At 62.7% G+C, this 52,287-nt stretch carries 66 protein-coding genes and 1 pseudogene (1 of these 67 only partly in view); 48 read left to right on the forward strand and 19 right to left on the reverse strand.

The genetic code is table 11. From position 1 onward, the window contains the following. Positions 1 to 194: 194 nt before the first annotated feature. From rpsJ to MST27_RS09770, 29 genes are all read left to right on the forward strand, one after another. A complete protein-coding gene (gene rpsJ, locus MST27_RS09630) occupies positions 195 to 506 on the forward strand; it encodes a 30S ribosomal protein S10 (RefSeq protein WP_003186070.1) in 312 nt (103 codons plus the stop codon). Between the two features lie 80 nt (positions 507 to 586). After that, entirely contained in the window at positions 587 to 1,222 is a 636-nt protein-coding gene (gene rplC, locus MST27_RS09635) for a 50S ribosomal protein L3 (RefSeq protein WP_243605760.1), read from the forward strand. A 12-nt stretch (positions 1,223 to 1,234) separates the two neighbouring features. Continuing rightward, entirely contained in the window at positions 1,235 to 1,837 is a 603-nt protein-coding gene (gene rplD, locus MST27_RS09640) for a 50S ribosomal protein L4 (RefSeq protein ID WP_243605761.1), read from the forward strand. After that, on the forward strand, positions 1,834 to 2,133 hold the full coding sequence (gene rplW / locus MST27_RS09645) for a 50S ribosomal protein L23 (protein WP_021209378.1): 300 nt from the start codon (positions 1,834 to 1,836) through the stop codon (positions 2,131 to 2,133). The genes rplD and rplW overlap by 4 nt, the downstream gene beginning before the upstream one ends. 14 nt (positions 2,134 to 2,147) lie before the next feature. Continuing rightward, the gene (rplB, locus tag MST27_RS09650) at positions 2,148 to 2,969 is read left to right on the forward strand and encodes a 50S ribosomal protein L2 (protein ID WP_243605762.1); all 822 of its coding nucleotides are present in this window, start codon (positions 2,148 to 2,150) and stop codon (positions 2,967 to 2,969) included. Between the two features lie 16 nt (positions 2,970 to 2,985). Beyond that, positions 2,986 to 3,261: a 30S ribosomal protein S19 gene (gene rpsS / locus MST27_RS09655; protein ID WP_243605763.1), complete on the forward strand. Its 276-nt coding sequence runs from the start codon at positions 2,986 to 2,988 to the stop codon at positions 3,259 to 3,261. A 13-nt stretch (positions 3,262 to 3,274) separates the two neighbouring features. Then, entirely contained in the window at positions 3,275 to 3,607 is a 333-nt protein-coding gene (rplV, locus tag MST27_RS09660; RefSeq protein WP_003304070.1) for a 50S ribosomal protein L22, read from the forward strand. 13 nt (positions 3,608 to 3,620) lie between these two features. Beyond that, entirely contained in the window at positions 3,621 to 4,307 is a 687-nt protein-coding gene (gene rpsC / locus MST27_RS09665) for a 30S ribosomal protein S3 (protein ID WP_131651934.1), read from the forward strand. A 12-nt stretch (positions 4,308 to 4,319) separates the two neighbouring features. Further along, positions 4,320 to 4,733, forward strand: coding sequence for a 50S ribosomal protein L16 (gene rplP, locus MST27_RS09670; protein WP_014854222.1), 414 nt, complete (start codon positions 4,320 to 4,322; stop codon positions 4,731 to 4,733). Further along, positions 4,733 to 4,924 (forward strand): 50S ribosomal protein L29, encoded by a 192-nt coding sequence (gene rpmC, locus MST27_RS09675; protein ID WP_243605764.1) that lies wholly within the window; start codon positions 4,733 to 4,735, stop codon positions 4,922 to 4,924. The genes rplP and rpmC overlap by 1 nt, the downstream gene beginning before the upstream one ends. Before the next feature lie 2 nt (positions 4,925 to 4,926). Continuing rightward, on the forward strand, positions 4,927 to 5,193 hold the full coding sequence (gene rpsQ / locus MST27_RS09680; protein WP_025240347.1) for a 30S ribosomal protein S17: 267 nt from the start codon (positions 4,927 to 4,929) through the stop codon (positions 5,191 to 5,193). A 23-nt stretch (positions 5,194 to 5,216) separates the two neighbouring features. Further along, positions 5,217 to 5,585, forward strand: a complete 369-nt coding sequence (rplN, locus tag MST27_RS09685; RefSeq protein WP_003289207.1) for a 50S ribosomal protein L14 — start codon at positions 5,217 to 5,219, stop codon at positions 5,583 to 5,585. 11 nt (positions 5,586 to 5,596) lie between these two features. After that, positions 5,597 to 5,911, forward strand: coding sequence for a 50S ribosomal protein L24 (gene rplX, locus MST27_RS09690; protein ID WP_243605765.1), 315 nt, complete (start codon positions 5,597 to 5,599; stop codon positions 5,909 to 5,911). 19 nt (positions 5,912 to 5,930) lie between these two features. Further along, positions 5,931 to 6,470: a 50S ribosomal protein L5 gene (gene rplE / locus MST27_RS09695; RefSeq protein ID WP_243605766.1), complete on the forward strand. Its 540-nt coding sequence runs from the start codon at positions 5,931 to 5,933 to the stop codon at positions 6,468 to 6,470. 13 nt (positions 6,471 to 6,483) lie between these two features. After that, a complete protein-coding gene (rpsN, locus tag MST27_RS09700) occupies positions 6,484 to 6,789 on the forward strand; it encodes a 30S ribosomal protein S14 (RefSeq protein WP_243605767.1) in 306 nt (101 codons plus the stop codon). Positions 6,790 to 6,975: 186 nt separating this feature from the next. Further along, the gene (gene rpsH, locus MST27_RS09705) at positions 6,976 to 7,368 is read left to right on the forward strand and encodes a 30S ribosomal protein S8 (protein ID WP_003281824.1); all 393 of its coding nucleotides are present in this window, start codon (positions 6,976 to 6,978) and stop codon (positions 7,366 to 7,368) included. A 12-nt stretch (positions 7,369 to 7,380) separates the two neighbouring features. Further along, complete coding sequence (gene rplF, locus MST27_RS09710; protein WP_243605768.1) at positions 7,381 to 7,914, forward strand: 50S ribosomal protein L6; 534 nt, start codon at positions 7,381 to 7,383, stop codon at positions 7,912 to 7,914. Between the two features lie 10 nt (positions 7,915 to 7,924). Next, entirely contained in the window at positions 7,925 to 8,275 is a 351-nt protein-coding gene (gene rplR, locus MST27_RS09715; RefSeq protein WP_019339967.1) for a 50S ribosomal protein L18, read from the forward strand. 3 nt (positions 8,276 to 8,278) lie between these two features. Continuing rightward, entirely contained in the window at positions 8,279 to 8,779 is a 501-nt protein-coding gene (gene rpsE, locus MST27_RS09720; RefSeq protein ID WP_243605769.1) for a 30S ribosomal protein S5, read from the forward strand. A gap of 2 nt (positions 8,780 to 8,781) precedes the next feature. Continuing rightward, entirely contained in the window at positions 8,782 to 8,961 is a 180-nt protein-coding gene (rpmD, locus tag MST27_RS09725) for a 50S ribosomal protein L30 (RefSeq protein WP_003281818.1), read from the forward strand. A 3-nt stretch (positions 8,962 to 8,964) separates the two neighbouring features. Continuing rightward, the gene (rplO, locus tag MST27_RS09730) at positions 8,965 to 9,399 is read left to right on the forward strand and encodes a 50S ribosomal protein L15 (protein ID WP_243605770.1); all 435 of its coding nucleotides are present in this window, start codon (positions 8,965 to 8,967) and stop codon (positions 9,397 to 9,399) included. Then, positions 9,400 to 10,728 (forward strand): preprotein translocase subunit SecY, encoded by a 1,329-nt coding sequence (gene secY, locus MST27_RS09735; protein WP_243605771.1) that lies wholly within the window; start codon positions 9,400 to 9,402, stop codon positions 10,726 to 10,728. It abuts the gene before it with no gap. Positions 10,729 to 10,754: 26 nt separating this feature from the next. After that, complete coding sequence (gene rpmJ, locus MST27_RS09740; RefSeq protein WP_243605772.1) at positions 10,755 to 10,871, forward strand: 50S ribosomal protein L36; 117 nt, start codon at positions 10,755 to 10,757, stop codon at positions 10,869 to 10,871. Positions 10,872 to 11,002: 131 nt separating this feature from the next. Beyond that, positions 11,003 to 11,359 (forward strand): 30S ribosomal protein S13, encoded by a 357-nt coding sequence (gene rpsM, locus MST27_RS09745; RefSeq protein WP_243605773.1) that lies wholly within the window; start codon positions 11,003 to 11,005, stop codon positions 11,357 to 11,359. Positions 11,360 to 11,390: 31 nt separating this feature from the next. After that, positions 11,391 to 11,780 (forward strand): 30S ribosomal protein S11, encoded by a 390-nt coding sequence (gene rpsK / locus MST27_RS09750; protein WP_014854207.1) that lies wholly within the window; start codon positions 11,391 to 11,393, stop codon positions 11,778 to 11,780. Positions 11,781 to 11,797: 17 nt separating this feature from the next. Then, the gene (gene rpsD / locus MST27_RS09755) at positions 11,798 to 12,418 is read left to right on the forward strand and encodes a 30S ribosomal protein S4 (protein ID WP_243605774.1); all 621 of its coding nucleotides are present in this window, start codon (positions 11,798 to 11,800) and stop codon (positions 12,416 to 12,418) included. Between the two features lie 22 nt (positions 12,419 to 12,440). Next, on the forward strand, positions 12,441 to 13,442 hold the full coding sequence (locus MST27_RS09760) for a DNA-directed RNA polymerase subunit alpha (RefSeq protein ID WP_003289187.1): 1,002 nt from the start codon (positions 12,441 to 12,443) through the stop codon (positions 13,440 to 13,442). Between the two features lie 45 nt (positions 13,443 to 13,487). Continuing rightward, complete coding sequence (gene rplQ, locus MST27_RS09765) at positions 13,488 to 13,874, forward strand: 50S ribosomal protein L17 (protein ID WP_019339959.1); 387 nt, start codon at positions 13,488 to 13,490, stop codon at positions 13,872 to 13,874. Positions 13,875 to 14,036: 162 nt separating this feature from the next. Continuing rightward, complete coding sequence (locus tag MST27_RS09770; protein WP_243605775.1) at positions 14,037 to 15,494, forward strand: catalase; 1,458 nt, start codon at positions 14,037 to 14,039, stop codon at positions 15,492 to 15,494. Positions 15,495 to 15,546: 52 nt separating this feature from the next. Here MST27_RS09770 and uvrA read toward each other — a convergent pair whose 3' ends face one another. Then, positions 15,547 to 18,384: an excinuclease ABC subunit UvrA gene (uvrA, locus tag MST27_RS09775; protein ID WP_243605776.1), complete on the reverse strand. Its 2,838-nt coding sequence runs from the start codon at positions 18,382 to 18,384 to the stop codon at positions 15,547 to 15,549. Positions 18,385 to 18,515: 131 nt separating this feature from the next. Between uvrA and MST27_RS09780 the strand changes: the two genes are divergently transcribed. The 4 genes from MST27_RS09780 to MST27_RS09795 all read left to right on the forward strand — a co-directional run bounded on the left by MST27_RS09780 (position 18,516) and on the right by MST27_RS09795 (position 22,342). Continuing rightward, entirely contained in the window at positions 18,516 to 19,883 is a 1,368-nt protein-coding gene (locus MST27_RS09780; protein ID WP_243605777.1) for an MFS transporter, read from the forward strand. A 156-nt stretch (positions 19,884 to 20,039) separates the two neighbouring features. Next, positions 20,040 to 20,525, forward strand: coding sequence for a single-stranded DNA-binding protein (locus MST27_RS09785; RefSeq protein ID WP_243605778.1), 486 nt, complete (start codon positions 20,040 to 20,042; stop codon positions 20,523 to 20,525). A 10-nt stretch (positions 20,526 to 20,535) separates the two neighbouring features. Next, entirely contained in the window at positions 20,536 to 21,420 is an 885-nt protein-coding gene (locus MST27_RS09790; RefSeq protein ID WP_243605779.1) for a sugar nucleotide-binding protein, read from the forward strand. After that, positions 21,413 to 22,342 carry an NAD-dependent epimerase/dehydratase family protein gene (locus MST27_RS09795; RefSeq protein ID WP_243605780.1) on the forward strand — a complete coding sequence of 310 codons (930 nt, stop codon included), beginning with the start codon at positions 21,413 to 21,415 and terminating at the stop codon, positions 22,340 to 22,342. The genes MST27_RS09790 and MST27_RS09795 overlap by 8 nt, the downstream gene beginning before the upstream one ends. A gap of 110 nt (positions 22,343 to 22,452) precedes the next feature. Here MST27_RS09795 and MST27_RS09800 read toward each other — a convergent pair whose 3' ends face one another. Further along, positions 22,453 to 23,139: an OmpW/AlkL family protein gene (locus MST27_RS09800; protein ID WP_243605781.1), complete on the reverse strand. Its 687-nt coding sequence runs from the start codon at positions 23,137 to 23,139 to the stop codon at positions 22,453 to 22,455. Positions 23,140 to 23,413: 274 nt separating this feature from the next. Here MST27_RS09800 and MST27_RS09805 point away from each other — a divergent pair, with 274 nt between their 5' ends. The 6 genes from MST27_RS09805 to MST27_RS09830 are packed head-to-tail and all read left to right on the forward strand — an operon-like array spanning position 23,414 to position 28,287. Then, entirely contained in the window at positions 23,414 to 24,184 is a 771-nt protein-coding gene (locus tag MST27_RS09805) for a DUF3450 domain-containing protein (RefSeq protein ID WP_243605782.1), read from the forward strand. Continuing rightward, positions 24,181 to 25,527: a MotA/TolQ/ExbB proton channel family protein gene (locus MST27_RS09810; RefSeq protein ID WP_243605783.1), complete on the forward strand. Its 1,347-nt coding sequence runs from the start codon at positions 24,181 to 24,183 to the stop codon at positions 25,525 to 25,527. Before MST27_RS09805 ends, MST27_RS09810 begins: the two co-directional genes overlap by 4 nt. Continuing rightward, positions 25,520 to 26,065, forward strand: coding sequence for a MotA/TolQ/ExbB proton channel family protein (locus tag MST27_RS09815; protein ID WP_243605784.1), 546 nt, complete (start codon positions 25,520 to 25,522; stop codon positions 26,063 to 26,065). Before MST27_RS09810 ends, MST27_RS09815 begins: the two co-directional genes overlap by 8 nt. 10 nt (positions 26,066 to 26,075) lie before the next feature. After that, the gene (locus MST27_RS09820; protein ID WP_243605785.1) at positions 26,076 to 26,489 is read left to right on the forward strand and encodes an ExbD/TolR family protein; all 414 of its coding nucleotides are present in this window, start codon (positions 26,076 to 26,078) and stop codon (positions 26,487 to 26,489) included. Further along, entirely contained in the window at positions 26,489 to 27,196 is a 708-nt protein-coding gene (locus MST27_RS09825; protein WP_243605786.1) for an energy transducer TonB, read from the forward strand. Before MST27_RS09820 ends, MST27_RS09825 begins: the two co-directional genes overlap by 1 nt. Further along, on the forward strand, positions 27,196 to 28,287 hold the full coding sequence (locus tag MST27_RS09830; protein WP_243605787.1) for a tetratricopeptide repeat protein: 1,092 nt from the start codon (positions 27,196 to 27,198) through the stop codon (positions 28,285 to 28,287). The genes MST27_RS09825 and MST27_RS09830 overlap by 1 nt, the downstream gene beginning before the upstream one ends. Before the next feature lie 81 nt (positions 28,288 to 28,368). Here the strand turns inward: MST27_RS09830 and MST27_RS09835 are convergent, their stop codons facing one another. From MST27_RS09835 to MST27_RS09850, 4 genes are all read right to left on the reverse strand, one after another. Beyond that, on the reverse strand, positions 28,369 to 28,881 hold the full coding sequence (locus tag MST27_RS09835; protein WP_243605788.1) for a DUF3299 domain-containing protein: 513 nt from the start codon (positions 28,879 to 28,881) through the stop codon (positions 28,369 to 28,371). A gap of 8 nt (positions 28,882 to 28,889) precedes the next feature. Continuing rightward, on the reverse strand, positions 28,890 to 30,155 hold the full coding sequence (locus tag MST27_RS09840) for an ABC transporter permease (protein ID WP_243605789.1): 1,266 nt from the start codon (positions 30,153 to 30,155) through the stop codon (positions 28,890 to 28,892). A 2-nt stretch (positions 30,156 to 30,157) separates the two neighbouring features. Next, the gene (locus MST27_RS09845) at positions 30,158 to 30,865 is read right to left on the reverse strand and encodes an ABC transporter ATP-binding protein (protein WP_243605790.1); all 708 of its coding nucleotides are present in this window, start codon (positions 30,863 to 30,865) and stop codon (positions 30,158 to 30,160) included. Between the two features lie 65 nt (positions 30,866 to 30,930). After that, positions 30,931 to 31,506, reverse strand: a complete 576-nt coding sequence (locus MST27_RS09850; protein ID WP_243605791.1) for a DUF2796 domain-containing protein — start codon at positions 31,504 to 31,506, stop codon at positions 30,931 to 30,933. A 108-nt stretch (positions 31,507 to 31,614) separates the two neighbouring features. Here MST27_RS09850 and MST27_RS09855 point away from each other — a divergent pair, with 108 nt between their 5' ends. Beyond that, the gene (locus MST27_RS09855; protein WP_243605792.1) at positions 31,615 to 31,959 is read left to right on the forward strand and encodes a hypothetical protein; all 345 of its coding nucleotides are present in this window, start codon (positions 31,615 to 31,617) and stop codon (positions 31,957 to 31,959) included. Here the strand turns inward: MST27_RS09855 and ypfJ are convergent. Together ypfJ and MST27_RS09865 are read right to left on the reverse strand one after the other, a co-directional pair. Then, positions 31,956 to 32,813 (reverse strand): KPN_02809 family neutral zinc metallopeptidase, encoded by an 858-nt coding sequence (gene ypfJ, locus MST27_RS09860; RefSeq protein ID WP_243605793.1) that lies wholly within the window; start codon positions 32,811 to 32,813, stop codon positions 31,956 to 31,958. The two genes, MST27_RS09855 and ypfJ, sit on opposite strands and share 4 nt — an antisense overlap. Before the next feature lie 93 nt (positions 32,814 to 32,906). Then, complete coding sequence (locus tag MST27_RS09865) at positions 32,907 to 33,341, reverse strand: DUF411 domain-containing protein (RefSeq protein ID WP_243605794.1); 435 nt, start codon at positions 33,339 to 33,341, stop codon at positions 32,907 to 32,909. A gap of 165 nt (positions 33,342 to 33,506) precedes the next feature. Between MST27_RS09865 and MST27_RS09870 the strand changes: the two genes are divergently transcribed. Both MST27_RS09870 and MST27_RS09875 read left to right on the forward strand, forming a co-directional pair. Continuing rightward, positions 33,507 to 34,055, forward strand: coding sequence for a DUF4345 family protein (locus MST27_RS09870; protein WP_243605795.1), 549 nt, complete (start codon positions 33,507 to 33,509; stop codon positions 34,053 to 34,055). A 23-nt stretch (positions 34,056 to 34,078) separates the two neighbouring features. Further along, positions 34,079 to 34,504: pseudogene (locus MST27_RS09875) on the forward strand (molybdopterin molybdenumtransferase MoeA); the annotation flags it as partial. Positions 34,505 to 34,523: 19 nt separating this feature from the next. Here the strand turns inward: MST27_RS09875 and trmA are convergent. Then, positions 34,524 to 35,612: a tRNA (uridine(54)-C5)-methyltransferase TrmA gene (gene trmA / locus MST27_RS09880; protein ID WP_243605796.1), complete on the reverse strand. Its 1,089-nt coding sequence runs from the start codon at positions 35,610 to 35,612 to the stop codon at positions 34,524 to 34,526. A 121-nt stretch (positions 35,613 to 35,733) separates the two neighbouring features. Then, positions 35,734 to 37,029, reverse strand: a complete 1,296-nt coding sequence (locus MST27_RS09885; RefSeq protein ID WP_243605797.1) for an NCS2 family permease — start codon at positions 37,027 to 37,029, stop codon at positions 35,734 to 35,736. Positions 37,030 to 37,296: 267 nt separating this feature from the next. Here MST27_RS09885 and MST27_RS09890 point away from each other — a divergent pair, with 267 nt between their 5' ends. The 5 genes from MST27_RS09890 (at position 37,297) to MST27_RS09910 (ending at position 42,697) form a co-directional block, all read left to right on the forward strand. Next, the gene (locus tag MST27_RS09890) at positions 37,297 to 38,274 is read left to right on the forward strand and encodes an XdhC family protein (protein ID WP_243605798.1); all 978 of its coding nucleotides are present in this window, start codon (positions 37,297 to 37,299) and stop codon (positions 38,272 to 38,274) included. Beyond that, on the forward strand, positions 38,267 to 38,860 hold the full coding sequence (locus tag MST27_RS09895) for a nucleotidyltransferase family protein (protein WP_243605799.1): 594 nt from the start codon (positions 38,267 to 38,269) through the stop codon (positions 38,858 to 38,860). The genes MST27_RS09890 and MST27_RS09895 overlap by 8 nt, the downstream gene beginning before the upstream one ends. A gap of 119 nt (positions 38,861 to 38,979) precedes the next feature. Further along, a complete protein-coding gene (locus MST27_RS09900) occupies positions 38,980 to 39,513 on the forward strand; it encodes a (2Fe-2S)-binding protein (RefSeq protein WP_243605800.1) in 534 nt (177 codons plus the stop codon). After that, a complete protein-coding gene (locus MST27_RS09905) occupies positions 39,510 to 40,496 on the forward strand; it encodes an FAD binding domain-containing protein (protein ID WP_243605801.1) in 987 nt (328 codons plus the stop codon). Before MST27_RS09900 ends, MST27_RS09905 begins: the two co-directional genes overlap by 4 nt. Next, positions 40,493 to 42,697 (forward strand): xanthine dehydrogenase family protein molybdopterin-binding subunit, encoded by a 2,205-nt coding sequence (locus MST27_RS09910; RefSeq protein WP_243605802.1) that lies wholly within the window; start codon positions 40,493 to 40,495, stop codon positions 42,695 to 42,697. Before MST27_RS09905 ends, MST27_RS09910 begins: the two co-directional genes overlap by 4 nt. A gap of 62 nt (positions 42,698 to 42,759) precedes the next feature. Here MST27_RS09910 and MST27_RS09915 read toward each other — a convergent pair whose 3' ends face one another. The 4 genes from MST27_RS09915 to MST27_RS09930 all read right to left on the reverse strand — a co-directional run bounded on the left by MST27_RS09915 (position 42,760) and on the right by MST27_RS09930 (position 46,049). Next, positions 42,760 to 43,986, reverse strand: a complete 1,227-nt coding sequence (locus tag MST27_RS09915) for an MFS transporter (RefSeq protein ID WP_243605803.1) — start codon at positions 43,984 to 43,986, stop codon at positions 42,760 to 42,762. Between the two features lie 99 nt (positions 43,987 to 44,085). After that, positions 44,086 to 44,490 carry a carboxymuconolactone decarboxylase family protein gene (locus tag MST27_RS09920; protein ID WP_243605804.1) on the reverse strand — a complete coding sequence of 135 codons (405 nt, stop codon included), beginning with the start codon at positions 44,488 to 44,490 and terminating at the stop codon, positions 44,086 to 44,088. Positions 44,491 to 44,547: 57 nt separating this feature from the next. Continuing rightward, positions 44,548 to 44,925, reverse strand: coding sequence for a MerR family transcriptional regulator (locus tag MST27_RS09925; protein WP_243605805.1), 378 nt, complete (start codon positions 44,923 to 44,925; stop codon positions 44,548 to 44,550). Further along, positions 44,922 to 46,049, reverse strand: coding sequence for a methyltransferase (locus tag MST27_RS09930; protein WP_243605806.1), 1,128 nt, complete (start codon positions 46,047 to 46,049; stop codon positions 44,922 to 44,924). The genes MST27_RS09925 and MST27_RS09930 overlap by 4 nt, the downstream gene beginning before the upstream one ends. Positions 46,050 to 46,270: 221 nt before the next feature. Between MST27_RS09930 and MST27_RS09935 the strand changes: the two genes are divergently transcribed. Next, positions 46,271 to 47,047 carry a ferredoxin--NADP reductase gene (locus tag MST27_RS09935; RefSeq protein WP_243605807.1) on the forward strand — a complete coding sequence of 259 codons (777 nt, stop codon included), beginning with the start codon at positions 46,271 to 46,273 and terminating at the stop codon, positions 47,045 to 47,047. Between the two features lie 111 nt (positions 47,048 to 47,158). On the opposite strand, the gene siaD is transcribed toward MST27_RS09935, so the two are convergent. The 5 genes from siaD to ettA form a co-directional block, all read right to left on the reverse strand. Continuing rightward, entirely contained in the window at positions 47,159 to 47,944 is a 786-nt protein-coding gene (siaD, locus tag MST27_RS09940) for a biofilm regulation diguanylate cyclase SiaD (protein ID WP_243605808.1), read from the reverse strand. 7 nt (positions 47,945 to 47,951) lie between these two features. Next, positions 47,952 to 48,332, reverse strand: coding sequence for a biofilm regulation phosphoprotein SiaC (gene siaC, locus MST27_RS09945; protein ID WP_243605809.1), 381 nt, complete (start codon positions 48,330 to 48,332; stop codon positions 47,952 to 47,954). 20 nt (positions 48,333 to 48,352) lie between these two features. Next, positions 48,353 to 48,898 carry a biofilm regulation protein kinase SiaB gene (gene siaB / locus MST27_RS09950; protein WP_243605810.1) on the reverse strand — a complete coding sequence of 182 codons (546 nt, stop codon included), beginning with the start codon at positions 48,896 to 48,898 and terminating at the stop codon, positions 48,353 to 48,355. A 28-nt stretch (positions 48,899 to 48,926) separates the two neighbouring features. After that, positions 48,927 to 50,918, reverse strand: coding sequence for a biofilm regulation protein phosphatase SiaA (gene siaA / locus MST27_RS09955; RefSeq protein WP_243605811.1), 1,992 nt, complete (start codon positions 50,916 to 50,918; stop codon positions 48,927 to 48,929). A gap of 153 nt (positions 50,919 to 51,071) precedes the next feature. Further along, a protein-coding gene (ettA, locus tag MST27_RS09960; RefSeq protein WP_243605812.1) for an energy-dependent translational throttle protein EttA crosses the window boundary here: on the reverse strand, positions 51,072 to 52,287 show its 3' portion. Its footprint extends 452 nt past the window's final position; 1,216 of the gene's 1,668 nt are visible here — the last part of the coding sequence; the start codon falls outside the window, past its right edge; it ends in the stop codon at positions 51,072 to 51,074.

Consider the following 52,287-nt stretch of genomic DNA (forward strand, 5'->3'; position numbering starts at 1 on the left):
CGGCCGTACCGTCGGTGCCGGCGTGGTTGCCAAGATCGTCGAATAAGCATTTCGGCGTCGAAAAGGGCCCCTAGGGGCCCTTTTTCTATTGTTGATCATTTATTGACACCCCTAGGACGCATCCGTACAATTGCGCCTCCTTTTACCAGGCGTATGCGTTTGGTAGGGATGGCTAATTGGAGTCTGAGGTCAAAATGCAAAACCAACAAATCCGTATTCGGTTGAAGGCTTTTGACCATCGCCTGATCGATCAATCAACCCAGGAAATCGTGGAAACCGCGAAACGTACTGGTGCTCAGGTGCGTGGTCCGATTCCACTGCCGACCCGCAAAGAGCGGTTCACTGTTCTGGTTTCCCCGCATGTCAACAAGGATGCGCGCGACCAGTACGAGATCCGTACTCATAAGCGAGTGCTGGACATCGTTCAGCCCACTGACAAGACTGTCGATGCGCTTATGAAGCTTGATCTTGCGGCTGGCGTGGAAGTGCAGATCAGCCTCGGCTAAAGCTTCAGCTTTGGTCGTGTAACGCTCTGAAATGGGCGGCCATAGCGGGTGAAAGCCCCGTACACTCAAGAGGTTACAACATGACTATTGGTGTAGTCGGTCGTAAGTGCGGCATGACCCGCATTTTCACCGAAGAAGGTGTCTCTGTTCCGGTTACGGTCATCGAGATCGAGCCGAATCGCGTCACTCAGTTCAAGAATGAAGAGAGCGATGGCTATCGCGCCGTGCAGGTCACTGTCGGCGAGCGTCGTGCGTCTCGTGTTACCAAGGCTCAGGCTGGTCATTTCGCCAAGGCGAACGTGGCTGCTGGTCGTGGCGTCTGGGAATTCCGTCTCGATGGCGAAGAATTTCAGGTCGGAGACCAGATCAGTGCCGAGATTTTCCAGGCTGGGCAGATGGTAGATGTGACCGGTCAGTCCAAGGGTAAAGGCTTTGCCGGTACCATCAAGCGCTGGAACTTCCGTGGTCAGGACAATACTCACGGTAACTCCGTATCCCACCGCGTCCCGGGCTCCATTGGCCAGTGCCAGACTCCAGGTCGTGTTTTCAAGGGCAAGAAGATGTCCGGGCACATGGGCGCTGAGCGCGTAACCGTGCAGTCCCTGGAAATCGTGCGCGTCGATGCCGAGCGTAACCTGCTGTTGGTCAAGGGCGCAGTGCCCGGCGCCACCGGTGGTGACGTTGTCGTGCGTCCCGCTGCCAAGGCTCGCGGGTAAGGGGGATTTCAGATGCAATTGAATGTTAATGGCGCACAGGCCATCGAAGTCTCCGAGCAAACCTTTGGCGGTGAGTTCAACGAGACGCTGGTGCATCAGGCTGTAGTGGCCTACATGGCTGGCGGTCGCCAGGGTAGCAAGCAGCAGAAGACCCGTTCCGATGTCTCCGGTGGCGGCAAGCGCCCGTGGCGTCAGAAGGGTACTGGTCGCGCGCGTGCCGGTACGTCCCGCGGTCCCATCTGGCGTGGCGGTGGTGTCACCTTCGCCGCTCGTCCGCAGAATCATGACCAGAAGCTCAACAAGAAGATGTACCGCGCAGCCCTGCGCTCCATCCTCTCCGAGCTCGTGCGCTCCGAGCGCCTAGTGGTCGTGGAAGATTTCGCTGTCGACAGCCCGAAAACCAAGTTGCTTGCAAGCAAGCTGACTGACATGGGGCTGAACGATGTATTGATCGTCTCCGATGCCGTTGATCAGAACCTGTATCTGGCTGCTCGCAACCTGCCGCATGTCGATGTTCGCGACGTGCAGGGTTCCGATCCTGTCAGCCTGATCGCCTATGACAAGGTGTTGATCACCGTGTCGGCCGTGAAGAAATTCGAGGAGCTGCTGGGATGAACCAGGAACGCGTATTCAAAGTCCTGCTTGGTCCGCACGTCTCCGAGAAGGCAACCATGCTGGCCGACAGCAAGAGCCAGTTCGTTTTCAAGGTTGCAACCGACGCAACCAAGCTGGAAATCAAGAAGGCCGTCGAAAGCCTGTTCAACGTGAAGGTAGCCAAGGTCAGCACCCTGAATGTTCAGGGCAAGACCAAGCGTACCGCTCGCGGTCTGGGCAAGCGCAATGACTGGAAGAAGGCGTACATCGCCCTTCAGCCGGGCCAGGATCTCGATTTCTCCGGCAACGCTGAGTAAGGAAGGGGTGCATCATGGCAATCGTTAAATGCAAACCGACTTCCGCGGGCCGCCGTTTTGTGGTCAAGGTGGTCAATCAGGAGCTGCACAAGGGCGCTCCTTATGCTCCGCTGCTCGAGAAGAAGTCGAAGTCCGGTGGTCGTAACAACAATGGCCGCATCACCACTCGTCACGTTGGTGGTGGTCATAAGCAGCACTATCGTCTGGTCGATTTTCGCCGTAACAAGGATGGCATTCCTGCCATCGTTGAGCGCGTCGAATATGATCCGAACCGTACTGCACACATTGCACTGCTGAAGTACGCCGACGGCGAGCGTCGCTACATCATCGCGCCGAAGGGCGTGACTGCAGGTGATCAGCTGCTCTCCGGCGTTAATGCGCCAATCAAGGCCGGCAATAGCCTGCCGCTGCGCAACATTCCGCTGGGTTCGACCGTTCATGGCGTCGAGCTCAAGCCGGGCAAGGGCGCTCAGATTGCACGTTCCGCCGGCGCTTCGGCCCAGCTGGTCGCGCGTGAAGGCGCCTACGTCACCCTGCGTCTCCGCTCCGGCGAGATGCGCAAGGTTCTGGCTGAGTGCCGTGCAACGCTAGGCGAGGTCTCGAACTCCGAGCACAGCCTGCGTTCGCTGGGCAAGGCTGGTGCGAAGCGCTGGCGCGGTGTGCGTCCGACCGTTCGCGGTGTTGCAATGAACCCGGTCGATCACCCCCACGGTGGTGGTGAGGGTCGTACCTCCGGTGGTCGTCATCCGGTGTCGCCATGGGGCTTCCCGACCAAGGGCGCGAAGACTCGCTCTAACAAGCGCACCGATAACATGATCGTCCGTCGTCGCAAGTAACTAGAGGGATACGACAGTGCCGCGTTCTCTGAAAAAAGGTCCTTTTATCGATCTTCACCTACTGAAGAAGGTCGAGGTGGCGATGGAAAAGAACGATCGCAAGCCAGTTAAAACCTGGTCGCGCCGTTCGATGATCCTGCCGCAAATGGTCGGTCTGACCATCGCTGTGCACAACGGTCGCCAGCATGTCCCCGTTCTTGTGAGCGAAGACATGGTCGGCCACAAACTCGGCGAGTTCGCTGCTACCCGCACCTATCGCGGGCATGTGGCGGACAAGAAAGGCAAGCGCTAAGGGGTAAGGAAAGATGGAAGTAGCCGCTAAGTTGTCGGGCGCTCGCATCTCCGCCCAGAAAGCCCGCCTGGTCGCCGACCAGATCCGCGGGAAGAAGGTGGGCGACGCGCTCAACCTCCTGGCTTTCAGCAGTAAGAAAGCCGCCGAGATCATGAAGAAAGTGCTGGAGTCGGCTGTAGCCAACGCCGAGCACAACGAAGGCGCAGACGTGGATGACCTGAAGGTGTCCACTGTCTTCGTCAACGAGGGGCGTTCGCTTAAGCGCATCATGCCGCGTGCCAAAGGCCGCGCTGATCGCATCGTCAAGCGGTCTTGCCATATCACTGTCAAGGTTGCGGACAAGTAACGGAGTCGATCAGATGGGTCAGAAAGTACATCCCACTGGCATTCGCCTGGGAATCGTCAAGGAGCACACTTCCGTCTGGTATGCAGACGGTCGTACGTACGCCGATTATCTGCTTGCAGATCTGAACGTGCGTGAGTATCTCCAAGACAAATTAAAAAGCGCGTCCGTAAGCCGTATCGATATCCATCGCCCGGCTCAGACAGCCCGCATCACCATCCACACTGCTCGTCCGGGTATCGTGATTGGCAAGAAGGGTGAGGATGTCGAGAAGCTGCGTCAGGACCTGACCAAGCAAATGGGTGTGCCGGTGCACATCAACATCGAAGAGATCCGCAAGCCGGAGCTCGATGCAATGCTGGTAGCACAGAACGTCGCTCAGCAGCTGGAGCGTCGTGTGATGTTCCGTCGCGCCATGAAGCGCGCCGTACAGAACGCGATTCGCATTGGTGCCAAAGGCATCAAGATCCAGGTGAGCGGTCGTCTGGGTGGGGCAGAAATTGCCCGTACGGAATGGTATCGCGAAGGTCGTGTGCCGCTGCACACCCTGCGCGCCGATATCGATTACAACACCTACGAAGCGCACACCACATACGGTGTGATCGGCGTGAAGGTCTGGATCTTCAAGGGCGAGGTCATCGGTGGCCGCCACGAAGAGCTCAAGCCGCAAGCGCCTGCGCCTCGTAAAAAAGCTGCCAAGTAAGGAGTACGCCAAATGTTGCAACCAAAGCGTACAAAATTCCGCAAGCAAATGACGGGTCACAACCGTGGCCTGGCTCAGCGCGGTAGCAAGGTCAGCTTCGGCGAATTCGCGCTGAAGTCCGTTTCGCGTGGTCGGCTCACCGCCCGCCAGATCGAATCCGCACGTCGTGCGTTGACCCGTCACGTGAAGCGTGGCGGCAAGATCTGGATCCGCGTGTTCCCCGACAAGCCTGTTACCAAGAAGCCCCTCGAAGTTCGTATGGGTAAAGGTAAGGGTAACGTCGAGTACTGGGTAGCCCAGATTCAGCCGGGCAAGGTGCTCTACGAGATCGAGGGTGTTTCCGAAGAGCTGGCGCGTGAGGCTTTTGCCTTGGCCGCTGCAAAGCTGCCGCTCGCCACCTCCTTTGTTAAGCGGACGGTGATGTGATGAAAGCGAGCGAGCTTCGTGAAAAATCCGCCCAGCAGCTGAACGAGCAACTGCTCGAGCTGCTGCGCGACCAGTTCAATCTGCGTATGCAGAAGGCAACGGGCCAGTTGGGGCAGTCTCACCTGCTCTCGCAAGTCAAGCGCGACATTGCTCGTGTCAAGACTGTGCTCAACCAGCAGGCAGGTAAGTGATCATGGCTGAAGTTGAAAAGACTGTCCGCACGCTGACTGGCCGTGTCGTCAGCGACAAGATGGACAAAAGCATCACCGTACTGATCGAGCGTCGCGTCAAGCACCCGATCTACGGCAAATACGTGAAGCGTTCGACCAAACTGCACGCGCACGACGAAACCAACCAGTGCCGTATTGGCGACAAGGTCACCATTCGCGAGACTCGCCCTATGGCGAAGACCAAGTGCTGGATGCTGGTTGACGTCGTCGAACGTGCCGTCGAAGTCTAAGGGCTAGGGGTCGGAGAAATTATATGATTCAGACTCAATCCATGCTCGATGTGGCGGACAACAGTGGCGCACGTCGCGTCATGTGTATCAAGGTCCTGGGTGGTTCGCACCGCCGTTATGCCGGCATCGGCGACATCATCAAGGTGACCGTCAAGGAAGCAATTCCGCGTGGCAAGGTCAAGAAGGGCCAGGTCATGACGGCTGTCGTGGTTCGCACCCGGCACGGTGTTCGTCGTCCGGACGGTTCCATCATTCGCTTCGACGGCAATGCTGCTGTTCTGCTGAACAACAAGCAGGAGCCCATTGGTACTCGTATTTTCGGGCCCGTGACGCGTGAGCTTCGTTCCGAGAAGTTCATGAAGATCGTATCGCTCGCGCCTGAAGTGCTGTAAGGAGAAGCCGCATGCAAAAGATTCGTCGCAACGACGAGATCATCGTCATCGCCGGCAAGGACAAGGGCAAGCGCGGTAAGGTGCTCCGGGTGCTCGCTGACGACCGTCTGGTTGTTGGTGGGGTCAATCTGGTGAAGCGCCATACCAAGCCGAACCCGATGTCGGGCGTTCAGGGCGGTATCGTCGAGAAGGAGGCACCTTTGCACGCCTCTAACGTCGCTATCTTCAACAGTGAAACCAACAAGGCTGATCGCGTTGGGTTCAAGGTTGAAGACGGCAAGAAAATTCGTGTCTTCAAGTCGACCCAAAAGCCGGTTGAAGCTTGAGACTGCTAGGTAGATAACCATGGCACGACTAAAAGAAGTTTATCGGAAGCAAATCGCGCCCAAGCTGAAGGAAGAACTCCAGCTTGGCAACGTGATGGAAGTTCCGCGTATCACCAAGATCACCCTCAACATGGGGCTGGGCGAAGCAATCGGTGACAAGAAGATCATCGATAACGCTGTTGCTGACCTCGAGAAGATCACTGGCCAGAAGGTCGTCGTGACTCACGCTCGGAAATCCATTGCGGGCTTCAAGGTCCGCGAGGGCTGGCCGATCGGCGTCAAGGTCACCCTGCGCAGTGATCGTATGTACGAGTTCCTGGATCGCCTCCTCTCGATCTCGCTGCCGCGAGTTCGTGACTTCCGTGGTCTGAACGCTAAATCGTTTGACGGGCGTGGGAACTACAGCATGGGTGTCAAGGAGCAGATCATCTTCCCGGAAATCGATTACGACAAGATCGATGCACTCCGCGGTCTGGATATCACTCTGACCACCACGGCTCGGACGGATGAAGAGGGTCGCGCATTGCTGCGTGCCTTCAACTTCCCGTTCCGTAACTGATTGGAGTAGGCACATGGCTAAGCAAAGCATGAAGAACCGCGAGCTGAAGCGTCAGCGCACGGTTGCCAAATATGCACAGAAGCGTGCTGCGCTGAAGGCGATCATCGCGAGCCCGGAATCGTCTCCGGAGGCGCGTTGGGAGGCTCAGGTGGCATTGCAGAAGCAGCCGCGTGACGCCGCCGCTTCGCGTCTGCGTAACCGCTGCCGTCTGACCGGCCGTCCGCATGGTGTTTACCGCAAGTTCGGTCTTGCGCGTAACATGCTGCGTCAGGCTGCGATGCGTGGTGACGTACCGGGTCTGGTCAAGGCCAGCTGGTAACCAGGGATAGGGCGGCGCTTGCGCCGTCCTGCTCTTATCGATCAAGCCCCAGATGGGGCTTGATTCGTTTCTAGTGTGTCTCTAGAATGTCCGGCTCGCCAGAGCCACGCCTGTGGGTGTTCGCTCGCTCAATAGGCGACACGAGCCCTTGCGGGCTTATTTTTTTGTTTTAGGAGCCAAGAGCCCATGAGTATGCAGGACCCGTTAGCGGACATGCTAACTCGTATCCGTAATGCCCAGATGGCCGAAAAGTCCGTCGTAAGCATGCCGTCTTCTACGCTGAAGGTGGCAGTAGCCAACGTTCTTCAGGGTGAAGGCTATATCGCTGGATACAACGTCAGCAGCGACGCCAAGCCGCAGCTGTCCATCGAGCTTAAGTATTTCGAAGGCCGTCCGGTCATCGAGGAGCTCAAGCGTGTAAGCCGTCCTGGCCTTCGCCAGTACAAATCCGTCGATCAGTTGCCGAAGGTTCGCGGCGGGCTGGGTGTCTCGATCGTTTCCACCAATAAAGGTGTGATGACTGATCGTGCTGCTCGTGCTGCCGGCGTTGGCGGCGAAGTGCTCTGCACTGTGTTCTAAGGGGGGATAAGCATGTCTCGCGTTGCTAAGAACCCCGTCAAGCTGCCTGCTGGTGTTGAGTTCAACATGTCCGGTCAGCGGCTTTCGGTAAAGGGTGCCAAGGGTGCTCTGGAGCTGAACGTTCATTCGTCCGTGGAAGTGATTCACGAGGCGGGCGAACTGCGTTTCGCTGCTCGCAATGGCGATCAGCAGAATCGTGCGATGGCCGGCACTACTCGTGCGCTGGTCAACAATATGGTGATCGGTGTCAGCCAGGGCTTCGAGCGCAAGCTTCAGCTGGTTGGTGTTGGTTACAAGGCGCAAGCCAAAGGTCAAGTGCTGTCCCTGGCTCTCGGCTTCTCGCATCCCATCGAGTATGAACTGCCACAAGGCGTCACCGCTGAAACTCCCAGTCAGACCGATATCCTGATCAAGGGTGTCGACAAGCAACTGGTTGGTCAGGTGGCCGCTGAGATTCGTGATTTCCGTCGTCCCGAGCCGTACAAGGGCAAGGGCGTGCGGTACTCGGACGAAGTGGTTCGTCGTAAAGAAGCTAAGAAGAAGTAGGGCATAGCAAATGAGCGTAAAGAAAGTTACTCGTCTGCGTCGCGCTCGCAAGGCACGCCTGAAGATGCGCGAGCTGGAAACCGTACGCCTGTGTGTGTACCGCTCTTCCCAGCACATCTACGCCCAGGTCCTCTCCGCCGACGGCGGCAAGGTCTTGGCCAGCGCCTCGACGCTCGACAAAGAACTGCGCGGCGGTGCCACTGGCAACGTCGACGCTGCCAAGAAGGTTGGTCAGCTGGTCGCTGAGCGGGCTAAAGCCGCAGGTGTCACCCAAGTGGCGTTCGACCGTTCTGGCTTCAAGTACCATGGTCGTGTCAAGGCACTGGCTGATGCTGCTCGTGAAGGCGGGCTGGAGTTCTAAGTTATGGCATATAACGAGCAAAAGCGCGACGAAGGCTACATTGAGAAGCTGGTTCAAGTTAACCGCGTCGCCAAGACTGTAAAAGGTGGTCGTATCTTTACCTTCACGGCGCTGACCGTGGTTGGTGATGGGAAAGGCCGTGTTGGGTTCGGTCGCGGCAAGTCTCGCGAGGTCCCGGCTGCTATTCAGAAGGCCATGGAAGCGGCGCGCCGCAACATGATCCAGGTCGATCTGAACGGTTCCACCCTGCAGTACGCGACCAAGGCAGCGCATGGCGCTTCCAAGGTCTACATGCAGCCTGCATCCGAGGGTACCGGTGTGATTGCCGGTGGTGCCATGCGCGCGATCCTCGAAGTCGCCGGGGTGCAGAACGTTCTGGCTAAGTGCTATGGCTCCACCAACCCTGTGAATGTGGTGCATGCCACCTTTAAGGGTTTGAAAGCCATGCAGTCGCCCGAGTCGATCGCTGCTAAGCGTGGCAAGAGCGTCGAGGAGATTTCCTGATCATGGCAAATACCGTCAAGGTCACGCTGATCAAGAGCGTCAGCGGTCGTATTCCTAATCACAAGCTTTGCGTCAAGGGTCTTGGCCTGCGTCGCATTGGTCACACCGTCGAGGTTCAGGATACGCCTGAGAATCGCGGCATGATCAACAAGGCTTACTACATGCTCCGTGTGGAGGGCTAAGCCATGCAACTGAACGATCTACGTTCCGCGCCTGGTGCTCGTCGCGAAAAGCTGCGTCCCGGTCGTGGCATCGGTAGCGGCCTCGGCAAGACCGGTGGTCGCGGCCATAAAGGTCAGACGTCGCGTTCCGGCGGCAAGATCGCGCCCGGTTTCGAGGGCGGTCAGCAGCCGCTGCATCGTCGGCTGCCGAAGTTCGGCTTCGTTTCCCTGAAAGCCATGGATCGTGCCGAAGTCCGGACGTCCGAGCTGGCCAAGGTCGAAGGCGACGTCGTAACTGTGCAGAGCCTGAAGGACGCCAATCTGATCAACCAGAACGTACAGCGTGTCAAGGTCATGCTGTCCGGTGAGGTTGGTCGAGCGGTAACCCTCAAGGGTATCGCCGCCACCAAGGGTGCGCGTGCGGCTATCGAAGCAGCTGGCGGTAAGTTCGAGGACTAAATGGCTAAGCAAGGTGCTCTCTCCGCGCTGAGTAATGGCGGGCTGTCTGAACTCTGGGCTCGTCTGCGATTCCTGCTGATGGCGATCATCGTCTATCGGATTGGAGCGCATATCCCGGTGCCTGGGATCAATCCCGACAGGTTGGCCGAGCTGTTCCGTCAGAACGAAGGGACCATCCTTAGCCTGTTCAACATGTTTTCGGGCGGTGCGCTGGAGCGCATGAGCATCTTTGCGTTGGGGATCATGCCGTATATTTCGGCCTCGATCATCATGCAGCTCATGACCGCTGTCAGTCCGCAACTCGAGCAGTTGAAGAAGGAAGGTGAAGCCGGTCGTCGCAAGATCAGTCAGTACACGCGCTATGGTGCGCTGGTACTGGCTATCGTGCAGGCGATCGGTATGTCTGTTGGTCTGGCTGGGCAGGGTGTCGCATTCAGCAACGACTTTGGCTTTCATTTCGTTGCCATCACCACCTTCGTGGCTGGGGCGATGTTCATGATGTGGCTGGGCGAGCAGATCACCGAGCGCGGTGTCGGTAATGGCATTTCGATGCTGATATTCGCCGGTATCGTTGCGGGCTTGCCGGGGGCGCTTGGGCAATCGTTCGAATCGGCGCGTCAAGGCGATATCAATATCATCGCTCTGCTCGCGGTTGGCCTGCTTGCCGTTGCGATCATTGGCTTTGTCGTGTTCATCGAGCGTGGCCAGCGTCGGATTGCGGTTCACTACGCCAAGCGTCAGCAAGGGCGTAAGGTCTTCGCTGCGCAGACCAGCCATCTTCCTTTGAAGGTCAACATGGCGGGTGTGATTCCGGCAATCTTTGCCAGTAGCATCCTGCTGTTCCCGGCCTCTTTAGGGCAGTGGTTCGGTCAATCCGAGAACATGGGTTGGCTGGCGGATATTTCGCAGGCCATCGCACCTGGTCAGCCGCTGAATATTTTGCTGTTTAGTGCCGGGATCATCTTCTTCTGCTTCTTCTACACGGCGTTGATGTTCAACCCGAAGGATGTAGCGGAGAACTTGAAGAAGTCCGGTGCATTTATCCCGGGTATTCGTCCTGGTGAGCAGTCCGCGCGTTACATCGATGGCGTGTTGACTCGCTTGACCATGTTCGGTGCTCTGTACATGACGGCTGTCTGTCTGCTGCCCCAGTTCTTGGTCGTGGCTGCAAATGTGCCGTTCTACCTTGGCGGGACGTCGTTGCTGATCGTGGTTGTGGTTGTCATGGACTTCATGTCCCAGGTTCAATCGCACCTCATGTCTCACCAGTACGATTCCCTGATGAAAAAAGCCAACCTGAAGGGTTATGGCAGCGGCATGCTCCGCTGATCACCCGTAAGGTTCCAGGAGTTGTCATGAAAGTTCGTGCATCGGTCAAAAAGCTGTGCCGCAACTGCAAGGTCGTACGTCGCGACGGCGTCGTTCGAGTTATCTGCAGTGCAGAACCGCGTCACAAGCAGCGCCAAGGCTGAGTGTGAGCTAAGGCTCGAGCCCGGCAGCTAGTGCGCTGTCGGGTTGATTATTTGTTATTACAGCGTTAGTATCTCGCGCCCTTTTCTTGGCTTCCGGGGCGTTGGGTAGCTGTCAATTGGAGTTTCACTGAATGGCCCGTATTGCAGGCGTAAACATTCCGGATAACAAGCACACTGTTATCTCGCTGACCTACATCTATGGTGTCGGTCGCACTCGCGCACAGAGCATCTGTGCCGCTACCGGCGTAAATCCGGCAGCAAAAATCAAGGATCTCTCGGACGAGCAGGTTGAACTGCTGCGTGGCGAAGTGGCCAAGTTCATCGTTGAAGGTGACCTGCGTCGTGACGTCAACATGAAGATCAAGCGCTTGATGGACCTGGGTTGCTATCGCGGCCTGCGTCATCGTCGTGGTCTGCCGGTTCGCGGTCAGCGCACCAAGACCAACGCCCGTACCCGTAAGGGCCCGCGCAAGCCGATCCGCAAGTAATCTGCATTAGCGCATCGACAGGAATCTAATCATGGCAAAACCTGCTGCTCGTCCTCGTAAAAAAGTCAAAAAGACAGTGGTTGATGGCATCGCCCACATCCACGCGTCGTTCAACAACACCATCATCACGATCACCGATCGCCAAGGTAACGCCCTTTCTTGGGCTACTTCCGGCGGCTCCGGCTTCCGTGGCTCGCGTAAGAGCACCCCGTTTGCCGCACAGGTTGCGGCAGAGCGTGCTGGGCAAGCTGCTCTGGAATACGGTCTGAAGAACCTTGACGTCAATGTCAAAGGCCCAGGCCCAGGTCGTGAATCCGCCGTTCGTGCATTGAATGGCTGTGGTTATAAAATCGCCAGCATCACCGACGTGACGCCGATCCCGCACAACGGGTGCCGTCCGCCGAAGAAGCGCCGCGTGTAATCAGGAGACAGTGAAAGATGGCTCGTTATATTGGTCCCAAGTGCAAACTGTCTCGTCGTGAAGGCACCGATCTTTTCCTGAAGAGCGGCGCACGCGCGCTTGAATCGAAGTGCAATATCGAAACCCCTCCAGGCGTTCACGGCCAGCGTCGTGGTCGTTTGTCCGACTACGGTACACAGCTGCGTGAGAAGCAGAAGGTTCGTCGCATCTATGGCGTGCTCGAGCGTCAGTTCAGCGGCTACTACAAGGAGGCCGCCAGCCGTAAAGGCGCCACTGGCGAAAACCTGCTGCAGCTCCTTGAGTGCCGTCTGGACAATGTCGTTTACCGCATGGGCTTCGGTTCTACTCGTGCCGAGTCGCGTCAGCTGGTCTCCCACAAAGCGATCAGTGTCAATGGTCAGACGGTGAACATTCCGTCTTACCAGGTCAAGGCCGGTGACGTGGTTGCCGTTCGCGAGAAGTGCCGCAACCAGCTGCGTATCGCCCAGGCCCTGGAACTTTGCGCACAGCGCGGTCGTGTCGAGTGGGTAGAGGTAGATACCGACAAGAAATCTGGCGTTTTCAAGAATGTTCCGGCCCGCAGTGATCTGTCCGCCGACATCAACGAAAACCTGATTGTCGAGCTCTACTCCAAGTAAGGGCTAGAAAATAGGTGTATCCATGCAGAGTTCGGTAAATGAGTTCCTGACCCCCCGCCATATCGATGTGCAGGTGGTCAGTCCGACCCGCGCCAAGATCACGCTCGAGCCTCTCGAGCGTGGTTTCGGCCACACCCTGGGCAACGCGCTGCGTCGTATCCTGTTGTCCTCCATGCCCGGCTGCGCCGTGGTCGAGGCAGAGATCGACGGCGTGCTCCATGAGTACAGCGCAATCGAGGGCGTGCAGGAAGATGTCATTGAAATCCTGCTGAACCTCAAAGGTATCGCCATCAAGCTGCACGGCCGTGATGAAGTGACCTTGAGCCTGGTGAAGAAGGGCGCGGGCGCTGTGACCGCTGCCGATATCCAGCTGGATCACGATGTCGAAATCGTCAATGGCGATCACCTGATCGCCAACCTGGCGGCCAACGGCTCGATCAACATGAAGCTCAAGGTTGCTCGTGGTCGTGGCTACGAGCCGGCCGATGCGCGCCAGAGCGACGAAGACGAAAGCCGTAGTATTGGCCGTCTTCAGCTCGACGCGACATTCAGCCCGGTTCGTCGTGTCGCGTATGTTGTCGAGAACGCTCGTGTCGAGCAGCGCACCAACCTGGACAAGCTGGTCATCGACCTGGAAACCAATGGAACCCTGGATCCCGAAGAGGCGATCCGTCGTGCCGCGACTATCCTGCAGCAGCAGTTGGCCGCGTTCGTCGACCTGAAGGGTGACAGCGAGCCGGTCGTGGTCGAGCAAGAAGACGAGATCGATCCGATCCTGTTGCGTCCGGTTGATGACCTGGAACTGACCGTACGTTCGGCCAACTGCCTTAAAGCAGAAAACATCTACTACATCGGTGACCTGATCCAGCGCACTGAAGTCGAGTTGTTGAAAACGCCGAACCTGGGCAAGAAGTCCCTTACCGAAATCAAGGACGTTCTGGCCTCGCGTGGTCTCTCCCTCGGCATGCGCCTCGACAATTGGCCGCCGGCAAGTCTCAAGAAGGACGATAAGGCCACTGCCTGATCGTCCGTAGTCACCGAACTGATCGTTTGGTAAGGAATATCAATCATGCGTCATCGTAAAAGTGGCCGTCACCTGAGCCGCACAAGCGCACACCGCAAGGCCATGTTCCAGAACATGGCTGTGTCGCTGTTCGAGCACGAGCTGATCAAAACTACCCTCCCGAAAGCCAAGGAACTGCGCCGCGTTGCCGAGCCGCTGATCACCCTGGCCAAGGAAGACAGCGTCGCCAATCGTCGTCTGGCGTTCGACCGCACTCGTTCGAAAGCCATCGTTGGCAAGCTCTTTAACGATCTGGGCCCGCGCTACGCTACCCGTCAGGGTGGTTACCTGCGGATCCTCAAGTGCGGTTTCCGCGCTGGCGACAACGCGCCCATGGCTTACGTCGAGCTGGTTGACCGTCCGGTTACCGGTGAGGTAGAGGCCGCTGAATAAGCGCTCTTAGCCAATAAGAAGGCCGGACGACTGTCCGGCTTTTTTATGGTTGTTGCGTTAGTCTTAGACTATTAGCGGTCTCGCTTCAATAAATTAGAGCTCGTTCGCCGTTTCGCTTATCGTTCTTCCCAAGCCGATCTACTGGCCTTCAAGGAGAGCGTCATGAGCGATACCCAGATTCTTACCACCGCATCCGGTTCCCCCGTCGCTGACAACCAGAATTCCCGCTCAGCTGGCATTCGCGGTCCGCTGCTGCTCGATGATTTTCATCTGGTAGAAAAGCTGGCGCACTTCAATCGCGAGGTCATTCCGGAGCGGCGCGTGCACGCGAAGGGCTCCGGAGCATATGGCACTTTCACTGTCACTGCGGATGTCACCCGATACACCAGCGCCAGGTTGTTCGACACGGTTGGCAAGCAGACACCTTTGTTCCTGCGCTTTTCCACGGTCGGTGGTGAGCGAGGTTCGGCCGATACGGAACGCGATCCGCGTGGCTTTGCAGTCAAGTTCTATACCGAAGAAGGTAACTGGGACATTGTCGGTAACAACACGCCGGTCTTTTTCATTCGCGACCCGCTGAAGTTTCCTGATTTCATCCATACCCAGAAGCGCGACCCTTGGACCAACCTGAAAAGCCCACAGATGATGTGGGACTTCTGGTCCCTGTCCCCCGAGGCTCTGCATCAAATCACCATCCTGTTTTCCGACCGGGGCATCCCGGACGGCTACCGGTTCATGCACGGCTTCGGCAGCCATACGTTCAGCATGATCAATGCGGAGGGGGAGCGCTCGTGGGTGAAGTTTCACTTTAAGAGCATGCAGGGCATCAAGAATCTCTCCCCGGTGGACGCTGCGCGCTTGGCGGGCACTGATCCGGACTACGCGCAGCGAGACCTGTTCGAGGCTATCGAGCGTGCCGAGTACCCTAGCTGGCGGATGTGCATACAGGTCATGAGTGAAGCGCAGGCGGCGCGCCGCGCTGAGAACCCCTTCGACGTGACCAAGACCTGGTCGCAAAAGGAGTTTCCGTTGTTCGAAGTAGGGGTGCTCGAGCTGAACCGTAATCCGAGCAACTATTTTGCCGAGGTGGAGCAGGCTGCCTTCGCGCCGAGCAATGTAGTGCCCGGTATCGGCTTGTCACCGGATCGGATGCTGCAGGGGCGGGTGTTCGCCTACGCTGATGCTCATCGGTATCGTGTCGGAACCAACCATCAGCAACTACCCGTCAACGCGCCGCGCTGCCCCTATCAGAACTATCAGCGTGATGGGGCCATGCGCTTCGATGGTAATGGTGGCTCGGCGCCGAACTACGAACCGAACAGCTATTCCGACGCGCCGAAGCAGGCGCCGCGCTACGCGGAGCCAGGCCTGATGCTGAGCGGCGCCGCGGACCGCTACGACCACCGCATGGACGAAGATTACTACAGCTATGCGGGTGCGCTCTTCCGCCTGATGAACGCCGAGCAGCAGACACTGCTGATCAACAATGTCGTGGGTGCGATGAAGTCGGTAAGCCGACCGGTGCAGTTGCGCCAGCTGGGGCACTTCTTCAAAGCCGATCCGGCTTATGGCGCCGGTGTTGCCAAGGGACTCGGCATAGACGCCAGCGAAGTCGCCTGACCCAGTGGCCGCGAGCCGGGCTCCGAGGAGGGGCCCGGCTTTCGCTTAGCGGTCAGGCGCGGTCCCTTTCCAGCAGCGGTTTCAGAAAGTGGCCGGTGTGAGAGTGATTAATCGCGGCGACATCCTCTGGCGTGCCGGTCGCGATGATTTGCCCGCCTTTCGAACCCCCTTCCGGGCCAAGGTCGACAAGCCAGTCGGCCGTTTTGATTACATCCAGGTTGTGTTCGATTACCACGACAGTATTACCGTGATCGCGTAGGCGATGCAGCACGTCCAGCAACTGCTGAATGTCGGCGAAGTGCAACCCCGTCGTCGGCTCGTCGAGGATGTACAGCGTCTTGCCGGTATCGCGCTTGGACAGTTCGCGCGACAGCTTGACCCGCTGCGCCTCGCCGCCGGAGAGCGTTGTCGCGCTTTGCCCCAGCTTGATGTACGACAGTCCGACGTCCATCAGCGTTTGCAATTTGCGGGCGACCGCTGGTACCGGATCGAAGAACTCGCGGGCCTCTTCGATCGTCATGTCGAGTACTTCCGTGATGCTCTTGCCCTTGTATTTGACCTCCAGGGTTTCGCGGTTGTAGCGCTTGCCCTTGCACACGTCGCAGGGTACGTAGATATCAGGCAGGAAATGCATTTCGACCTTGATCACCCCGTCGCCCTGACAGGCTTCGCATCGGCCACCTTTTACGTTGAACGAGAAACGGCCGGGACCATAACCCCGAGAGCGGGCTTCGGGGACACCCGCGAAGAGCTCCCGAATGGGCGTGAACAGTCCGGTGTAGGTCGCTGGGTTCGAGCGTGGCGTGCGTCCAATCGGGCTCTGGTCGATGTCGACGACTTTGTCCAGGTGCTGCAACCCATCGAAGCTGTCATGCGGGGCGACTTCCAGCGTGGTGGCGCCATTGAGCGCGGTCGCGGTGATTGGAAAGAGCGTGTTGTTGATCAGCGTCGACTTGCCGGACCCGGAAACCCCGGTGATACAGGTCAGCAAGCCGACCGGGATTTCCAGGTCGACGTTACGCAGGTTGTTGCCCCGGGCGCCTTTTAGCTTCAAGAGGCGGTCTTTATCACGCGGGGTGCGCTGGGCGGGGTAGAGGATCTTGACCCGCCCGGATAGGTACCCGCCCGTCAGCGACGCCGGGTTGCCCATCACTTCGTCCGGCGTGCCTTCGGCGACGATCTGTCCGCCATGGACGCCTGCTCCCGGCCCGATATCGACTACGTAATCGGCCAGGCGAATGGCGTCTTCGTCGTGTTCGACCACGATCACCGTATTGCCGATGTCACGCAGGTGTCGCAGGGTCCCCAGCAGACGCTCGTTGTCGCGCTGGTGCAGGCCGATGGAGGGCTCGTCAAGGATGTACATGACCCCAACCAGACCCGCACCGATCTGGCTGGCCAGGCGAATACGCTGAGCTTCGCCTCCGGAGAGGGTGTCCGCGCTGCGGTCAAGGGTCAGGTAGTCGAGACCCACGTTGACCAGGAACTGCAGCCGCTCACGAATCTCCTTGAGAATCTTGTCGGCGATTTCGCCGCGGCGGCCCGTAAGCGCCAGTCCGCCGAAATAGTCGGTCGCATCACCTATAGGCAGTGCTGTCACCGCGGGCAGCGTCTTGTCGCCCACCCAGACATGGCGCGCTTCTCGACGCAGGCGTGTGCCGCGACATTCGGGGCAGGGCTGGGTGCTCAGGTACTTGGCAAGCTCTTCGCGAACCGTATTCGACTCCGTTTCGCGATAGCGGCGCTCGAGGTTCGGGACGATGCCTTCGAACGGGTGGGAGCGTTTGACGATATCACCGCGGTCGTTCAGATAGCGGAACTCGACATTCTCGCGCCCGCTGCCGCGAAGAATGACCTTCTGGTGGTCGGCGCTGAGTGAGTCAAAGGGCGCATCGAGGCTGAACCCGTAATGTGTTGCCAGCGACCCGAGCATCTGAAAATAGTAGACGTTGCGCCGATCCCAGCCGCGGATGGCGCCTTCGGCCAGCGTGAGCTCGCCATTGACCAGACGTTTGGCGTCGAAGAACTGTTTGACCCCAAGCCCGTCACAGGTCGGGCAGGCGCCGGCCGGATTGTTGAACGAGAAGAGCTTGGGTTCGAGCTCGCTGATCGAATGGCCGCACACCGGGCAGGCAAAGCGAGCCGAAAAGATCATCTCTTCACTGTTATCGTCCTCGTCCATCGGGGCGATCAGCGCAAGGCCATCGGCGAGCTTGAGCGCGGTCTCGAAAGATTCGGCGAGCCGCTGTTGCAGGTCGTCGCGCACCTTGAATCGGTCCACCACCACATCGATCGAATGCTTTTTCTGCTTATCAAGCTTGGGCAGTTCGTCCAGTTCATGCAGGCGCCCGTTGATACGCGCACGAACAAATCCCTGCGCGCGAAGCTCGTCGAATACGGCCAGATGTTCGCCTTTGCGCTCGCGAATCACCGGCGCGAGCAGCATGAGTTTGCGGCCTTCCTCGAGCGCAAGGACCTGGTCGACCATCTGACTGACGGTCTGCGCCTCCAGCGGTGCATCGTGGTCAGGGCAGCGGGGTGTGCCGACGCGCGCATAGAGCAGGCGCAGGTAGTCGTAGATCTCGGTAATGGTGCCAACGGTAGAGCGGGGGTTATGCGAGGTCGACTTCTGTTCGATCGAAATCGCTGGAGAGAGCCCTTCGATGGTATCCACGTCGGGCTTTTCCATCATCGAGAGGAACTGCCGAGCATAGGCCGACAGGGATTCGACATAGCGGCGTTGACCTTCCGCATAGAGCGTGTCGAAGGCCAGCGACGATTTGCCGGAGCCTGACAGGCCGGTGATCACGATCAGTTTGTCGCGCGGCAGGGTCAGGTCGATGTTCTTCAAGTTGTGGGTCCGAGCCCCACGAATCAGAATCTTGTCCAAAGCAGCCTCGCGTGGCGGGCGGGAAACCCGAAATTATACGGCCGGTGCGACTGTGCGGCAAAAGCGAGCGCCTGTGCCGAGCAGGGGATGGCTGCTAGAATCGCCGCCGGTTCATTCAAGCGAGACCCCACATGCAGGATCCATACAGCGAGCGCATGAACGCGAGCGAAACCCGTGCTGCGTCCGGTCTGGCCCTGGTTTTCGCGTTCCGCATGCTAGGCATGTTCATGGTCCTGCCGGTGCTGGCGACTTACGGCACGGACCTGCAGGGGGCGACGCCGGCACTGATCGGTCTCGCGATCGGTGCCTATGGTTTGACCCAGGCGGTGCTGCAAATTCCCTTCGGAATGCTGTCGGACCGTATCGGCCGTCTGCCGGTGATCTATTTTGGCCTCGTGATTTTTGCTGCCGGCGCCGCATTGGCCGCGTCTGCCGACTCCATCTGGGGCGTGATCGCAGGGCGTGTTCTGCAAGGCGCCGGTGCGATTTCGGCAGCGGTGATGGCGCTGCTGTCTGACCTCACTCGAGAGCAGCACAGAACCAAGGCGATGGCCTTGATTGGCATGAGCATCGGCGTATCGTTCGCGGTTGCCATGGTCGTCGGGCCGCTATTGACCCGTGCGTTCGGGCTCTCCGGACTGTTCTGGGTCACGGCGGCTATGGCCCTGGCCGGCATCGGCGTCGTAGCAACGCTGCCGCGGGCGCACCGTCATATTCATCACCGAGAGTCTGGCGTGGCGGGGCAGGCGCTTTGGCCCACGCTTCGCCATCCCGATCTGTTGCGTCTGGATTTCAGCATCCTGGCCCTGCATGCCATTCTCATGGCCAGCTTCGTTGCACTTCCCTTGGCCCTGGTGAGCGAGGCGGGCCTGGCGCGCGAGCAGCACTGGTGGGTGTACCTGACGGCGCTGGTCGTCGGCTTTTTCGGCATGGTGCCGTTCATCATCTATGGCGAAAAGAAGCGGCAAATGCGGCGCGTCGTGCTGGGCGCGGTGGCTGCGTTGTTGTGCGTCGAGTTGTTCTTCCTGGGGCTGGGCGATCGCCTGTGGTCGCTCGTCGTGGGGATGATCCTGTTCTTTACCGCGTTCAACCTCCTTGAGGCGTCGCTGCCCTCGCTGATCAGCAAGGTCGCGCCCGCTGGTGGGAAGGGGACGGCGATGGGCGTCTACTCGACTAGCCAGTTCCTTGGCGCAGGCGCGGGCGGCATCTTAGGCGGCTGGCTGTTCCAGACCGGCGGGCTGGGGCTGGTCTTCGGGGGCTGCGCTGTGCTTTGCGCGTTGTGGCTGCTCGTGACCTGGCGGATGCAGGAACCGCCTTACGTGACAGGCTTGCGGTTGCCACTGTCCGAGTTGGCGTTGGGTAATCCACAACTGGCCGAGGACATGCTCGCTGTGCCGGGGGTCTCGGACGCGCTCATCATCGGCGATGAGGCTGTCGCATACCTGAAAGTGGACATGCAGATCCTGGATCGCGAGGCGTTGGACAGATTGGTGGCCTGACATGCTGTGCGAGGCGTCACGCCTGGCGCCTCCTCGAGCGGTCGCCTTGGCCGGCTTGGTCTGCCTGAGGTAAGATTCGCGGTCATTGGCTTTTCCCGTATGCGGGATTCGCTCCAGTGAGCCAACTTAAATTCGTGTTTCAGAAAGGAGTTACCCATGGCCAGAGGGGTGAATAAAGTCATCTTGATCGGCAATGTCGGCGGCGATCCGGAAACCCGCTACATGCCCAATGGCAATGCGGTGACCAACATTACGCTGGCCACCACCGATAGCTGGAAAGACAAGCAGACCGGGCAGCTGCAGGAACGCACCGAGTGGCATCGCGTCGTGTTGTTCGGCAAGGTCGCCGAAATTGCGGGCGAGTATCTGCGCAAAGGCTCGCAGTGCTACATCGAAGGTCGTCTGCAAACGCGCGAGTGGGAAAAGGACGGCGTCAAGCGCTACACCACCGAGGTAGTGGTGGATATGGGCGGGACCATGCAACTGCTGGGTGGTCGCGGTGGCAGCTCCGACGACTCGCCACGTCAGTCACAGCCACGCCCGCAACGAGAGGCGCAGCCTCAGCAATCGCGTCCGCAGCCGCAACCGGCGCAGCAACCCGCACCGGATTACGACAGCTTCGACGACGATATCCCCTTCTAGAGAGCCTTCGATGCGAATGCGCCTGATGCTGTTGGGCGGCGGTAATGCCCTAGGGCAGGCGCTCATCCGCCTGGGTGCCGAGGAGGACATTGGCTTCCTCGCGCCGCGTCCGCCTGCAGAAGGCTGGGACGCGCCCAGCCTTACAGAGTTGCTCGACGTCAATCGACCCGACGTCGTCATCAACCTGGCCTACTACTACGACTGGTTCCAGAGCGGGCAGGTCGACGAGGCCTTGCTGTCGCGGCAAGAGCGAGCAGTCGAGCGCCTTGCCGAGCTCTGCCAGCATCACCAGTTCGCCCTGCTGCAGCCTTCCAGCTATCGCGTCTTCGATGGTGCTCGCACCACCGCCTACAGCGAAAAGGACGAGGTTGCTCCGCTGGACGCTCGGAGCAGGGCCTTGTGGCGAACCGAGCAAAGTGTTCGGACGCTATGCCCGAAGCACGTCTTGCTGCGGTTTGGCTGGTTGCTCGACGACAGCAAGGATGGCCTGCTCGGTCGTTTTCTGCATCGGCTCGAGACGTGCGAAAGCTTGAGCCTCGCCGACGATCGACGCGGTAACCCAACGCCGGTGGACGATGCGGCGCGGGTAATGCTCGCCGTCCTCAAACAGCTCGATTGTCAGGCGCCACTCTGGGGAACCTACCACTACGGGGGGCACGAGGCCTCGACGCCTCTGGTCGTCGGGCAGGCCTTGATGGCCGAAGCTGCGCATCACCGACGGCTTCGTGTCGAGACGCTGACGCCCATCGCCCACGCCGACTGCCCCGACGCGGCGGACGAGCCACAGCACGGCGTCCTGGCATGCAAAAAGATATTCAACACCTTTGGCATCAAACCGCGCGCCTGGCGTGCGGGGCTTCCCACCCTGCTGGAGCGTTACTACCGCCATGGATAAATCTCCCGTTCTGGTTACCGGCGGCGCCGGTTTTATCGGCTCCAATCTCGTAGACCTTTTGCTCGCCCACGGCCACAGCGTGCGCATTCTGGACAACCTGTCGACGGGCAAGCAGGCCAACCTTCCCAGCCATCCGCGTGTCGAGTTCATCAAGGGTGATGTCGCCGATGTGCAATTGGTGCGCCGCGCCGTACAGGGCTGCCAGGCGGTGGTCCACCTGGCCGCGGTGGCGTCCGTGCAGGCCTCGGTCGAGGATCCGGTCGGTACGCATCAGAGCAATCTCGTTGGCACCTTGAATATCTGCGAGGCGATGCGCGAGGCCGGGATTCGGCGTGTGGTGTTTGCGTCCAGCGCAGCGGTATATGGAAATAACGGGGACGGTGAAGCCATCGACGAAGAGACGCCCAAGGCGCCGCTGACGCCCTACGCGGCAGACAAGCTCGCGAGCGAGCATTACCTGGATTTCTATCGTCGCCAGCACGGGCTGGAGCCGGTGGTGTTCCGCTTTTTCAATATCTACGGGCCAAGGCAGGACCCGTCTTCACCCTACTCGGGTGTGATCAGCATCTTTACCGAGCGGGCGTTGAAGCGGCAGCCGATCACCGTGTTCGGCGATGGCGAGCAGACTCGGGATTTTCTTTACGTGGGCGATCTGGTCGAACTGCTGGGGCAGGCGCTCAAGCAGGAAGAGATCGATGTTGGCGCAATCAATGTGGGTCTCAATCGCGCGACCAGCCTGAATCAGTTGCTGGCGGCGATCGGCGATGTGGTGGGTGAGCTGCCTCCGGTCAGCTACCAGGCAGCCCGCAGCGGGGATATCCGGCATTCGCGTGCCGACAATGCGCGGCTGTTGCAACGTTACCGCTTGCCGAACCCCGTGACCGGGATGCGTGAGGGGCTTGCCCGCTTGCTGGAGCGTTGACGTTCTGCTGAGCAATTCACAGGCTTCTGATCGCGCCCGCTCAAATAACAAACCCCGCCACTTGGCGGGGTTTGTCGCATAAGCGAAGGATCGAGGCCTGGCGCAGGGGCTCAGAACTTGTAGCCCAGACCTACCATGTAGACCATCGGGTCGACATCCACGTCGACCTTGACCTTGGCTCCGCCATAGCTGGTGGTGCCGGTGGTGTCGATGTCGATGTAGCGCACCTGCGCGTTGACCATCATGTTGTCGGTCAGCATGTAATCCATGCCGATCTGGGCGGCCAAGCCCCATGAGTCCTTCATGTTCAAACCGCTGAAGCCCTTGTTCTCGGCCTCGCTGGTCAGCTTGTCATCGAAGAACCAGGTGTAGTTGATGCCGGCGCCCACGTAAGGTTGGAACGCCGATTTGCTGTCCAGGGGGTAATACACAACGCTAAGGGTTGGCGGCAGGTGCTTGAGCTCGCCCAGTTTGCCGTTCAGCCCAGAAAAGCCGCCTGGCATGCCGGCGACACCGACGTCGTGGCTGAATGGCGTTGCGGCGAGCAGTTCGATACCGACCTTGTCCGTCAACATGTAGGCGAAGTTGAGGCCCAGCTGGGTGTCGCTGTCCAATGTCGCCTTGGTTCCCGGGACGCTGGTCGACAACGCGCCAACGTAGATATCGCTGCTGTCTTCTCGCGGATCTACGGTTACCGCACCCGCACGAACGATGACATCACCTGCCTGATGGGCCTGGGCGAAGGGGGCAGTGAGCGCCATGGCCAGCACGGACGCGGTAAACAGGGTCTTGCGCATATTGGAACTCCATCGAGACAGGGTGTGTTGCGATGGCGCCCATGGTAGAGGCCTGCATCAGGACCATTTTGATCCAGCTCAATAAACGCAGCGGCGGCCGCGCGGCACGTTTGAGCAGGTTGCGTTGTCCTCTGCTTGCAGATGATAATGTTTCTCTTTCTGAATCCGCTGCGGCGAGACTGTCAATGACGCTCACTCGGATGGCTGCGTTGCCGTCTTGAAAGTGTTATAACATAACGCTCTAAAGCTGCTGTGAACTGAGGGTCCACTCCGCATGAATCTGCACCCGACTCGCTTGCTGCCAGGCGTTCTCTTGTCGTTATGCCTGCCTCTGCAGGCCGCTCCCCTGGATGATGCGTTGAACGAAAGCCAGCGGCTGGCCGCTGAAGCCCAGGCTTCCCAGGCGCGCATCGAGCAGCTCGACGACACGACCCGGCAAATGCTCAACGACTACCGCAATGCCGTGCAGCAGGCCGAAGCGCTGAAGGCCTACAACGCTCAATTGACCGAACTCACCGACGCGCAGCGCAAGGAGCTCGACGGCTTCCAGCGCCAGCTCGATAGCATCGAGCGGACCCAGCAAGCGGTCGCTCCCCAGATGGGACGGATGATCGAGGTGCTCGAAGAATTCATTGCCGCCGATCTGCCGTTCCTGCCGGAAGAGCGGGCCGACCGTCTGGCGAGCCTGCAAGACATGCAGGGGCGTGCGGACGTCAGCCTGGCGGAGAAATACCGCCGTATCCTGGAGGCTTATCAGATCGAAAGCGACTACGGCCGCACATTGGAAGCCTGGCGCGGTGAACTGCCGACCGAAGGCGGTAGCCGCAGCGTCGAGTTCCTCCGCCTCGGACGCACGATGCTCTATTACCAGACCCTGGACGCGCATGAGAGCGGCTGGTGGAACCCGCAGGCGAAAGCCTGGGAAGTGCTCGACGGCAGTGCGCGCCGGCCGCTCACCAAGGCGATCGCGATTGCTCGACAGCAGCAGGCACCGGGCTGGCTCGAACTCCCTGTGAAGACCCTGGCCAAGGAGGCTGCGCAATGACCCGCCTGCTGACATCGTTGCTGATCGGCTGCCTGCCGGTTTTCGCCATGGCTGCCGAGCCGCTGAGCCCTGACCAGCTGTTGCAGCGCATCCGCAGCGAGCGCGCGGCGGAGGTCGAGGCCATGCAGGCGCGTGAACAACAATTCATACAGAACCGTGGCGAACAGGCACAGCTGTTGGCAACAGCGACGGCCGCGCTCGAGGCACAGAAGGCCGAGGCCGAGCGCCTCAAGGCCGAATTCGATCGTCAGGAAGCCGAGCTCGCCGAGCAAGAGAAGCTTCTGGCTCAGCGCGTGGGCCATCTTGGCGAACTGTTCGGCGTCGTGCGCCAGAGTGCGGGCGACATCGCCGGGCAGTGGCAGGACAGTCTGCTTAACGTGCAGTACCCGGATCGCCTGGAGCGGCTGCGTGCGCTGGCTGAAAGTCGTGCCTTGCCCTCGGCCGAGGATCTCGACAGCTTCTGGATGACGTTGCTCGAAGATCTTGCCGCAAGCGGGCGAATCGAACAGGTCGAATTGCCGGTAGTGCATGCCGACGGTCAGCGCGGCACCGAACAGGTGCTGCGTGTCGGAGGCTTCGCCGCCTACACCGATGACGCCTTCCTGCGCTATGACAGCGATGCCGGCGAGCTGCTGGCGCCTGCGCGACAGCCTTCCGGTATCGGCCAGGTCAACGACTACCTGAGCAGCAACGATGCGTTGGCGACCCTGCCGATCGACCCCAGCCGCGGCTCGCTGCTGGCGCAATTGCAGCGTCAGCCGCAGCTCTGGGACCGTGTTCAGCAGGGCGGTCTGGTTGGCTGGGTGATCATCGCGTTGGGCGTGGTCGGTTTGCTGATCGCCCTCTGGCGTATGGTCTACCTGTCCGGCGTCGGCCGTGCCGTTGGTCGGCAGATGGCGGAGCTGAGCTCGCCGCGGGATGACAATCCCCTGGGCCGCGTTATCGGTGTGCTGGGGCCCAAGCCGCAACTGGCGGATCTGGAAACGCTGGAGCTGAAGCTCGACGAGGCGATCCTTCAGGAAACCCCGCCCCTCGAACGCGGCCAGCCGCTGCTCAAACTGCTCAGTGCCGTTGCGCCCCTCCTTGGGCTGCTCGGTACCGTCACCGGGATGATCGTCACCTTCCAGGCGATCACCCAGAGCGGCGGTGGCGATTCGCGGTTGATGGCCGACGGTATTTCCCAGGCCCTCGTGACCACGGTGCTGGGCCTGGTGGTGGCCATTCCGCTGCTGTTCCTGCATAGCCTGCTCGCCAGCCGCAGCAAGTCGCTGATCCAGCTGCTCGAACAGCAGAGCGCCGGCCTGATCGCCCTTCACCTATCGGGGACGCCACGCCGTGACTGATCTGCATCTGCGCTGGCTGAGCCTGGTCGACGGCGCCTATGCGCTGCTCGATTTCATGGCGGCGGGCGGTGCGGTCATGTGGGCGCTGGCCGCGTTGTGCGTGCTCTATTGGACGCTCGTGTTCGAGCGGATCTGGTACATGCGCCGCGTTTTCCCGCGCTGGGTCGAGACGCGTCGGCAGGCCTGGGCCCGTCTCGATTCGGAGCCGGGCAGCTGGCAGCGCGCCGTGCGCAGCGCGTGGCTGGCCCAGGCCCAGCAGCAGCTCGCCGGGCCGCTGCGCATGAGCAAGACACTGGTGGCGATGTATCCGCTGCTGGGGCTGCTCGGCACCGTCAGCGGCATGATCGCGGTTTTCGACGTGCTGGCGCTCAATGGCACCGGCAACCCGCGCGGCATGGCCGCTGGCGTGTGGCAGGCCACCCTGCCGACCATGGCCGGGATGGTGCTGGCGATTACTGGACTGTTTAGCCTGGCGCGTCTCGAACGACTCTCGCGGCAGGCGCTCGACCGGCTGGCTGACCAGCTGCGTCACGATTGAGGATTACTGGATGCGTATGCGTCGCCACCACTATCAGCAGGAAGAAGACACCGGCATTGATCTGACGCCGATGCTCGACGTGGTCTTCATCATGCTGATCTTCTTTATCGTCACCAGCTCCTTCATCAAGGAGTCGGGTGTCGAAGTCCAGCGCCCGCAGGCGGAAACCGCCAGTGCCCAGGACAAGGGCAACATCCTTATCGCGGTGACCGCGGACGGACAGGTCTGGATCGACAAGCAGGCCGTCGACGTACGCAGCGTCCGCGCCCATGTCGAGCGGCTGCGCGTCGATCAGCCGGAAGGCGCCGTGGTCGTGCAGGCCGATCAGGACGCCCGCACCGGTCTGGTCGTGCAGGTAATGGATCAGGCGCGCCAGGCCGGCGTGCAGGACGTGGCGCTCGCCGCCAGTTCGGGAGTGCAGTGATGGTGAGCGGACTGACCCGTGTCGGGCTGTCCTTCATCGGCGCCTGCGTGGTCGCGGTGCTGCTGTTCGTGCTCATGCTGAGCATGGTCAGTCCGCCGCGCAACGACGTCGTCGAGGATCCCATCGCGATTGCCAACTTCGTGCGCATGGACACGCGCAGCGAAAGCACGGCCACGCGCTCCCGGCAGCAGGCGCCTCAACCGCCTCAGCCGAAAACACCGCAACCGCCGACCCCGCCGACGCCCGACATGGCTACGCCGAATGCCAACCTGCCCAAGCTCGACTTGCCGGTACCGAACATCGATACCGGCATGGCGGTGGCGAGCGCCCCGGCTCCGAGCCTGTCCGGCCTCGCCGCCGCAGAGCCGGCTGCCGCGCCACCGGCTCCGGCTCCCGCGGCGGCCGAAGCCGGGCGTTCAGGCGGGCCGGAGCAGGAAGTGATGCCGTTGAACGATGTTCGCCCGGAATACCCCTACCGGGCGCGGCAGCGCGGCATCGAGGGCCACATCAAGCTGGCGTTCACCATCACGCCGGCCGGCAGGGTGGAAAACATCCGCGTCATGGAAGCTTCGCCGCCGAACGTATTCGATCGTGAGGCGCGCCGCGCCGCGGCGCGCTGGCGCTTCGCCCCGCGCACTGAAAATGGCGCAGCGGTATCGCGGGAAGCCGTCAAGACCCTTCACTTCCGACTGCAAGGAGAACGCTGATGCGACCTTTACTGCTGTTGGCTTTTTTATCGTTCATCGCCTCTGCGCAGGCGGCGCAGAGCATCGATCCGGCCGTATTCAAGGCACTCGAGCGCGCCCGGTCCGCCCAGGACAAGGGTGACCACAGCGTGGCGCGCCAGGCGCTGACCCAGGCCGAGGCGAAGGCCGGCAGCCTGGAGGAAGCCTTGTTGTGGCGCAGCCGTGCATACCTGGCCTGGGCCGAAGGCAACAACCGGCAGGCGCTGGAGCTGCTCGAAAAGGCGGTCGACAGTGGCAAGCTCGACGACACCATGCTGCCCAATGAACGTCTGAACCTCGCCAAACTGAACCTTGCCGAGCGCCGCTACACGAAGGTTGTCAGTCTGTTGGGTGCACAGCAAAAGCCCAGCGAAGAGGTTCTCCAAATGCTCGTTCAGGCCTATCAGGGGCTTGGGCAGCACGCGAAGGCACTGCCACTGGCGGAGCGCTACGTGCAGGCCAACCCCAACGCCAGCGACACCTGGTTGCAGTTTCTGGTGGGAGCGAATGCCGAGCTCAAGCGTTATGACGCCGCCGAGCGTTGGCAGCGTCGGCTGCTGACCCGAGCGCCCAACGATGCCAAGCGCTGGCGTCAGCTCGCCGGGCTGCAGCAGCTGGCGGGCGATGAAGACAAGGCGCTCGCCACCCTGCGCGCCGCCCACACCAAAGGGTTGAGCTTCAGCGAATCCGAACTGGATAACCTTGTCTTGCTCGCGGGAGCAGCAGGCCAGCCCTGGCAGGGCGCCAGACTCTTGCAAGGCATGCTCGAGGCCAAGCTCCTGCCGATCTCGGCGACGCGGCAGGAGCGGCTGGGGTTGCTCTGGTGGCAGGCGCGCGATCGTCAGGCGGCTTCACGGATTTACCGCGAGCTGGCTGCGCAATCAGGCTCGGCCAAGTTCTGGCTCAACGTCGCGCAGCTGGAGCTGGAGCAGTCGCGTTGGCAGGCCGGTCTCGATGCGTTACGCCAGGCCGAGCGCGCCGGGGCCGAGCGCCGCAAGGTACGCGCCTGGCGCGAGTGGGCTGAAGGTGAGCTGAACTTCGAGCGCGAGCGCCAGGTCGCCAGCGTTCGCTGAAGCAGGCAGGGTGCAATGCCTGGCGCGTGCTTCAAGCGCTGGGCATGCTCGCCATGGCTCCAGCTGTTTTCATGAAACGCGCTATTCCAGTTCGTACAGATAGATCTTCTGCGCGGCCATGCGATAACCGGCCTCGGCAAGCTCGCTGCTGGCGTGCTCGACCCTGAGGGGGCCTTCGATCCAGAAGGGTTGGTAGAGCGCATCCATTTTCACGCCCAGCTCGCTGGTGGCATGCACGATCTGGTTCGAAGGCGGCGGTGGCACATGAATGCAGGCGCCGAAGTAGGGCACCAGCAGGAACTCGGTGACGCGCCCATCCTCGGTCATGTCCAGCGGCACGATATACCCCGGCAGTTTCACCTGCTGACCGTCGAGCGCTTCGACCACCGGCTCGGCGGGTGACTGTTGGGCGGCAGCAGGCCCCGCTTCGGCCGCCAGTGCATCGGCCAGCTGAGACATGTCGTGCATGGCCACGGGTGGGGGCGGCGGCGGAGCATCGGCGGGTATCAGATCGGACCACTGCAGCTCGCGCACCTCGGCCGATGCGAAGGGTACGAGCAGGGCGAGCAGCGCAGCGGGGAGCAGGCGTGACATGGAGTACCTCATAGTCGGATCGACAGGCCGTCGGCCAGCGATTGGCGATACGCTCGCCAGGCAGGCACGGCACCCATCAGCAGGCCAGCCAGCAGGATAGCGCCCAGCAGCGACCATTCGTAGAGGCTTGGCCAGGCCAGTGGCAGATACAGGCCATAGTGGGCTTGCACCGGCCCTTGCGCCAGGACCAGGGACAGATACAGCAGCATCAGCCCCAGCAACGCCCCGGCCAGCGCCAGCGCGAAAGCTTCCAGAACGAGGAGGCTGGCGATATGCCAAGGCCTGGCGCCAACCGAGCGCAGGATAGCCATTTCGCGACGGCGCTCGTTGAGGCTGGTGAGGATGGCTGTGAGCATGCCGATCAGGCCCGTCAGCACGACGAACAGCGAGACCACGAACAGCGCCTTTTCCGCCGTTCCCATCAGGCTCCAGAGTTCCTGTAACGCCACGCCCGGAAGGATGGCCAGCAGTGGCTCGCCTCGATGGCCATTGATTTCGCGTTGCAGCGTGAAGGTGGCGATCTTGCTGTTCAATCCCAGCATGAAGGCGGTGATCTGCTTGGGCTGCAGGTCCATCTGACGGGCATGCTCGGCATCGATTCGTGCCGCCCCGCGAGCGGGCATGCCGTTCTGCCAGTCGATGTGCAGGGCCTCCATGCCGGCGAGGTTGATGTGCAGGGTCCGGTCCACCGGCGTGCCGGTACGTTTGAGGATGCCGACGACGCGGAAGGGCTTGTCATCATGCTGGACCAGGCTGACGGTGGCGACCCCGTGCGCCAGCACCAGCTCGTCGCCTAGCGCATAGCCAAGCGCTTCGGCGACTTCGGCGCCGAGCACCACGTCGAAGGGGTCAGCGCCGAAGACCTGGCCTTCGGCCAGTTCCAACGACTGTTTGCGGCCGTAGCGGTAATGTTCGAAATAGGCGCTGCTGGTCCCCATGACGCGATAGCCGCGGTGCGAATCGCCCAGTGAGATCGGAATCGCCCAGCTCACCCGCGGGTGATTGGCGAAGTGCTCGAAGCTGTCCCAACGGATGTTGTTGGTCGCGTTGCCAATGCGAAACACTGAATAAAGCAGCAGGTTGATCGAGCCGGAGCGTGCGCCGACGATGAGGTCGGTACCGCTGATGGTGCTGGCGAAGCTGGCGCGTGCCTCGGTCCGCACGCGCTCGACAGCGAGCAGTAAGCACACCGATAGGGCGATGGCGAACACCGTGAGCAGGGCGGTGAAGCGACGATTATTCAGACTCGCCAGGGCGATACGCAGCAGGGGCATGGTCAGATCTCCGCTGGCCGGGCGGCTCGGTTGAGTTCGGCAAGCGACAGGTGGCGGTCGAACAGCGGGGCCAGGCTCTGGTCGTGGCTGACGAACAGCAGGCTCGCCCCGGCCGCCCGGCATTCGTCGAACAGCAGCTGGATGAACGCCTTGCGGCTGTCCGTATCGAGTGCGGAGGTGGGTTCGTCGGCGATGACCAGCTCGGGCTGGCCGATCAGTGCGCGCGCGGCGGCCACCCGTTGCTGCTGGCCGATCGACAGCGAATCGGCGCGTCGCTCAAGCAGCTCCGCGGACAGCCCGAGGTGCATGAGCAGGTGCGCGGCGGCTTGTTCGACACTTCCATGGCGTGCCTTGGCCCGGTTGGAACGTAACGCAGAGAAGTGGCACGGCAGATGGACGTTTTCCGCCACTGACAGAAAAGGCAGCAGGTTGAATTGCTGGAAGATGTAGCCGGTGTGGTCGACCCGAAAGCGATCGCGGGCGCCGGCGGGCAGCGCGCCCAGATCCGTCCCGAGCAGCCGGACCTGCCCGCGCTTGGCCTTCTGCACACCGCCGATGAGCCCGAGCAGTGTGGTCTTGCCGCTACCCGAAGGGCCCTTGAGAAAGAGACTCTGATCGGCCTCCAGCCGGAAGCTGGGGATATCCAGCAGTTCCGGCTGGCCCGGCCAGGAAAAGCCGAGGTCCTGGAGTTCGAGAAGCGCAGGTGTCATCGAAAGCCATCTATCGTCAGGGGGCGCCAGTGTACTGCCTCGGCGTGTACCCGGGCAGCCGAGGGTTAGAAGGATGCGCGGGCATTACCCTTGTTCAATTGCACGCCGCGTTGGCCGTTGGGGCCGATCAGTTGCGCCTGTATTTTTTCGGTCCCTGGAAAGGTCTTGAACAGGCCGCTCAGGTCAAGAGCTTGCAATGCATCCGGGGCGGTGCAGTCGTAGCGGTAGGCTGCATGGATATCGCTGTGGTCGCCGTGCTCGGCGTCGTGATCGTGCGCAGTGTCTTGCTCGAAGAGCGGGCTTTCGAGATCCGTATCCGCCAGCGTGCAGCCAGCGCCAGCGGGCAATCCGAACAGCGCATCGGGCCGCTCGAGGTGGGCGCGAGCATCGGCGAGCTTGCGTCTGTCGGCATCGCTGCTCGGGGCATGCTCGAATCCGACCAGGTTCATCGCGGGCGTGCGCAGCTCGAGCTCGAGCGTCGACCCGTCCAGTGCCGCGTCCAGCTCGGCGACGCCGTGCTCGTGAGCACCCAGGCTACCGTGTTCATCGTGATGATCATGGTCGTGATCGTGGCTGTGTTCGGCCGCGAGGGTCAGGTTCGACAGAAGAACGAAGGGCAGGGCGATCAGAAACGGGCGCATGAGCGGGCTCCAGTGCAATGAGGGTTACGTTATAACAAATGCGGCGAGCGGCTGGCCAGCCCGTTGCAGGCGTGGGACGATGCGACGTGTTGCTTCTGGAGCGCGAAGATGATCCGTATACGCGGGCGAATTGGTGACTGGCCAGTAGATCTGGCCGTCGAGCTGGATGATCAGGACTGGGCACGGCTGGTCCGGCAATTACCCGCGGCTCCCCCGGTCGCGGCGACCCAGGCGGATGCCGACCCATTGTGGGCCGGGGCACAGCGGGTGCTGCGCGAGGCGGGGCAGATGGACGGGCCGCAATTGCTGGCCGAGCTCCAGGCTCTGGGCGGTAGCGCGCAGGTCGGCAAGCGGTTGCTGGTCCGCTTGCGACATGCCGCGCAGGTGAAGGTGCACAGCCACGGCGATGCGCCTATTTATCAATGGGTGGACGAGACGAGTCAGGCGGATTAGAGCCGGCTGGCCTGGAAGGTGTCACAGCGGCCGGGCTCACCGCTGTCGAACCCGGTGCGAAACCAGCGGACCCGTTGCGCCGAGGTGCCATGGGTAAAGGCGTCCGGAACGACGCGGCCCTGGGTCTGGCGCTGCAGGTTGTCATCGCCGATGGCATTGGCTGCGTTCAGCGCCTCCTCCAGGTCTCCTTCCTCGAGCCAGTCGTGGCGCTGCTGAGCATGGTGTGCCCAGACGCCCGCCAGACAGTCCGCTTGCAATTCCTGGCGAACCAGCAGGCCGTTGTCGCCCTCCATCTGCTCGCCACGCTGACGCGCCGCCTGCATCTGCTGCGAGACGCCCAGCAGCGTTTGCACATGATGGCCGACCTCATGGGCGATGACATAGGCCTGGGCAAAATCGCCGGAGGCCTGGAAGCGCGCGCTCATCTCATCGAAGAACTGCAGATCCAGATATACCCGCTGATCGCCCGGGCAATAGAACGGCCCCACCGCGGCATTGGCGAAACCGCAGGCGGAATTCACGCCGCCACGAAACAGCACGAGCGTGGGATCGCGATACCGCTCGCCGCCTTGCTCGAACAGGGCCCGCCAGGTGTCTTCGGTGTCTCCGAGAATGGCCTGGACGAAGTCGACCTGCGGGTCGTCGCCGCGCCTCGGGGTATCGCTCTGTTGCGTGGTTGGGGCACTGCTCTGGCTGGCCAGTTGCCCGAGGATCTGCAGCGGATCCTCCCCGGAGAGCAGCCCGATCACCACCACGATCGCCACGCCCGCCAGGCTCAGCTTGCCTCCTCCGATCCCTCCGCGACCCCTGGCGTCCACCACGTTGTCGCTGCGACGAGCCCTTTTCCAGCGCATGTTTCAGCCCTTCTGCCTGAACGATCCTTTGCTCAGACCCGCCTGGCAGCCGGCAAATTCAGCGCCGACGGTTTTTTCCTGGAGCCCCTGACGTCAGTCGGCCGGGTAATCCGCCAGCACCTGCTCGCCACCATCCTTGTCCAGGCCGATGACTTGGTAAGCGTCCTGCCGATCGCCCATCTCCATGCCCGGCGAACCCACGGGCATGCCGGGCACCGCGGCGCCAATGAGGTCCGGTTGGGCGCGAAGCCTGAGGATATCCGCGGCGGGTACATGTCCCTCGACGAACTTGCCGTCGATGACACCCGTGTGGCACGAGCCCAGTCGGTGGGGGACACCAAGGCGCTGCTTGACCGAGGCCATGTCGGATTCGACATGATCGGTGACAACGAAGCCGTTGGCTTCCAGATGCTTGATCCACGAGGTGCAACAGCCACAATTCGCGTCGCGGTGCACGTCGATGGCGATGGGCTCGGCGGCCTGGGCCAGGCTGGCGAAGAGAGTGGTGACGAGTAACAGACGGCGCATGCTGGGTCCTCCAACGGATGCCGTGAAGCTTAACGCCGGGCCGCTGCATCCCCAAGCGTGCGGTGCCGGGCAGGGCCGAGGGCTGACGGGCGGTGTGCGAACCAACGGGCTGCGCGTCGGTCCGATGACGGTCGTGCTGCGCAGCCGTCATCAGGAGTGTTTTCGATGCGATTCGCCCGTTTCGTTCTGATCGCCCAGGCGCTACTCATGCTGGGTTTCAGCATCGCCTATTGGCTGCGGCCATACGAAATGGCCAATCTGAACGGCATGCTGCTGATGGAAAACGCCTCGGTCAGCCATATGCGCGTCTACTACGGCGGCTTGCAGCTGGGCCTTGGGCTGTTCTTGCTGTGGGCCCTGCGCGTCCCGGAGTATGCCCGCGCAGCACTGGTCATGCTGGTGATCATCATGCTTGCCCTGGTCGGTGGACGGCTCGGCTCGCTGTGGCTCGACGGCGGCGAACTGATCGGTTTCGACCTGGGCTCGCTTGTCTATCGCCTGGTCGCGGCCGCGCTTGCCGGCATCGCCTTGCTTAGGTTGCGTCCGAACACCGAAGCCGAGCCTGAACCCGAGCGCATCGAGCCGGCGACGCGGCGTTTGGCCACCGAGCCACCAAAGCCATTTCAGGTCGGTGAGCTGCCGCCGTCGCTTGATTCCGGCGTGACAGCCGAGCGCACGCCGCAGCCCTTTCGCCGGGGCGACGCGAACCCTTAGTCGCCTTCGGCCAACTGCTCTTCAGGCAGGCGATTCGCGAATTGGGCGAGCTGCAGCTGTGGCGCCTGGCGATCCAGCCGGGCAAGCCGCTGGCCTCCGGCGAGGCGGGTGACAAGCCCTGGATTGGGCTGCCTGGCAACCCGGCAGCCGCGCTGGTCGTCGCGCGCCCCTTCCTGCTGCGTGCCCAGGGGGCGTCGTGAGGTCTTGCCGACGCCTATCCCGCTGCCGGCGGTGTTCGCCTGGCGCAAGACCAATGGCCGACCCCAGTACCTGCGCACGCGCCTGGAGCAGCGGACGGGCGAGCTGCGTGTCTGCCTGCACCCGGGGCAGTGTTCGCCATGTTGGCCTCGGCGTGCTGGGCTGAGGGTCTGGCACTCGTCGAACGCAATCGCACCTTGGATGAGGGCGAAACGGTAGGCTACCTGCCGTTCAACGAGCTGCTGGCTTGAGCGATCGACCAGGTGCGTCTCAGCGGCGAACCAGCATCACCCCTGCTTCCATGTGGCGTGTGTAGGGGAACTGGTCGAACAGCGCGCAGCGCTCGATGCGATGGGTGTCGGCGAGCTGGGCGATGTTCTGCGCCAGGGTCTGCGGATTGCAGGAGATGTAGAGGATGCGCTCGAAGCGACGGGTCAGTTCGCAGGTGTCCGGGTCCATGCCAGCGCGCGGCGGGTCGACGAAGACGCTGCCGAAGTCGTAGCGCTTCAGGTCGATGTGGGCCAGGCGACGGAACGGGCGCACCTCGTTCAGCGCCTGGGTCAGTTCTTCGGCGGAGAGGCGCACCAGCTCGATGTTGTCGATGCCGTTGTCTTCGATGTTGGCCAGCGCGGCGTTGACCGAGGCCTTGCTGATCTCGGTGGCCAGCACGCGGCGCACGCGGGTGGCCAGCGGCAGGGTGAAGTTGCCGTTGCCGCAGTAGAGTTCGAGCAGGTCGTCGTCGCGCTCGCCGAGCGCCTCGAAGGCCCAGTTCAGCATCTTCTGGCAGACCTCGCCGTTGGGCTGGGTGAAGGCGCCCTCCGGTTGGCGATAGCGGAATGTCCGTCCGGCGACGACCAGCGCTTCTTCAACGTAATCGCGACCGATGACGATGCGCTTGCCTTTGGAACGGCCGACCAGGCTGACGCCGAGGTCTGCGGCGAGCTGCTCGGCTTCGGCCTGCCAGGCCTCGTCCAGCGGACGATGGTAGGCGAGGGTGATCAGCGCATCGCCAGCCAGGGTGGTGAGAAATTCCACCTGGAACAGCTTGAAGCTGAGCACTTCCGACGCCTGCCAGGCGGCCTTCAGTTGCGGCATCAGCTCGTTGATGCGGCGGCTGGCGATGGGGAACTCGTCGATCAGGATCGCCTTGTGCTTGTCGCCCTGCTCGAACATCGCGTAGTGGCGCTGGCCATCCTCGCGCCACAGGCGAAACTCGGTGCGGAGGCGGTAATGTTCGCGGGGCGAGTCGAAGACCTCCGCTGCCGGAGCATCGAACGGTGCCAGCAGCTCCTCCAGCCGGGCGGCTTTCTCGGCGAGTTGGGCGGCGTAGGTGGTGGGATCGAATTGCGGAGCGCTCATGAAGACTCTTGGAAAGGTAGGTAAATCGTAGGGGGATCGGGGCGCGCAGCTGGCGCTTCATCCATCCACCGTCGCCGTGTGAAAGGTGGATGAAAAAGCGCCATCCACCTTTACGAAAATCTCAGCCGGTAAACCAGCCCAGCTTGACCACGAACAGCGCTGAGAGCACCCACATTGCCGGGCTGAGCTCGCGCCAGCGGCCGGCCAGCAGTTTGATGGCGGTCCAGGCGATGAAGCCGAAGGCGATGCCGTTGGCAATGGAGAAGGTCAGCGGCATGGCCAGTGCGGCGATGGCCACCGGCGCGGCGACGGTGAGGTCATCCCAGTCGATGCCGGCCAGGCTGCTCATCATCAGCACCGCGACGAATAGCAGCGCCGGTGCCGTGGCATAGGCCGGCACGGCGCCGGCCAGCGGGGCGAAGAACAGGCTCAGCAGGAACAGCAGCGCGACCACGCAAGCGGTCAGGCCGGTGCGGCCACCGGCGCTGATGCCCGCCGCCGATTCGATGTAGCTGGTGGTGGTCGAAGTACCCAGCGCAGCGCCGGCCATGGTGGCCGTGCTGTCGGCGAGCAGGGCGCGGCCCAGGCGCGGCATCTTGCCGTCCTTGTCCAGCAGGTCGGCCTTCTGGGCGACGCCGATTAGGGTGCCGGAGGTATCGAACAGGTCGACGAAAAGAAAGGCGAAGATCACGCTGATCAGGCCGATGTCCAGGGCGCCGGCGATATCCAGCTGCAGCAGGGTCGGCATCAGCGACGGTGGCATCGAGACGACTGCGCCCAGTTCCGAAAGCCCCAGCAGGATCGACAAGCCGGTGACCAACAGGATGCCGATCATCACTGCGCCGGTGACCTTGCGATAAGCCAGCGCGGCGATGACGAAGAAGCCCAGGCAGGCCAGCAGCGGGCCGCCGGTGGTCAGGTCGCCGAGCCCGACCAGCGTCGCCGGGTTGTCGACGACGATGCCGGCATTTTTCAGCGCGATGATCGCCAGGAACAAACCAATCCCCGCGGCAATACCCGAGCGCAGGGCCAGCGGAATGCTGTGGATGATCCATTCGCGGATCTTGAAGATCGACAACAGGAAGAAGATCGCGCCCGAGAGGAACACCGCACCCAGCGCCGTCTGCCAGGTGTAGCCCATGGTCAGCACCACGGTGTAGGTGAAGAAGGCGTTCAGCCCCATGCCCGGCGCCAGCGCGATGGGGTAGTTGGCGACCAGGCCCATGACGGCCGAGCCAATGGCGGCGGCCAGGCACGTTGCGACGAACACCGCGCCGTGATCCATGCCCGTCTCGGCAAGAATGCTCGGGTTGACGAAGAGGATGTAGGCCATCGTCAGAAAGGTGGTGAGACCGGCGAGGATCTCGGTGCGCAGCGTGGTGTGGTGCGCCTTGAGTTGGAACAGCTTCTCCAGCATGGTCAATCCTCTCGTGTGCCGGTCGTTGGCGGTGCGGTGTTGCTGCCTCTGGCTCGCTACAGCAAAGCCCATGAGGGCGTCGACCGCAAAAGCCGCGCATGTTACACCGGGCTCGCCTCGGGTTGAATTTCCATGGTGCTGACCGGCCGGTTCCGTCGCGCCTGCGCCGGGGGGCAGGCGACGCCGCGCGAACTAACCCGCTCCGGCGCCAGTCATTGAATGCATGCCGGTGCATCCGGTGCCTGTTGCGATTTCACGAGGAAGAGGATGGACAGTGTCGATCTGGGCGTGTTGCGTCGCGCTCGCGACTGGCTGCGTGACGGCCATCGCGTGGTGCTCTACACGGTGCTGGAAACCTGGGGCAGCGCACCGCGGCCGGTGGGGGCGCTGCTGGCGCTGCGCGATGACGGCCGGGTCGAGGGCTCGGTCTCCGGCGGCTGCGTCGAGGACGATCTCCTGGCACGGCGCAAGGCCATGACCGCGCGCGGCGACGGCTGCCAGCTGATCACCTATGGCGTCAGCAAGGAGGAGTCGGCGCGCTTCGGCCTGCCCTGTGGCGGAACCCTGCGCCTGCTCGAGGAACCGCTCGTCGACGCGCAGTGGCTGAATGAATTGCTGCAACGCTGCGCCGCGCACGAGCGGCTGGTGCGTTGCCTGGACCTGGCGACCGGCCGCGTGCACCTGAAGCCGGCCGGGCGGGACGCGAAGTTGCGCTTCGATGGCGCGACCCTGAGCGCACCTTTCGGCCCGACCTGGCGGCTGCTGATGATCGGCGCCGGCCAATTGTCTCGCTACGCGGCGGAACTGGCCGTGGGCCTGGGCTTCGAGGTGTTGATCTGCGACCCGCGCGAAGGCTACGACCACGATTGGAGCGACACGCCGGTACGCTTCGTCTCCGGCATGCCGGACGATGCCGTGCTCGCCATCGAGCCGGACGCGCACACCGCGATCGTCGCCCTGACCCACGATCCACGGCTGGACGACATGGCGCTGCTCACCGCGCTGCAGTCCGAGGCTTTTTATGTCGGCGCGCTGGGCTCGCGGGTCAACAGCGAGAAGCGCAAGGCGCGCCTGCTCAGCCTGGGGCTGGGGGAACGCGAGGTCGGGCGCCTGCACGGCCCGATCGGGTTGCCTATCGGCAGCCGCACGCCGGCGGAGATCGCCCTGTCGCTGATGGCCCAGGTGGTGGCGATCAAGAATGGCGCACGGCTGGCGCCAGTCGCCGAGGCACGGCGCTGTGCCTGACGCGCTCTGCACGCTGGTCCTCGCGGCGGGGCAGGGCAGCCGCTACCGCGAGCGCAGCGACGAGGACAAGCTGCTGGCCGGTCATACGCCAGCGCCCGATGCCATGCCGATCCTGGCGATGACGCTCGGTGCCCTGGCCGGCATCGGCGACCGCATGCTCGTCGTGACCCGCGAAGACAACCACCCCTTGCGCGCCTGGCTCGAACGTGAGGCTCCCGCCTATGGTGCCCAGGTGCTGGCGATTCGCAGCAATGGGCTGGGCCACAGCCTGGGCCAGGCGGTGTCGAGCTGCGCCACGCGCCGCGGCTGGCTGGTTGCGCTGGCCGACATGCCCTACGTGCGGCGCGACACCCTCGAACGCCTGGCCGCCGCCATCCAGCCGCAGCGCCTCGTCGTACCGGTCCATCAGGGGCAACGCGGTCATCCGCGAGGCATCGGCGCCGATTTCGGCGCGCTGCTGCGCGTGCTGTCCGGCGAGCGGGGCGCGCAGGCGCTGTTCGACAGCCCCTCGGTGATCGAGATCGAGGTGGACGATCCGGGTGTCCTGCAGGACGTCGACCGGCCCGAGGACCGGCGGCCGGGCTGAACGATTTTTCTGCGAGGTCAGTCGTACTCCTAGGCGCACGGAACGCGTATCGAATGCCTAAGCTTTCCGGCGAACCTGCCCAGAACAGGCAACCGAAAGCATCAACCGTGAGGCTGTCCATGAGCGAAACCACTACCTCGGCAGGTGGGATTTCCGCCTGCTCCATCACGCTTCAACTGAACGGCGAGCGCCGTGAACTTGAGGTCCAGCCCTGGACCACGCTGCTCGATCTGCTGCGTGAGCAGCTCCACCTGACCGGCACCAAGAAGGGCTGCGATCATGGCCAGTGCGGCGCCTGTACGGTGCTGCTCAATGGCAAGCGGATCAACAGCTGCTTGACCCTTGCGGTCATGCACGACGGTGCCGAGTTGACCACCATCGAAGGCCTGGCGCAGGGCGAGGCGCTGCATCCGATGCAGGCGGCCTTCGTCAAGCACGACGCCTTCCAGTGCGGTTATTGCACTCCCGGGCAGATCTGCTCGGCGGTGGGGATGATCGCCGAAGGGCGCGCACAGACACGGGACGACCTGCGCGAGCAGATGAGCGGCAACCTCTGCCGCTGTGGCGCCTACCCGAACATTGTCGCCGCCATCGAGGATGCGGCGGCACCGACCCGCGAGCGCCTCGGCGGCGCGCAGGAGGTGACGCCATGAACCCCTTCAGCTATGCGCGACCCAGCAGTGTCGATGAGGCCATCGGTCAGTTCCGTCCCGACAGCCGTTACATTGCCGGCGGCACCAACCTGCTCGACCTGATGAAGGAAAACGTCACCCGTCCGACCCAGCTCATCGACATTACCCGGCTGCCGTTGGCCGATGTCGAGGAAACGGCCGACGGCGGCTTGCGCATCGGCGCGCTGGTCAGCAATGCCGACCTGGCCTGGCATCCCCTGGTGGAGGCGCGTTATCCGCTGCTGTCCCAGGCCATCCTCGCGGGCGCCTCGCCGCAGCTGCGCAACATGGCGACCACGGGCGGCAACCTGTTGCAGCGCACCCGTTGCTACTACTTCTATGACGCCACGACCCCCTGCAACAAGCGCGAGCCGGGGTCTGGCTGCTCGGCGCGTGACGGGCTCAATCGCATCCACGCGATTCTCGGTCACAGCGAGGCCTGCATCGCCGTGCACCCGTCCGACATGTGCGTCGCGCTGGCCGCACTGGAGGCGGTGGTGCATGTGCGGGGCCCGCAGGGCGAGCGGCGTATTGCCTTCGCCGATTTCCACCGTCTGCCCGGTGACGCGCCAGAGCGCGACAACTGCCTCGTCGACGGAGAGCTGATCACCGCGATCGAACTGCCACCGCAGGGCTTCGCCGCGCACAGCAGCTACCTCAAGGTGCGCGACCGTGCGTCCTACGCCTTCGCGCTGGTCTCGGTGGCGGTTGCGCTGGAGATCGACGGCGGTGTGACTCGCAGCGCCCGCCTGGCGATGGGGGGCGTGGCACACAAGCCCTGGCGCAAGGCCGAAGCGGAGGCGGCGCTGGTCGGAAAGCCGGCTGACGAAACCGCCTTCACAGCCGCGGCGGACATCCTGCTCGAAGGTGCCAGCGGCTTCGAACACAACGCCTTCAAGATCGAACTGGGCCGTCGTGCCATCGTTCGCGCCCTGACCGACGCTGCCAAAGGAGCCGCCCGATGAAACCCGTCTCTTCCCCGTTCGGCCAGCCGCTTGATCGCGTCGATGGCCCGCTCAAGGTTACTGGCCGGGCGCAATACGCCGCCGAATTCGAGGCCGCGGGTCTGCTCTATGGCAGTGTGGTCAACAGCAGCATCGCGCGAGGACGAATCGTCAGCATCGACACGCGCGCCGCCGAAGCAGTGCCGGGTGTGGCGCTGGTATTGACCCACCAGAACCGTCCGCCGATCGCCAGCTATGACGAACCCTACGAGGACGACGATGCCGCCGACGGCTCGCCGTTCCGCCCGCTGTTCGACGATCGCATCCTCTACAGCGGCCAGCCCATCGCGCTGGTCGTGGCCGACAACCTCGAGCTGGCCCGCCATGCCGGCAGCCTGCTGCGGGTCGAGTACGAGCGCGAACCGCATCGCACCGATCTGCTCAGCGAGCTGGAAAGCATGCACAAGGCGCCAGCCGACCTGCCGCCGCCGCGTGGCGACGCGGACAGCGCCCTGGCCCGCTCGCCGGTGCGGGTGGATGTGCAGTACACCACGCCAGTCGAGCACCACAACCCGATGGAGCCGCATGCCTCGACGGTGCATTACCAGCCCGATGGCAGCCTGGAGATTCACGACAAGACCCAGGGTGTGCAGAACTGCATGCGTTACCTGGAAAAAGTATTCGGCATGAAGGGGCGCATCCGGGTCCTTTCGCCTTACGTGGGTGGCGCCTTCGGCTCCGGTCTGCGCCCGCAGTATCAGCTGCCTCTGGCCGTGATGGCGGCGCTCAAGCTCAAGCGCTCGGTGCGGGTCACGCTCAAGCGCCAGCAGATGTTCACCTTCGGTTATCGGCCGCGGACGGTGCAGCGGTTGTCCCTCGGTGCCGATGCCAACGGCCAGTTGCAGGCGATCACGCATCAGGCGATCGGCCAGACGTCTTGCTTCGAGGATTTCACCGAGCACGAGGTGGAATGGTCGGGAATGCTCTACCAATGCCCCAACGTGATGCTGGACTACCAACTGGTGCCGCTGGACGTTTACACCCCGCTGGACATGCGCGCACCGGGCGCCACCATCGGCGTCTTTGCGCTGGAATGTGCCATGGACGAGCTGGCCTACGCGGCCGGGGTCGACCCGCTGGCGCTGCGTCTGACCAACTACGCCGAGCGCAACGGGAACGAGGACAAGCCGTATTCCAGCAAGGAACTGCGCCAGTGCTACGAGCAGGGCGCCGAGCGTTTCGGCTGGTCACGTCGTTCGATGGAACCGCGGTCCATGCGCGACGGCCAACAGTTGATCGGCTGGGGCCTGGCCACTGGGGTCTGGGAGGCGATGCAGATGCCCGCCAGTGCCAAAGCCTGTCTCGGACCTGACGGGCGTCTCGTCGTCAGCAGCGCCACGGCGGATATCGGTACCGGGACCTACACCGTGATGACCCAGATCGCTGCTGCGGCAATGGGCCTGCCGATGGACCGCGTCGAGTTCCGTCTCGGCGACTCGAGCCTGTCTCAGGCGCCGCTTGAAGGGGGCTCTTTCACGGTTTCCTCTGTGGGCAGCGCCGTGCAACAGGCTTGTGAAGCGCTGCGCCAGAAGTTCCTCGATGCTGCCCAGCAATCGCCTGTCTCGCCCTTCACCGGCGCCAAGCTCGAGGAGGTGGAGTTCATGTACGGGCGCATGCGTCTCAAGGCGAACCCTGAGCATGACGTCGCGCTCGAGCAAATCGTCGCGGTGAGTGGCGCGCTCGAGGCCGAGGTCAGCGTCGAGCCTGGCGAGAAGCGCAACGAATACGCCACGGCCACGCATTCGGCGGTCTTCGTTGAAGTCCGCGTCGACGAGGCGCTGGGTACGGTCAGGGTCAGTCGGGTCGTCAGCGCGGTCGCCGCCGGGCGGGTGGTCAATCCCAAGACCGCGGGCAACCAGATCGCCGGCGGGGTGGTCTGGGGGATCGGCCAGGCGCTGCACGAGGAAACCATGATCGACCACAAGCTGGGCCGCTACATGAACCACAACCTGTCGGAGTACCACGTGCCGGTCAACGCCGACATCGGCGAAATCGACGCCTTCTTCGTCGAGGAGAACGACGAAATCGTCAACGCGCTCGGCTCCAAGGGCGTCGGTGAGATCGGCATCGTGGGCGTGGGCGCGGCGGTGGCCAACGCCATTTTCCACGCGACAGGGAAGCGCGTGCGGGACCTGCCGATCACGATGGACAAGCTGCTCTGAGGGCAGGTGGAAGCCTGACGCTGGAGGCGTGAAGTCAGGCTTTCGCTTCTAGCTTCCAGCGTCTAGTCCAGATCCCGGTGCAGCTGATCCCGATTGGCCAGCGTCGGGAACAGCTTCATCCAGGCGCCGGTGATGATCAGCGTGCCGACGCCGCCGATGACCACGGCCGGTACGGTGCCGAACCAGTGCGCGGTAAGGCCGGATTCGAATTCGCCGAGCTGGTTCGAGGCGCCGATGAACAGGCCGTTCACCGCGCTGACCCGGCCGCGCATGGCGTCGGGTGTTTCCAGCTGCACGAAGGCGCCGCGGATGACCATGCTGATCATGTCGGCTGCCCCCAATACCACCAGTACGCCCATTGACAGCCAGAATGAGGTGGACAGACCGAAGGCGATGGTAGCCAGGCCGAACACGCCGACCGCGGCGAACATGACGCGGCCCACCTGGCGGTTGATCGGGTAGCGTGCGAGCCAGAAGGACATCAGCAGTGCGCCGACCGCGGGCGCGGAGCGCAGCAGGCCGAGGCCTGACGGGCCGGTGAGCAGGATGTCCTTGGCGAACACCGGCAACAGGGCGGTGGCGCCACCGAGCAGCACGGCGAACATGTCCAGCGAGATGGCGCCAAAGATGTCCGGGCGGCTGCGGATGAAGCGCATCCCTGCGAGCAGGTTTTCCATGGCCGGGCCGGTCTGTTTCGGCGGCGCCGGGCGCTTGGGCAGGCTCAGCATCAGGCTGCAGGCCAGCGCGAACAGAAGCGCGACCGGGCCGTAGACCCACAAGGGGCCGATGGCGAACAGCAGGCCGCCGAGTGCCGGTGCGACGATGGTCGCCGTCTGCATCGCCGAGGACGAAGCCGCCACGGCGGCGGGAAACAGCGACGTCGGTACCAGGCTTGGCAACAACGCCTGGGTGGCCGGGCCCTCGAAGGCGCGGGCGGTGCCCAGCAGGAACGCCAGTACGAAGATCATTTCTCGCGTCACGCCCAACCCGCCGGTGCCCAGCACCAGGGCGAGGGCGATCAGGCCTTGCAGGCCTTGGCACGTCGCCGCCACGCGTCGCCGGTCGAATCGGTCGGCGACGTGGCCGGTCCAGAGGATGAACAGCAGGCGGGGGAAGAACTCCGCCAGCCCGACCAGGCCCAGGTCGAGCACGCTCCCGGTCAGTTCGTACATGTGCCAGCCGATCGCGACGGCGAGCATCTGGAAACCGCTGGCGGTGAAGACGCGGGCAAACCAGAACTTGATGAAGGGGAGTTGGTGGCGGAGCTGGAGCTTGGTGTGGGTCGACATCAGGCAGGCGCATGAAAAAAACGGGGCCGGCCAGATTAGCACGCAGCCGTCTGGCCCGGCGGTCGCGCCAGACGGCTGCGTTCGCTGTTCGCACCGAATTCAGGCGTCGGGTTTCTTGTCCGGTAGCAAACCGCGTTCGGCAAATACCGTCTTGGCTGTGATCATCCCGTTGAGCGCGGCGGGGAAGCCAGCGTAAACGGCCATCTGGATGATCACCTCGACGATCTGCTCCGGCGTGCAGCCGACGTTTAACGCGCCATGGACATGCACCGCCAGCTGCGGCTGGCAATGCCCGAGCGCTGTCAGTGCCGCGACGGTGGCAAGCTCGCGTTGCGATAGATCCAGTCCGGGGCGCTGGTAGATATCGCCAAACGGGAATTCGATGACGTAACGGCCCAGATCCGGCGCGATGGCTTGGAGGCTGTCGATGACCTTGCGGCCGGCCTCACCGTCGATCTCTTCGAGTTTGGCCAGGCCTTCGGTGTAGCGGGTGGATGCAGACATGGAGCGTTCCTCTCGATGGGGTAGAGGAAGAGGCTGCGGGTTGGAGTGGACTCCAAGTCAAGCGATCATTTGCTGGCGATACAGCTCGATTTTCGCCTGCAATGCGTTCAGGTGCTCGCGGTCGCGCTCGAGGCGATTCTGCAGTTTGATTGCATGGGCTTCAAGCAACGCCTGGCGCGCCGCTAGGGTCGACTCGCCGCGTTCACGCAGATCGGCGTAGCGAATGATGTCGTCCAGCGCCATGCCGGTATCCTTGAGGCGCAGGATGAAGCCGACCCACTCCAGATCGCGCCGGCCATAGACCCGAAAGCCGCTGGCGTCACGGGCGACATGGCGCAGCAGGCCGATCTTTTCGTAATAGCGCAGGGTGTCGGCAGAGAGCCCGGTTCGACTCGCGAACTGCTGGATGCTCAGCCGAACCGGCGCCTCGCTCATGGCTTGATGGCTCTGAGGATGACGAACTTGGGCGTCGCCGCGACCTGCTCGACCTTGCCGAACAGGCGCTTGAGTTTGAGGTGATAACCCAGGTGGCGGTTGCCGACGATCCACAGCTCGCCGCCTTGGCTGAGCGCCGCCTTGGCCTGGGTGAACATGCGCCAGGCCAGAAAGTCGCCCACGACCTGTTGCTGGTGAAAGGGTGGGTTGCACAGGACCAGGTCCAGCGAGGCTGGCGGCTGATCGGCCAGGCCGTCAGCGGCGCGGATATCCGCCAGGCGGTCGCCGTGGATCGTCTGCCAGTTTTCCCGAGCCGATTGCACCGCCATGTAGCTCTCGTCGACGAGGGTCAGCGCCGCCTGCGGATTGCTCAGCGCATACACAATGCCGAGCACGCCGTTGCCGCAGCCCAGGTCCGCCACGCGCAGGTTGCCGAGCGCGCGGGGCAGGTGTGGCAGAAAAGCCCGGGTGCCGATGTCGAGCCCTTCGCGGCAGAACAGGTTGGCGTGGTTGACCAGCTCGATGGCAGGTTGATCCAGGCGGTAGCGGGTCGGATAGGGCGAGGTGGCGGCGGGCCTGTCGCATGGCGTGGCGAACAGCAGCCGCGCTTTTTTCACCGCCAGCGAGGCCTGCACCGGCCCGATGTACTTCTCCAGCAGCTCACCAGCAGCCCGGGGCAGGTGCTTGACCATGGCTGCGGCGATGACCTCTGCGCCCGGCGCAAGCTGGCCGTGGAGGCGAATCAACTGTTCTTCGAGCAGGGCGAGGGTCTTGGGCACGCGGATCAGCACCCGGTCGAACGGGCCGTGCGCCGATTCGCTGGCCGGCACGAAGGTGACGGCGTCGGCTGGAAGCCCGTTGCGCTGCAGATTCTTTTGCAGCGCGAGGTGCGCCAGGTGCGAGTCGCCACTGCTGATCACCCGGGCCCGCTGTGCCAGCGAACAGGCCAGTGCGCCGAAGCCGTCATTGAGGATCAGGATACGGGCACCGGCCGGTAGCGCCTTCTCATGCAGGTGAGCCAGCAGGTATTCATCGGCCGCATCGAAGGCCTGCAGTGGCTCGTTCGGCTGTTCAGGCTGACGGATCAGATCGAGGCGGGCGTAGGGTGATTCGAGAATAGGCATGAGAACTGGCGGTGTTTATCGGCGTCGGAAAGGAGTATCAAGGTCTAGGCCGTGGAAAAACCATCTGCGTTGGCAAGACGGCACTTGGAACAGCCTCGGAGCGCCTGCTCGCGCGAGCCCGGGCTGCTGCTTCGGCTGTTTCTGTGTCGTCTTGCCTGCCTCGCCCATGTTTTTCCACGGCCTGGGCAACTGGAGCGTCCAGGTTCGAAGGGGAGCGAAGTATGACCGCCAGCGAAGAGAAGTTCACCCGTCAGCGCCTGCTCGAGGTGCAGACGCTGACGCCCAGCCTGTTCACCCTGCGCACCACGCGTGATCCCGGCTTCCGGTTCACCGCCGGCCAGTTCGCCCGGCTCGGTGTGCGCAAGGCCAGCGGCAGTATCGTCTGGCGTGCTTATTCGATGGTCTCCGCACCGCATGACGAGTTCCTCGATTTCTTTTCCATCGTAGTGCCGGGTGGCGAGTTCACCAGCGAGCTGAGCCGGCTTGCACCTGGCGATGAACTGCTGGTGGACAAACAGGCCTTTGGTTTTCTCACGCTTGATCGCTTCGTCGACGGCCGCGATCTCTGGCTGCTGGGCACCGGCACGGGGATCGCGCCGTTCCTGTCGATCCTGCAGGACTTCGAGGTCTGGCAGCGCTTCGAGCGGATCATTCTGGTCTACAGTGCGCGCACCGCCTCGGAGTTGGCCTACCAGGCGCTGATCCGCGAGCTGCCGGAACGCGAATACCTCGAGGGGCTGGGCTCGAAGCTGACCTACCTGCCCGTGGTCACCCGCGAGCAGGTGCCCGGCGCGTTGAACGGTCGGATCACCACCCTGATCGAGAACGGCGAGCTGGAGCGCGCTGCCGGCCTGGCGCTCGAGCCTGAGCATTCGCGGATCATGCTTTGCGGCAACCCGCAGATGATCGAGGATACCCGAGCCCTGCTCAAGGCGCGCGACCTCAACCTGAGCCTGACACGTCGCCCCGGTCAGGTGGCGGTCGAAAATTACTGGTAGGACGGAGGTCGAGCCCTGTGCCGATGGATGAGCCCAGCGCCAGGTCCGTTGTAGCGCAGCGCGACGCACGCGAGTCGGCCCCGGCGTGACTAGTCAGCCAAGCGCGAGGCGTCAATCGGCTCGCTCGTAGCGATTGCGGCCATTGCGCTTGGCGCGCAGCAGGGCTGTGTCGGCGCGGTTGATGGCGCTCGAGTAGCTTTCCCCGATACCCAACTCGGCGAGCCCCAGGCTTACCGTGACCGCGAGGGTCTTGTCGCGAATGTGAACGCGCAGCGCCTCCACCGCCTGGCGAAGGCGCTCGAGCACCAGAATCGCGTTATCGGTCGAGGTTTCCGGCATCACGATCAGAAACTCCTCACCGCCCCATCGGCCGCACAGATCATGCTCGCGAATCTGTGCCTCCATCACCTGAACGACCTCGATCAGCACGCTGTCGCCAATCTCGTGGCCGTGGTCGTCATTGACGACTTTGAAGTAGTCGATGTCGACGATGGCAACGCATAACGGCCGCTCGTACCGTCGGGCCCGTTCGGTTTCCTCGCGCAGGCGTTCGGTGAGCAGGCGACGATTCGCGATGCCGGTGAGCGCGTCGTGGGTCGAGGCTTCCCTGAGCGCGATGTTCAGGTCGTGCATCATCATCTGGTAGCGGTCGGAAATACGGGCCACTTTTTCCAGTTGGCGCAGCTGCTTGTCGAAGCGGGCCGAGAGCGTCAGCTCGCGGTCACGCGCGATGCTCTGATAGCCATCGGAGACACGCGCGATACGCTCGATACGGTTGAGCAGATTGTGGTGCGCCTCCCACAACTGGCTCAGTGTCTCGTGCAGCGGATGGCCCTGGTGTGCGGGGTCGGCCAGCGACTCCACCACTTGGGCTTCCAGCGGATTATGGCCGCGCATAGGGCACCTACCGGTCGTCGCCAAGGATCATGAAGGGGAAACTGCAGTCTTCCTTGAATTCTTCGGCCAGTTCCATCACCCGCTCGTTGCGGCGGTCGTAATGCCAGTTGACCGAAACCGCCTGGCCGGCCTGATGGGCCGCCTCGAGCAGGTCGAAGATGTCCATCATGGCCTTGATGCTGCTGGTGTTGAGGTATAGCAGGTGCAGCTCCAGGCGTAGCGGACGGCCCGCCTCGGCGAGATAGCGCTCGATCCACTCGATGACCTGGTGGAAGAGTTCGTAGGAATTTTCCGGATAGGAGTCGCCCTGCATGGCGAGCACGCCGTTTTCCCAGTCGGAATCGATGGCCGGTGAAGACTGGGTGCCGACGATGGAGAAATCATTCATGTGCATTTGGCTCTTGTCTGTCAGATGACCGCGCTGAGGCTGATGAACGAGCGGCCGTTGGCGACGGGTTGCAACGAGGCTTTCAGCGGTTCGCTGGACTTGCGGGCGATGTCGATCAGGCCCAGGCCGGCGCCCGTTACCGTGTTGTCTTCGCGCGGTTTGCGCAATTGTTCTTTGTACCTGGCCTTGAGCTGTGCCTTGTCCAGGTTGGCGAGCTCCTCGATGGCCGCGATCAGCGCCTCGCCGTCGGCCGTCTCGATCAGGTTGCCGGCCGATACCACGTAGCGGCCGTCGGCATCGTTGCGCGCCACGACCACCGTGGCGCCCGCTTCCTGGTCGGCCCAGTTTCGGACCTTGGCGTAGTGGCGGATGTTCTGCGTCATTTCGATGTAGACGGCAAACACGTCCATGGCCGAGGACGGGTTGGCGTGGTCGGCGGCCAGATAGTTGCGCAGCGCGTTGCCAATCTCCTCGATCAGGCTGCGCGAGATCGGGCCGTTGAAGCAGAGCATGATCTGCTGTCTGTTGTAGCTTTCGCGCATGGCGAACAGGTCAAGGGTTTCCATGGGGCAACTCGACTCCGGTGGATGGTGCTCAATCGAAACGGAAACACAGCAGGGTGATGTCGTCGCGCTGCGGATAATCACCCTGGTATTCGGCCAGGGTGGCCTGGAAGGCTGCGCCCTGCTCGGCCAGTGGCAGACGCGCATGGCGCAGGATCATCTCGGCGAAGCGACGATTGCCGAAGCCGTAGCCTAGCTCACCGCCGGCCTGGTCGAGGAACCCGTCGGTGGCGAGGTAGAACGTACGGCCGGGCTTGAGCTCGATTTCGGCGTTGCGGTACTCGCCGAGGCGCCGGTCGCCGATGGCCCTGCGCCCGGCCGGCAGCTCGTCGAGCGTCTCGCCGTCGCTGAAATAAAGCGCGATCTTGGCGCCGGCGTAGATCACGCGGCGACGCTCGAAATCGACGTAGGCCAGGCCGACATCCATGTTCGTCGCCAGCGCATGCTGGGTGCTGTCGGCATGCAACATGCGACGAACGATGCCGTCGGTCCGGCTGAGGATCGCGGCGGGGTCATGCAGGCCGGCATCGGCGATCGCCTGTTCGATCGCGGCGTGGGCGAGCATGGTCATCAGCGCCCCCGGCACGCCATGGCCGGCGCAGTCGACCACGCCGAGCAGGCAACCCTGGGAAGTGGCGCGATAGACGTAGAAGTCGCCACCCACCACGTCGCGCGGGTGCCAGAGCACGGCATGGCGCTCGTCGAGGTCGGCCAGCAGTTGGAGCTTGGGCAGGATGGCGTGCTGGATCAGGCTGGCGTAATCGATGGAGTCGTCGATCTTCTTGTGTGCCGCGGCCATTTCGCGATTGGCCTGCTCGAGTGCGCGCGTTCGTTCCTGCACGCGACTTTCCAGTTCGCTGGTGTGGTTGCCGATGGTCTGCGCCATGCGGCGGAAGGCCGCGCTGAGCTCACCGATCTCGTCGTTGCGGTCGAGGGGAAGGGGGGTGTTGTACTGTCCGGCCGCGATGGCCTGGGCGCTCTTGCGCAGCTGACGAAGCGGGCGCAGGACGCGACGATCGACCAGCCAGGCGCCGGCGAGGATCAGGGCCACGAAGAGCAGGGCGACGGCGGTCAGCGCCGGCAGCAGCGGCCGGAGTTCGATCACCTGGGCGGTGCGCAGGTCCACCGCGCTGGCGACGAACCACTGGAGTTCGGGGATCCAGGTCAGGGCGAGCAGACGCGGCTCGCCGTCGAGCTTCACCGGCAGGGTTGGCGTCTCGCCGGGATGCTCGCGACCATAGGCCATCAGCTCACGCAGATCGGTGGCTTGCTCGATGTCATCCAGCAGCCCGAGCACGTTGGTGGCCAGCGAGCGACCTTGCGAGGTTTCGGCGTTGAGCGTCACCAGGGACTGGTCCGGGTGGATCAGGATCGAGCCATGGCCATCGAGAACCATGGATTCCACGCCAGTCTTGTCGACTTCGATGAAATCCTCGATGAACGCCTTCAGGCTGATGCCGGAACCGACGATACCGAGCGGGCGCGATCCGTCACGCACGACAACATTGAACCAGATCTTCAGATCGCCGGTGACGGCCGACCGATCGACATTCAGGTGGTAGGGCGCCTCGGAGCGGAGCGTGGCGTAGAACCACTCGTCTTCGGCGGCGTCGGGTGCCATTTCGTAGCGTGGCGCCTGGCTGGGGACCTGTTTGTCGCCGTTGGAGTAATAGCGGTTGCTCGCCGCGGAGGCGGCAAAGTAGGAATGGTCACTCAGGGCACGCTGGTAACCTTCGGCTTCGAGGAAGAACAGCTCGCGCCTGGGGACATCCTCTTCGTCGAGCAGCCAGGTGCGGGTGATCTGCGATTCGGCCAGCCGCTGGGCCAGCGCCAGTTCCCGGGTGACGGGGGCGAAGAGCCGCTCGCGGTTGAGCTGCACCACATTGCGCGCATAGGCCTCACCGAAGCGCTGCTGGATGCCTGTCAGGGCTTCGCGTCCGACCAGCGCCATCACGCCGATCGCGAGGCAGAAGGTCAGCAACAACGCGAGCAAGGATTTTCCACGTAACCCCAGGGCTGCCATGTGCGGTTTCCATTCCTTTCATCGCCATGTCGCTACCAATGGCCGCAAGGTGCGTGCCAGATCCAGGCGCGCGATTATCCGCGATCGGGTCACGTGCCACCAGTGGCGGGTCGTCACGCAAAAACGGAGCCTTTCGGCTCCGTCGGGTGACGCTTATTGCGCCAGTTTCTTGTATTTGACCCGGTGCGGCTGCGAGGCGGCATCACCGAGGCGCTTCTTGCGGTCGGCTTCGTACTCGGTGTAGTTGCCTTCGAAGAACACGATGTTGCCGTCGTCCTCGTAGGAGAGGATGTGCGTGGCCACGCGGTCGAGGAACCAGCGGTCGTGGGAGATCACGATGGCCGCACCGGGGAAGTCCAGCAGCGCTTCTTCCAGTGAGCGCAGGGTTTCCACGTCGAGGTCGTTGGAGGGTTCGTCGAGCAGCAGCACGTTGGCGCCTTCCTTGAGCGTCAGCGCCAGGTGCAGGCGCCCGCGCTCACCGCCGGAAAGGTCCTTGACGAACTTCTGCTGGTCGCCGCCCTTGAAGTTGAAGCGCCCAACATAGGTGCGGGACGGGACCTCGTAGGTGCCGATGCGGATCATGTCGGCGCCGTCGGACACCGCTTCCCAGACCGTCTTGCTGCCGTCGAGATCTTCGCGGCCCTGGTCGACGCAGGCGACCTGAACGGTTTCACCGATCTCGATGCTGCCCGAGTCCGGCTGTTCCTTGCCCATGATCATGCGGAACAGGGTGGACTTGCCCGCGCCGTTGCCGCCGATGACGCCGACGATGGCGCCCTTGGGCATGCTGAAGGACAGGTCTTCGATCAGAACGCGATCGCCGTAGCCCTTGGTGACGTTCTTGAAGTCGATCACCTTGTCGCCCAGGCGCGGGCCGGCGGGGATATAGATTTCATTGGTTTCGCTGCGCTTCTGGAATTCCTGCGACTGCAGTTCCTCGAAGCGTTGCAGGCGCGCCTTGGACTTCGCCTGGCGGGCCTTGGCGCCCTTGCGTACCCACTCCAGCTCTTCCTTCATGGCCTTTTCATGGGCCGATTGCTGCTTGGATTCCTGAGCCAGACGCGCGGACTTGGCTTCCAGCCAGCCGGAATAGTTGCCCTCGTAGGGGATGCCCTGGCCACGGTCAAGCTCGAGAATCCAGCCGGCGACGTTGTCGAGGAAGTAGCGGTCGTGGGTGATCGCCACGACGGTGCCGGTGAAGTCGTGAAGGAAATGTTCCAGCCAGGCCACCGAGTCGGCGTCCAGGTGGTTGGTCGGCTCGTCCAGCAGGAGCATGTCCGGCGCCGACAGCAGCAGGCGGCACAGGGCGACGCGGCGCTTCTCGCCACCGGACAGGTGCTCGACCTTCGCCTCCCACGGCGGCAGGCGC

Source organism: Stutzerimonas marianensis, assembly GCF_022810315.1.
Taxonomy (GTDB): Bacteria; Pseudomonadota; Gammaproteobacteria; order Pseudomonadales; family Pseudomonadaceae; genus Stutzerimonas; species Stutzerimonas marianensis.

What these genes read in the sequence shown, in the direction of transcription:
- rpsJ (WP_003186070.1), top strand. Translation starts at nt 195, where the DNA reads ATGCAAAACCAACAAATCCGTATTCGGTTGAAGGCTTTTGACCATCGC.
- rplC (WP_243605760.1), top strand. Translation starts at nt 587, where the DNA reads ATGACTATTGGTGTAGTCGGTCGTAAGTGCGGCATGACCCGCATTTTC.
- rplD (WP_243605761.1), top strand. Translation starts at nt 1,235, where the DNA reads ATGCAATTGAATGTTAATGGCGCACAGGCCATCGAAGTCTCCGAGCAA.
- rplW (WP_021209378.1), top strand. Translation starts at nt 1,834, where the DNA reads ATGAACCAGGAACGCGTATTCAAAGTCCTGCTTGGTCCGCACGTCTCC.
- rplB (WP_243605762.1), top strand. Translation starts at nt 2,148, where the DNA reads ATGGCAATCGTTAAATGCAAACCGACTTCCGCGGGCCGCCGTTTTGTG.
- rplV (WP_003304070.1), top strand. Translation starts at nt 3,275, where the DNA reads ATGGAAGTAGCCGCTAAGTTGTCGGGCGCTCGCATCTCCGCCCAGAAA.
- rpsC (WP_131651934.1), top strand. Translation starts at nt 3,621, where the DNA reads ATGGGTCAGAAAGTACATCCCACTGGCATTCGCCTGGGAATCGTCAAG.
- rplP (WP_014854222.1), top strand. Translation starts at nt 4,320, where the DNA reads ATGTTGCAACCAAAGCGTACAAAATTCCGCAAGCAAATGACGGGTCAC.
- rpmC (WP_243605764.1), top strand. Translation starts at nt 4,733, where the DNA reads ATGAAAGCGAGCGAGCTTCGTGAAAAATCCGCCCAGCAGCTGAACGAG.
- rpsQ (WP_025240347.1), top strand. Translation starts at nt 4,927, where the DNA reads ATGGCTGAAGTTGAAAAGACTGTCCGCACGCTGACTGGCCGTGTCGTC.
- rplN (WP_003289207.1), top strand. Translation starts at nt 5,217, where the DNA reads ATGATTCAGACTCAATCCATGCTCGATGTGGCGGACAACAGTGGCGCA.
- rplX (WP_243605765.1), top strand. Translation starts at nt 5,597, where the DNA reads ATGCAAAAGATTCGTCGCAACGACGAGATCATCGTCATCGCCGGCAAG.
- rplE (WP_243605766.1), top strand. Translation starts at nt 5,931, where the DNA reads ATGGCACGACTAAAAGAAGTTTATCGGAAGCAAATCGCGCCCAAGCTG.
- rpsN (WP_243605767.1), top strand. Translation starts at nt 6,484, where the DNA reads ATGGCTAAGCAAAGCATGAAGAACCGCGAGCTGAAGCGTCAGCGCACG.
- rpsH (WP_003281824.1), top strand. Translation starts at nt 6,976, where the DNA reads ATGAGTATGCAGGACCCGTTAGCGGACATGCTAACTCGTATCCGTAAT.
- rplF (WP_243605768.1), top strand. Translation starts at nt 7,381, where the DNA reads ATGTCTCGCGTTGCTAAGAACCCCGTCAAGCTGCCTGCTGGTGTTGAG.
- rplR (WP_019339967.1), top strand. Translation starts at nt 7,925, where the DNA reads ATGAGCGTAAAGAAAGTTACTCGTCTGCGTCGCGCTCGCAAGGCACGC.
- rpsE (WP_243605769.1), top strand. Translation starts at nt 8,279, where the DNA reads ATGGCATATAACGAGCAAAAGCGCGACGAAGGCTACATTGAGAAGCTG.
- rpmD (WP_003281818.1), top strand. Translation starts at nt 8,782, where the DNA reads ATGGCAAATACCGTCAAGGTCACGCTGATCAAGAGCGTCAGCGGTCGT.
- rplO (WP_243605770.1), top strand. Translation starts at nt 8,965, where the DNA reads ATGCAACTGAACGATCTACGTTCCGCGCCTGGTGCTCGTCGCGAAAAG.
- secY (WP_243605771.1), top strand. Translation starts at nt 9,400, where the DNA reads ATGGCTAAGCAAGGTGCTCTCTCCGCGCTGAGTAATGGCGGGCTGTCT.
- rpmJ (WP_243605772.1), top strand. Translation starts at nt 10,755, where the DNA reads ATGAAAGTTCGTGCATCGGTCAAAAAGCTGTGCCGCAACTGCAAGGTC.
- rpsM (WP_243605773.1), top strand. Translation starts at nt 11,003, where the DNA reads ATGGCCCGTATTGCAGGCGTAAACATTCCGGATAACAAGCACACTGTT.
- rpsK (WP_014854207.1), top strand. Translation starts at nt 11,391, where the DNA reads ATGGCAAAACCTGCTGCTCGTCCTCGTAAAAAAGTCAAAAAGACAGTG.
- rpsD (WP_243605774.1), top strand. Translation starts at nt 11,798, where the DNA reads ATGGCTCGTTATATTGGTCCCAAGTGCAAACTGTCTCGTCGTGAAGGC.
- MST27_RS09760 (WP_003289187.1), top strand. Translation starts at nt 12,441, where the DNA reads ATGCAGAGTTCGGTAAATGAGTTCCTGACCCCCCGCCATATCGATGTG.
- rplQ (WP_019339959.1), top strand. Translation starts at nt 13,488, where the DNA reads ATGCGTCATCGTAAAAGTGGCCGTCACCTGAGCCGCACAAGCGCACAC.
- MST27_RS09770 (WP_243605775.1), top strand. Translation starts at nt 14,037, where the DNA reads ATGAGCGATACCCAGATTCTTACCACCGCATCCGGTTCCCCCGTCGCT.
- MST27_RS09780 (WP_243605777.1), top strand. Translation starts at nt 18,516, where the DNA reads ATGCAGGATCCATACAGCGAGCGCATGAACGCGAGCGAAACCCGTGCT.
- MST27_RS09785 (WP_243605778.1), top strand. Translation starts at nt 20,040, where the DNA reads ATGGCCAGAGGGGTGAATAAAGTCATCTTGATCGGCAATGTCGGCGGC.
- MST27_RS09790 (WP_243605779.1), top strand. Translation starts at nt 20,536, where the DNA reads ATGCGAATGCGCCTGATGCTGTTGGGCGGCGGTAATGCCCTAGGGCAG.
- MST27_RS09795 (WP_243605780.1), top strand. Translation starts at nt 21,413, where the DNA reads ATGGATAAATCTCCCGTTCTGGTTACCGGCGGCGCCGGTTTTATCGGC.
- MST27_RS09800 (WP_243605781.1), bottom strand. Translation starts at nt 23,139, where the DNA reads ATGCGCAAGACCCTGTTTACCGCGTCCGTGCTGGCCATGGCGCTCACT.
- MST27_RS09805 (WP_243605782.1), top strand. Translation starts at nt 23,414, where the DNA reads ATGAATCTGCACCCGACTCGCTTGCTGCCAGGCGTTCTCTTGTCGTTA.
- MST27_RS09810 (WP_243605783.1), top strand. Translation starts at nt 24,181, where the DNA reads ATGACCCGCCTGCTGACATCGTTGCTGATCGGCTGCCTGCCGGTTTTC.
- MST27_RS09820 (WP_243605785.1), top strand. Translation starts at nt 26,076, where the DNA reads ATGCGTATGCGTCGCCACCACTATCAGCAGGAAGAAGACACCGGCATT.
- MST27_RS09825 (WP_243605786.1), top strand. Translation starts at nt 26,489, where the DNA reads ATGGTGAGCGGACTGACCCGTGTCGGGCTGTCCTTCATCGGCGCCTGC.
- MST27_RS09830 (WP_243605787.1), top strand. Translation starts at nt 27,196, where the DNA reads ATGCGACCTTTACTGCTGTTGGCTTTTTTATCGTTCATCGCCTCTGCG.
- MST27_RS09835 (WP_243605788.1), bottom strand. Translation starts at nt 28,881, where the DNA reads ATGTCACGCCTGCTCCCCGCTGCGCTGCTCGCCCTGCTCGTACCCTTC.
- MST27_RS09840 (WP_243605789.1), bottom strand. Translation starts at nt 30,155, where the DNA reads ATGCCCCTGCTGCGTATCGCCCTGGCGAGTCTGAATAATCGTCGCTTC.
- MST27_RS09845 (WP_243605790.1), bottom strand. Translation starts at nt 30,865, where the DNA reads ATGACACCTGCGCTTCTCGAACTCCAGGACCTCGGCTTTTCCTGGCCG.
- MST27_RS09850 (WP_243605791.1), bottom strand. Translation starts at nt 31,506, where the DNA reads ATGCGCCCGTTTCTGATCGCCCTGCCCTTCGTTCTTCTGTCGAACCTG.
- MST27_RS09855 (WP_243605792.1), top strand. Translation starts at nt 31,615, where the DNA reads ATGATCCGTATACGCGGGCGAATTGGTGACTGGCCAGTAGATCTGGCC.
- ypfJ (WP_243605793.1), bottom strand. Translation starts at nt 32,813, where the DNA reads ATGCGCTGGAAAAGGGCTCGTCGCAGCGACAACGTGGTGGACGCCAGG.
- MST27_RS09865 (WP_243605794.1), bottom strand. Translation starts at nt 33,341, where the DNA reads ATGCGCCGTCTGTTACTCGTCACCACTCTCTTCGCCAGCCTGGCCCAG.
- MST27_RS09870 (WP_243605795.1), top strand. Translation starts at nt 33,507, where the DNA reads ATGCGATTCGCCCGTTTCGTTCTGATCGCCCAGGCGCTACTCATGCTG.
- trmA (WP_243605796.1), bottom strand. Translation starts at nt 35,612, where the DNA reads ATGAGCGCTCCGCAATTCGATCCCACCACCTACGCCGCCCAACTCGCC.
- MST27_RS09885 (WP_243605797.1), bottom strand. Translation starts at nt 37,029, where the DNA reads ATGCTGGAGAAGCTGTTCCAACTCAAGGCGCACCACACCACGCTGCGC.
- MST27_RS09890 (WP_243605798.1), top strand. Translation starts at nt 37,297, where the DNA reads ATGGACAGTGTCGATCTGGGCGTGTTGCGTCGCGCTCGCGACTGGCTG.
- MST27_RS09900 (WP_243605800.1), top strand. Translation starts at nt 38,980, where the DNA reads ATGAGCGAAACCACTACCTCGGCAGGTGGGATTTCCGCCTGCTCCATC.
- MST27_RS09905 (WP_243605801.1), top strand. Translation starts at nt 39,510, where the DNA reads ATGAACCCCTTCAGCTATGCGCGACCCAGCAGTGTCGATGAGGCCATC.
- MST27_RS09910 (WP_243605802.1), top strand. Translation starts at nt 40,493, where the DNA reads ATGAAACCCGTCTCTTCCCCGTTCGGCCAGCCGCTTGATCGCGTCGAT.
- MST27_RS09915 (WP_243605803.1), bottom strand. Translation starts at nt 43,986, where the DNA reads ATGTCGACCCACACCAAGCTCCAGCTCCGCCACCAACTCCCCTTCATC.
- MST27_RS09920 (WP_243605804.1), bottom strand. Translation starts at nt 44,490, where the DNA reads ATGTCTGCATCCACCCGCTACACCGAAGGCCTGGCCAAACTCGAAGAG.
- MST27_RS09925 (WP_243605805.1), bottom strand. Translation starts at nt 44,925, where the DNA reads ATGAGCGAGGCGCCGGTTCGGCTGAGCATCCAGCAGTTCGCGAGTCGA.
- MST27_RS09930 (WP_243605806.1), bottom strand. Translation starts at nt 46,049, where the DNA reads ATGCCTATTCTCGAATCACCCTACGCCCGCCTCGATCTGATCCGTCAG.
- MST27_RS09935 (WP_243605807.1), top strand. Translation starts at nt 46,271, where the DNA reads ATGACCGCCAGCGAAGAGAAGTTCACCCGTCAGCGCCTGCTCGAGGTG.
- siaD (WP_243605808.1), bottom strand. Translation starts at nt 47,944, where the DNA reads ATGCGCGGCCATAATCCGCTGGAAGCCCAAGTGGTGGAGTCGCTGGCC.
- siaC (WP_243605809.1), bottom strand. Translation starts at nt 48,332, where the DNA reads ATGAATGATTTCTCCATCGTCGGCACCCAGTCTTCACCGGCCATCGAT.
- siaB (WP_243605810.1), bottom strand. Translation starts at nt 48,898, where the DNA reads ATGGAAACCCTTGACCTGTTCGCCATGCGCGAAAGCTACAACAGACAG.
- siaA (WP_243605811.1), bottom strand. Translation starts at nt 50,918, where the DNA reads ATGGCAGCCCTGGGGTTACGTGGAAAATCCTTGCTCGCGTTGTTGCTG.